General features: G+C 70.8%; 60 protein-coding genes (1 of these 60 cut by a window edge). 38 read left to right on the top strand and 22 right to left on the bottom strand.

The features are described 5' to 3' along the window. Nucleotides 1-445, bottom strand: partial view of a SigE family RNA polymerase sigma factor gene (locus ABZ865_RS40860; RefSeq protein WP_361242256.1) — the 5' portion only. Its footprint begins 77 nt before the window's first position; the window shows 445 of its 522 coding nt (coding positions 1-445); the start codon lies at nucleotides 443-445; the stop codon falls past the left edge of the window. Between the two features lie 370 nt (nucleotides 446-815). Between ABZ865_RS40860 and ABZ865_RS40855 the strand changes: the two genes are divergently transcribed. The 3 genes from ABZ865_RS40855 to ABZ865_RS40845 all read left to right on the top strand — a co-directional run bounded on the left by ABZ865_RS40855 (nucleotide 816) and on the right by ABZ865_RS40845 (nucleotide 3,615). Beyond that, nucleotides 816-1,586 carry a trypsin-like peptidase domain-containing protein gene (locus ABZ865_RS40855; RefSeq protein ID WP_361242253.1) on the top strand — a complete coding sequence of 257 codons (771 nt, stop codon included), beginning with the start codon at nucleotides 816-818 and terminating at the stop codon, nucleotides 1,584-1,586. 137 nt (nucleotides 1,587-1,723) lie between these two features. Then, a complete protein-coding gene (locus ABZ865_RS40850) occupies nucleotides 1,724-2,680 on the top strand; it encodes a bifunctional lytic transglycosylase/C40 family peptidase (protein ID WP_361242303.1) in 957 nt (318 codons plus the stop codon). Nucleotides 2,681-2,910: 230 nt separating this feature from the next. After that, a complete protein-coding gene (locus tag ABZ865_RS40845; RefSeq protein ID WP_361242250.1) occupies nucleotides 2,911-3,615 on the top strand; it encodes a phosphatase PAP2 family protein in 705 nt (234 codons plus the stop codon). A 38-nt stretch (nucleotides 3,616-3,653) separates the two neighbouring features. On the opposite strand, the gene ABZ865_RS40840 is transcribed toward ABZ865_RS40845, so the two are convergent. Beyond that, nucleotides 3,654-5,213 (bottom strand): FAD-binding oxidoreductase, encoded by a 1,560-nt coding sequence (locus ABZ865_RS40840; RefSeq protein ID WP_361242247.1) that lies wholly within the window; start codon nucleotides 5,211-5,213, stop codon nucleotides 3,654-3,656. 343 nt (nucleotides 5,214-5,556) lie between these two features. Here ABZ865_RS40840 and pstS point away from each other — a divergent pair, with 343 nt between their 5' ends. The 4 genes from pstS (at nucleotide 5,557) to pstB (ending at nucleotide 9,703) form a co-directional block, all read left to right on the top strand. Next, nucleotides 5,557-6,690 carry a phosphate ABC transporter substrate-binding protein PstS gene (gene pstS / locus ABZ865_RS40835; protein ID WP_361242244.1) on the top strand — a complete coding sequence of 378 codons (1,134 nt, stop codon included), beginning with the start codon at nucleotides 5,557-5,559 and terminating at the stop codon, nucleotides 6,688-6,690. Between the two features lie 125 nt (nucleotides 6,691-6,815). Further along, on the top strand, nucleotides 6,816-7,823 hold the full coding sequence (pstC, locus tag ABZ865_RS40830) for a phosphate ABC transporter permease subunit PstC (RefSeq protein ID WP_361242241.1): 1,008 nt from the start codon (nucleotides 6,816-6,818) through the stop codon (nucleotides 7,821-7,823). Next, complete coding sequence (gene pstA, locus ABZ865_RS40825) at nucleotides 7,820-8,881, top strand: phosphate ABC transporter permease PstA (protein ID WP_361242238.1); 1,062 nt, start codon at nucleotides 7,820-7,822, stop codon at nucleotides 8,879-8,881. The genes pstC and pstA overlap by 4 nt, the downstream gene beginning before the upstream one ends. 45 nt (nucleotides 8,882-8,926) lie before the next feature. After that, nucleotides 8,927-9,703 (top strand): phosphate ABC transporter ATP-binding protein PstB, encoded by a 777-nt coding sequence (pstB, locus tag ABZ865_RS40820; RefSeq protein WP_100826981.1) that lies wholly within the window; start codon nucleotides 8,927-8,929, stop codon nucleotides 9,701-9,703. A 477-nt stretch (nucleotides 9,704-10,180) separates the two neighbouring features. Here pstB and ABZ865_RS40815 read toward each other — a convergent pair whose 3' ends face one another. Both ABZ865_RS40815 and ABZ865_RS40810 read right to left on the bottom strand, forming a co-directional pair. Next, nucleotides 10,181-11,179, bottom strand: a complete 999-nt coding sequence (locus ABZ865_RS40815; protein WP_361242235.1) for an inorganic phosphate transporter — start codon at nucleotides 11,177-11,179, stop codon at nucleotides 10,181-10,183. 7 nt (nucleotides 11,180-11,186) lie between these two features. Continuing rightward, the gene (locus ABZ865_RS40810; protein ID WP_356861269.1) at nucleotides 11,187-11,807 is read right to left on the bottom strand and encodes a DUF47 family protein; all 621 of its coding nucleotides are present in this window, start codon (nucleotides 11,805-11,807) and stop codon (nucleotides 11,187-11,189) included. Between the two features lie 205 nt (nucleotides 11,808-12,012). On the opposite strand from ABZ865_RS40810, the gene ABZ865_RS40805 reads away from it, so the two are divergent. Beyond that, nucleotides 12,013-12,318: a metal-sensitive transcriptional regulator gene (locus ABZ865_RS40805; protein WP_055708076.1), complete on the top strand. Its 306-nt coding sequence runs from the start codon at nucleotides 12,013-12,015 to the stop codon at nucleotides 12,316-12,318. A gap of 31 nt (nucleotides 12,319-12,349) precedes the next feature. Here the strand turns inward: ABZ865_RS40805 and ABZ865_RS40800 are convergent, their stop codons facing one another. Both ABZ865_RS40800 and ABZ865_RS40795 read right to left on the bottom strand, forming a co-directional pair. Beyond that, a complete protein-coding gene (locus tag ABZ865_RS40800) occupies nucleotides 12,350-12,517 on the bottom strand; it encodes a hypothetical protein (protein ID WP_167747945.1) in 168 nt (55 codons plus the stop codon). Nucleotides 12,518-12,630: 113 nt separating this feature from the next. Continuing rightward, nucleotides 12,631-13,491, bottom strand: a complete 861-nt coding sequence (locus ABZ865_RS40795) for a hypothetical protein (RefSeq protein WP_361242231.1) — start codon at nucleotides 13,489-13,491, stop codon at nucleotides 12,631-12,633. Between the two features lie 169 nt (nucleotides 13,492-13,660). On the opposite strand from ABZ865_RS40795, the gene ABZ865_RS40790 reads away from it, so the two are divergent. Then, the gene (locus ABZ865_RS40790; protein WP_361242228.1) at nucleotides 13,661-13,834 is read left to right on the top strand and encodes a hypothetical protein; all 174 of its coding nucleotides are present in this window, start codon (nucleotides 13,661-13,663) and stop codon (nucleotides 13,832-13,834) included. An 18-nt stretch (nucleotides 13,835-13,852) separates the two neighbouring features. Here the strand turns inward: ABZ865_RS40790 and ABZ865_RS40785 are convergent, their stop codons facing one another. The 4 genes from ABZ865_RS40785 to mshD form a co-directional block, all read right to left on the bottom strand. Beyond that, complete coding sequence (locus tag ABZ865_RS40785) at nucleotides 13,853-14,266, bottom strand: NUDIX hydrolase (RefSeq protein WP_361242225.1); 414 nt, start codon at nucleotides 14,264-14,266, stop codon at nucleotides 13,853-13,855. A gap of 19 nt (nucleotides 14,267-14,285) precedes the next feature. After that, a complete protein-coding gene (locus tag ABZ865_RS40780; protein ID WP_361242222.1) occupies nucleotides 14,286-15,410 on the bottom strand; it encodes a CHAD domain-containing protein in 1,125 nt (374 codons plus the stop codon). Beyond that, entirely contained in the window at nucleotides 15,391-17,625 is a 2,235-nt protein-coding gene (locus ABZ865_RS40775; protein WP_361242219.1) for an RNA degradosome polyphosphate kinase, read from the bottom strand. Before ABZ865_RS40775 ends, ABZ865_RS40780 begins: the two co-directional genes overlap by 20 nt. 335 nt (nucleotides 17,626-17,960) lie before the next feature. Beyond that, the gene (gene mshD / locus ABZ865_RS40770) at nucleotides 17,961-18,890 is read right to left on the bottom strand and encodes a mycothiol synthase (protein ID WP_361242216.1); all 930 of its coding nucleotides are present in this window, start codon (nucleotides 18,888-18,890) and stop codon (nucleotides 17,961-17,963) included. A gap of 169 nt (nucleotides 18,891-19,059) precedes the next feature. On the opposite strand from mshD, the gene ABZ865_RS40765 reads away from it, so the two are divergent. After that, nucleotides 19,060-20,856 carry a bifunctional metallophosphatase/5'-nucleotidase gene (locus tag ABZ865_RS40765; protein ID WP_361242213.1) on the top strand — a complete coding sequence of 599 codons (1,797 nt, stop codon included), beginning with the start codon at nucleotides 19,060-19,062 and terminating at the stop codon, nucleotides 20,854-20,856. 76 nt (nucleotides 20,857-20,932) lie between these two features. On the opposite strand, the gene ABZ865_RS40760 is transcribed toward ABZ865_RS40765, so the two are convergent. From ABZ865_RS40760 to ABZ865_RS40735, 6 genes are all read right to left on the bottom strand, one after another. Further along, complete coding sequence (locus ABZ865_RS40760; protein ID WP_361242210.1) at nucleotides 20,933-22,399, bottom strand: HAMP domain-containing sensor histidine kinase; 1,467 nt, start codon at nucleotides 22,397-22,399, stop codon at nucleotides 20,933-20,935. Next, nucleotides 22,396-23,130: a response regulator transcription factor gene (locus tag ABZ865_RS40755; protein WP_361242207.1), complete on the bottom strand. Its 735-nt coding sequence runs from the start codon at nucleotides 23,128-23,130 to the stop codon at nucleotides 22,396-22,398. The genes ABZ865_RS40760 and ABZ865_RS40755 overlap by 4 nt, the downstream gene beginning before the upstream one ends. 88 nt (nucleotides 23,131-23,218) lie before the next feature. After that, on the bottom strand, nucleotides 23,219-23,452 hold the full coding sequence (locus ABZ865_RS40750) for a hypothetical protein (RefSeq protein ID WP_361242204.1): 234 nt from the start codon (nucleotides 23,450-23,452) through the stop codon (nucleotides 23,219-23,221). Nucleotides 23,453-23,511: 59 nt separating this feature from the next. After that, nucleotides 23,512-24,549 carry a trypsin-like peptidase domain-containing protein gene (locus ABZ865_RS40745; RefSeq protein ID WP_361242201.1) on the bottom strand — a complete coding sequence of 346 codons (1,038 nt, stop codon included), beginning with the start codon at nucleotides 24,547-24,549 and terminating at the stop codon, nucleotides 23,512-23,514. 127 nt (nucleotides 24,550-24,676) lie between these two features. Next, a complete protein-coding gene (locus tag ABZ865_RS40740; protein WP_361242198.1) occupies nucleotides 24,677-25,702 on the bottom strand; it encodes a LacI family DNA-binding transcriptional regulator in 1,026 nt (341 codons plus the stop codon). 97 nt (nucleotides 25,703-25,799) lie between these two features. Continuing rightward, nucleotides 25,800-26,579 (bottom strand): response regulator transcription factor, encoded by a 780-nt coding sequence (locus tag ABZ865_RS40735; RefSeq protein WP_361242196.1) that lies wholly within the window; start codon nucleotides 26,577-26,579, stop codon nucleotides 25,800-25,802. Nucleotides 26,580-26,750: 171 nt separating this feature from the next. Between ABZ865_RS40735 and ABZ865_RS40730 the strand changes: the two genes are divergently transcribed. The 8 genes from ABZ865_RS40730 to ABZ865_RS40695 all read left to right on the top strand — a co-directional run bounded on the left by ABZ865_RS40730 (nucleotide 26,751) and on the right by ABZ865_RS40695 (nucleotide 31,980). Further along, nucleotides 26,751-27,614 (top strand): alpha/beta fold hydrolase, encoded by an 864-nt coding sequence (locus tag ABZ865_RS40730; protein WP_361242193.1) that lies wholly within the window; start codon nucleotides 26,751-26,753, stop codon nucleotides 27,612-27,614. 77 nt (nucleotides 27,615-27,691) lie between these two features. After that, entirely contained in the window at nucleotides 27,692-27,946 is a 255-nt protein-coding gene (locus ABZ865_RS40725) for a MoaD/ThiS family protein (protein WP_361242190.1), read from the top strand. A 4-nt stretch (nucleotides 27,947-27,950) separates the two neighbouring features. After that, nucleotides 27,951-29,228, top strand: coding sequence for a hypothetical protein (locus tag ABZ865_RS40720; protein WP_361242188.1), 1,278 nt, complete (start codon nucleotides 27,951-27,953; stop codon nucleotides 29,226-29,228). Between the two features lie 98 nt (nucleotides 29,229-29,326). Then, on the top strand, nucleotides 29,327-30,022 hold the full coding sequence (locus ABZ865_RS40715; RefSeq protein ID WP_361242185.1) for a DUF2993 domain-containing protein: 696 nt from the start codon (nucleotides 29,327-29,329) through the stop codon (nucleotides 30,020-30,022). 212 nt (nucleotides 30,023-30,234) lie between these two features. Next, complete coding sequence (locus ABZ865_RS40710; RefSeq protein WP_350751515.1) at nucleotides 30,235-30,315, top strand: Ms5788A family Cys-rich leader peptide; 81 nt, start codon at nucleotides 30,235-30,237, stop codon at nucleotides 30,313-30,315. Nucleotides 30,316-30,445: 130 nt separating this feature from the next. Beyond that, nucleotides 30,446-31,291 carry a sulfurtransferase gene (locus ABZ865_RS40705; protein WP_361242182.1) on the top strand — a complete coding sequence of 282 codons (846 nt, stop codon included), beginning with the start codon at nucleotides 30,446-30,448 and terminating at the stop codon, nucleotides 31,289-31,291. Between the two features lie 44 nt (nucleotides 31,292-31,335). Then, entirely contained in the window at nucleotides 31,336-31,623 is a 288-nt protein-coding gene (locus ABZ865_RS40700; protein WP_010351646.1) for a DUF1416 domain-containing protein, read from the top strand. Between the two features lie 90 nt (nucleotides 31,624-31,713). Next, on the top strand, nucleotides 31,714-31,980 hold the full coding sequence (locus tag ABZ865_RS40695; protein ID WP_361242180.1) for a DUF3099 domain-containing protein: 267 nt from the start codon (nucleotides 31,714-31,716) through the stop codon (nucleotides 31,978-31,980). Between the two features lie 40 nt (nucleotides 31,981-32,020). Here ABZ865_RS40695 and ABZ865_RS40690 read toward each other — a convergent pair whose 3' ends face one another. Next, entirely contained in the window at nucleotides 32,021-32,383 is a 363-nt protein-coding gene (locus ABZ865_RS40690) for a DsrE family protein (protein ID WP_361242178.1), read from the bottom strand. A gap of 175 nt (nucleotides 32,384-32,558) precedes the next feature. On the opposite strand from ABZ865_RS40690, the gene ABZ865_RS40685 reads away from it, so the two are divergent. The 6 genes from ABZ865_RS40685 (at nucleotide 32,559) to ABZ865_RS40660 (ending at nucleotide 37,438) form a co-directional block, all read left to right on the top strand. Next, complete coding sequence (locus ABZ865_RS40685) at nucleotides 32,559-33,392, top strand: hypothetical protein (RefSeq protein WP_361242176.1); 834 nt, start codon at nucleotides 32,559-32,561, stop codon at nucleotides 33,390-33,392. Further along, nucleotides 33,389-34,261: a hypothetical protein gene (locus ABZ865_RS40680; protein WP_361242173.1), complete on the top strand. Its 873-nt coding sequence runs from the start codon at nucleotides 33,389-33,391 to the stop codon at nucleotides 34,259-34,261. The genes ABZ865_RS40685 and ABZ865_RS40680 overlap by 4 nt, the downstream gene beginning before the upstream one ends. Next, the gene (locus ABZ865_RS40675; protein ID WP_361242170.1) at nucleotides 34,258-35,172 is read left to right on the top strand and encodes a hypothetical protein; all 915 of its coding nucleotides are present in this window, start codon (nucleotides 34,258-34,260) and stop codon (nucleotides 35,170-35,172) included. The genes ABZ865_RS40680 and ABZ865_RS40675 overlap by 4 nt, the downstream gene beginning before the upstream one ends. 232 nt (nucleotides 35,173-35,404) lie before the next feature. Next, nucleotides 35,405-35,980 carry an FABP family protein gene (locus tag ABZ865_RS40670; protein WP_361242167.1) on the top strand — a complete coding sequence of 192 codons (576 nt, stop codon included), beginning with the start codon at nucleotides 35,405-35,407 and terminating at the stop codon, nucleotides 35,978-35,980. A 44-nt stretch (nucleotides 35,981-36,024) separates the two neighbouring features. Further along, the gene (locus ABZ865_RS40665; protein ID WP_361242165.1) at nucleotides 36,025-36,462 is read left to right on the top strand and encodes a transcriptional repressor; all 438 of its coding nucleotides are present in this window, start codon (nucleotides 36,025-36,027) and stop codon (nucleotides 36,460-36,462) included. 10 nt (nucleotides 36,463-36,472) lie between these two features. Further along, nucleotides 36,473-37,438: a folate-binding protein gene (locus ABZ865_RS40660; RefSeq protein ID WP_361242162.1), complete on the top strand. Its 966-nt coding sequence runs from the start codon at nucleotides 36,473-36,475 to the stop codon at nucleotides 37,436-37,438. Between the two features lie 24 nt (nucleotides 37,439-37,462). On the opposite strand, the gene dtd is transcribed toward ABZ865_RS40660, so the two are convergent. Next, on the bottom strand, nucleotides 37,463-37,888 hold the full coding sequence (gene dtd / locus ABZ865_RS40655; RefSeq protein ID WP_361242159.1) for a D-aminoacyl-tRNA deacylase: 426 nt from the start codon (nucleotides 37,886-37,888) through the stop codon (nucleotides 37,463-37,465). 184 nt (nucleotides 37,889-38,072) lie between these two features. On the opposite strand from dtd, the gene ABZ865_RS40650 reads away from it, so the two are divergent. The 3 genes from ABZ865_RS40650 to ABZ865_RS40640 all read left to right on the top strand — a co-directional run bounded on the left by ABZ865_RS40650 (nucleotide 38,073) and on the right by ABZ865_RS40640 (nucleotide 41,273). Further along, nucleotides 38,073-38,696 (top strand): aerial mycelium formation protein, encoded by a 624-nt coding sequence (locus ABZ865_RS40650; RefSeq protein ID WP_361242156.1) that lies wholly within the window; start codon nucleotides 38,073-38,075, stop codon nucleotides 38,694-38,696. A 95-nt stretch (nucleotides 38,697-38,791) separates the two neighbouring features. Further along, complete coding sequence (locus ABZ865_RS40645; protein ID WP_361242153.1) at nucleotides 38,792-40,030, top strand: GNAT family N-acetyltransferase; 1,239 nt, start codon at nucleotides 38,792-38,794, stop codon at nucleotides 40,028-40,030. A 334-nt stretch (nucleotides 40,031-40,364) separates the two neighbouring features. Beyond that, nucleotides 40,365-41,273: a GntR family transcriptional regulator gene (locus ABZ865_RS40640; protein ID WP_361242150.1), complete on the top strand. Its 909-nt coding sequence runs from the start codon at nucleotides 40,365-40,367 to the stop codon at nucleotides 41,271-41,273. Nucleotides 41,274-41,294: 21 nt separating this feature from the next. On the opposite strand, the gene ABZ865_RS40635 is transcribed toward ABZ865_RS40640, so the two are convergent. Then, entirely contained in the window at nucleotides 41,295-41,483 is a 189-nt protein-coding gene (locus ABZ865_RS40635; protein ID WP_361242148.1) for a hypothetical protein, read from the bottom strand. Between the two features lie 130 nt (nucleotides 41,484-41,613). Between ABZ865_RS40635 and ABZ865_RS40630 the strand changes: the two genes are divergently transcribed. Continuing rightward, a complete protein-coding gene (locus ABZ865_RS40630) occupies nucleotides 41,614-42,492 on the top strand; it encodes a GntR family transcriptional regulator (protein WP_361242144.1) in 879 nt (292 codons plus the stop codon). Nucleotides 42,493-42,563: 71 nt separating this feature from the next. Then, entirely contained in the window at nucleotides 42,564-43,235 is a 672-nt protein-coding gene (locus tag ABZ865_RS40625) for an HAD family hydrolase (protein ID WP_361242140.1), read from the top strand. 142 nt (nucleotides 43,236-43,377) lie between these two features. Here ABZ865_RS40625 and ABZ865_RS40620 read toward each other — a convergent pair whose 3' ends face one another. Beyond that, nucleotides 43,378-43,560, bottom strand: coding sequence for a hypothetical protein (locus ABZ865_RS40620; RefSeq protein ID WP_361242137.1), 183 nt, complete (start codon nucleotides 43,558-43,560; stop codon nucleotides 43,378-43,380). Between the two features lie 310 nt (nucleotides 43,561-43,870). Here ABZ865_RS40620 and ABZ865_RS40615 point away from each other — a divergent pair, with 310 nt between their 5' ends. From ABZ865_RS40615 to ABZ865_RS40590, 6 genes are all read left to right on the top strand, one after another. After that, entirely contained in the window at nucleotides 43,871-44,749 is an 879-nt protein-coding gene (locus ABZ865_RS40615) for a GntR family transcriptional regulator (RefSeq protein ID WP_361242134.1), read from the top strand. A 215-nt stretch (nucleotides 44,750-44,964) separates the two neighbouring features. Further along, entirely contained in the window at nucleotides 44,965-45,795 is an 831-nt protein-coding gene (locus ABZ865_RS40610) for a GntR family transcriptional regulator (protein WP_361242131.1), read from the top strand. A 97-nt stretch (nucleotides 45,796-45,892) separates the two neighbouring features. Further along, nucleotides 45,893-47,110 carry a phosphotransferase gene (locus tag ABZ865_RS40605; protein ID WP_361242128.1) on the top strand — a complete coding sequence of 406 codons (1,218 nt, stop codon included), beginning with the start codon at nucleotides 45,893-45,895 and terminating at the stop codon, nucleotides 47,108-47,110. After that, the gene (locus tag ABZ865_RS40600) at nucleotides 47,068-47,775 is read left to right on the top strand and encodes an HAD family hydrolase (RefSeq protein ID WP_361242125.1); all 708 of its coding nucleotides are present in this window, start codon (nucleotides 47,068-47,070) and stop codon (nucleotides 47,773-47,775) included. Before ABZ865_RS40605 ends, ABZ865_RS40600 begins: the two co-directional genes overlap by 43 nt. A 175-nt stretch (nucleotides 47,776-47,950) precedes the next feature. After that, entirely contained in the window at nucleotides 47,951-48,583 is a 633-nt protein-coding gene (locus tag ABZ865_RS40595) for a TetR family transcriptional regulator (protein ID WP_361242122.1), read from the top strand. 39 nt (nucleotides 48,584-48,622) lie between these two features. Next, nucleotides 48,623-50,662: an AAA family ATPase gene (locus ABZ865_RS40590; RefSeq protein WP_361242120.1), complete on the top strand. Its 2,040-nt coding sequence runs from the start codon at nucleotides 48,623-48,625 to the stop codon at nucleotides 50,660-50,662. Nucleotides 50,663-50,709: 47 nt separating this feature from the next. Here the strand turns inward: ABZ865_RS40590 and ABZ865_RS40585 are convergent, their stop codons facing one another. After that, complete coding sequence (locus ABZ865_RS40585) at nucleotides 50,710-51,552, bottom strand: nitroreductase/quinone reductase family protein (protein ID WP_361242117.1); 843 nt, start codon at nucleotides 51,550-51,552, stop codon at nucleotides 50,710-50,712. A 287-nt stretch (nucleotides 51,553-51,839) separates the two neighbouring features. On the opposite strand from ABZ865_RS40585, the gene ABZ865_RS40580 reads away from it, so the two are divergent. The 3 genes from ABZ865_RS40580 (at nucleotide 51,840) to ABZ865_RS40570 (ending at nucleotide 53,550) form a co-directional block, all read left to right on the top strand. Further along, a complete protein-coding gene (locus ABZ865_RS40580; RefSeq protein WP_361242114.1) occupies nucleotides 51,840-52,418 on the top strand; it encodes a carboxymuconolactone decarboxylase family protein in 579 nt (192 codons plus the stop codon). Next, nucleotides 52,415-53,281, top strand: a complete 867-nt coding sequence (locus ABZ865_RS40575; RefSeq protein ID WP_361242111.1) for an RNA polymerase sigma-70 factor — start codon at nucleotides 52,415-52,417, stop codon at nucleotides 53,279-53,281. Before ABZ865_RS40580 ends, ABZ865_RS40575 begins: the two co-directional genes overlap by 4 nt. Before the next feature lie 80 nt (nucleotides 53,282-53,361). After that, on the top strand, nucleotides 53,362-53,550 hold the full coding sequence (locus ABZ865_RS40570) for a TetR/AcrR family transcriptional regulator C-terminal domain-containing protein (RefSeq protein WP_361242108.1): 189 nt from the start codon (nucleotides 53,362-53,364) through the stop codon (nucleotides 53,548-53,550). 10 nt (nucleotides 53,551-53,560) lie between these two features. On the opposite strand, the gene ABZ865_RS40565 is transcribed toward ABZ865_RS40570, so the two are convergent. Then, nucleotides 53,561-54,295, bottom strand: a complete 735-nt coding sequence (locus ABZ865_RS40565; RefSeq protein WP_361242105.1) for a helix-turn-helix domain-containing protein — start codon at nucleotides 54,293-54,295, stop codon at nucleotides 53,561-53,563. Nucleotides 54,296-54,580: the final 285 nt, after the last annotated feature.

The following is a 54,580-nucleotide window of genomic DNA, read 5'->3' as shown; positions in this document are numbered from 1 at the left end:
TCAGATGACGCTTGACCGTGCCTTCACCGCAGCCGAGCCGCGCCGCGATGTCCGCGGTGGACATGTCCTCGTAGTAACGGAGCACCACGCACGCCCGCTGCCTCGGCGACAGTCCCCGCATGGCGTCCATGAGGTCGATCCGGTGCATGACGTCCGTGCTGGGGTCGGCGACCGACGCCGACGGCACGAGCCGTGGCAGCGCGCGGATCCAGCGGGCGCGGCGCCGGTGCAGGTCCAGGTAGCGGTTGAGCATCGTGCGGCGTACGTATGCCTCCGCCTCCCCCAGTTCCCACGCACGGCGGGGCCGGGAGAAGACCCGTACCAGTGCCTCCTGAACCAGGTCGGCGGCCTCCGCGCGATCACCGCACAGCAGGAATCCGTACCGGTTCAGCTCCGCGCCGCGCTCCTGCGCGAGCTCGGACAGCAGCCTCGACCATTCGGCCACATCCCCTCCGATCTCCTTCACCCGGTATCACGAACAACTCGCCCGTCCGGTTGGGGCCCTATGCGCTGCATCTGCTCGGCAGGGAGTCGGGTCGGCTGAGGTGCTGCGGGAGCTGGGCGCGTCGCGGGGCGGAAAGCTGCTGTGGGTGGACTGTCAGAGGGATGCCCCGCCGTGATGTCTGTCGGTGGACGTGGTGACCGGCGGGAACGCGCGGACGGCCCACACAGGGAGGCGGCGCGGCGGGACGCGCAGTACGGTGAACCCGCCCTCGGCCGTACGGGCGGATGGCTGGGGCGAGGGAGCGGTTCACAGGAAAATCTCGGTGAAGTCGGAGCGGGTTTCTCACCTACGTGGGACAGAGTGAGGGCTGATGAAGCGCATGTCACGCACCTCGGTCACCTCGCGTCCCGCGCTGCTCAGCGCTGTGGTGATGCTTGCCCTGACCTCGGCGTCCGTCGCCTCCGCCGATGACGGGCCCGGGCCCCTCGGGGTCACCGCCCTGGCCGCCACGACCGCGCACAGCGTGCGGGTGGGCGCGCTGTTCGGCGCGGACCGGGCCGGCCGCCTGGCCGGCGGACACTTCTGCACCGCCTCGGTCGTGCACAGTCCGGGCCGCGACCTGATCGTCACCGCCGCGCACTGCGTGGACGGCGTCGACGGCGACCTGGTGTTCGTACCGGGCTACCGGAACGGCGAGGCGCCGTACGGGGTGTGGACGGTCGGGCAGCGGTTCCTGCCCGACGGCTGGGCCCGGGACCAGGACGAGGACAGCGACATCGCCTTCGCCGTCGTCGGGGAACGGGACGGCAGGCGGATCGAGGACGTCGTCGGAGCCCACCGCTTCGCCACCGGCATGGCCACCGGCGCCACCGCCGTCACCGTCCTCGGCTACCCCGACGTCCGCGAGACCCCCATCAGCTGCACCAACAAGCCGACCCCGCACAGCAGCACCCAGCAGCGCATCGACTGCCCCGAGTTCACCTCGGGCACCAGCGGCAGCCCCTGGATCAACGGCGACAACCAGATCGTCGGCGTCCTCGGCGGCCACGAACAGGGCGGCTCGACCGACGACGTGTCGTACAGCGTCGTACTGGGGCGCGAGGCGGCGGAGCTGTACCGGGACGCGACGAGCGCGCACTGACACGGCATCACCCGCGCCCGCCCACCCGTGAAATGGCGCCACTCTCCGTCCAAATGGACTTGAACGACGTCCGCATGGGGGAAAGTTGAACCGTGCGGAAGGTATGGGTGGTCGGTGGGGCGGCGGTCGGGCTCGGCATGGGGTTCGTCATGCTGCTCGTCGTCGGCGTGTACGTCGTCGCCGGGAACCTCGTCAACGGGGTCACCTCGGGCAGTCGCGGCCTCGCCAAGGGAGCCGTGCCGGCGGCCTACAAGTCGCTCGTGCAGGAGTGGGGAAACCTGTGCCCGGCCCTCACCCCGGCGCTGCTCGCGGCGCAGCTGTACCAGGAGAGTGGCTGGAATCCGACCGTCGTCAGCCCGGCCGACGCGCGCGGGATCGCGCAGTTCATCCCGGGCACCTGGGCCACGCACGGCATCGACGGCAACGGCGACGGCAAGCGCGACATCTGGGATCCGCAGGACGCGATCCCGTCGGCGGCGTCGTACGACTGCGAGTTGGCGAAGTACGTCAAGGACGTGCCCGGGAACACGAGCGACAACATGCTCGCCGCCTACAACGCGGGCGCCTACCGGGTCATCAGGGCCGGCGGGGTCCCGGCCATCAGCGAGACGCGGAACTACGTCCAGCGGATCCGCAGCCTGGAGAAGAGCTTCGCCGCCCCGGTCAGCCGGCTCGACCCCACCCGGCAGGCGGCGGGTGCCATCGGCTTCGCCCAGAAGAAGCTCGGCACGCCCTACCTGTGGGGCGGCAACGGCACGGCCGACCAGGGCGGCCGGTTCGACTGCTCGGGCCTGACGAAGGCCGCGTACGAGAGCGTGGGCATCTCCCTGCCCCGGGTGGCCAACGATCAGTACAACGCCGGTCCGCACCCCTCGCGGGACCAACTGCTCCCCGGTGACCTGGTGTTCTTCTCCCACGATCCGACCGACTCCCGGGCCATCCACCACGTGGGGATCTACGTGGGCGGCGGCTACATGATCGACGCGCCGCGCACGGGCGCGGTGATCCGGTTCGACCCCGTCGACACCTCCGAGTACTTCGGCGCGACCCGGGTCACCGAGGATGGCGCAAAAGCGCTGCCCACGAAGGTGTGAACTGAGCGTGAACCCACCCCCTGAGCTGGGGCGATGAGTCTCTCTTCGATAACGTCTGCGTGATCATTCAGTGGAGTGTGGAACGTACGAGTGGGGGGTGTGCGTTCCTGTTCACGTAGCCGAGCGGACGTCAGTGCGGCAGTGCAGCGGAAGCGGATCTACGAACCACGGGGGGCTGGAGCGGCGCACACGAGGTGCGTCCGGGAAGACGACGAAGGGGCCGCAGCACGATGGCTGTACTCGCCGAGTCCGGATCGAACCCCGACGTCGACCTGCTGTACGACATCAATGGCCTGGCCAAGGACGCGCCGCACTGGTTCGACCGGATCATGGAGTTCGTCGGTGAGTACGGGCTGCTGCTCGCCATGGTGCTGCTCGTGCTGTGGTGCTGGTGGACCGTGCGGCAGCGGGGTGGTCAGGATGCCGCGTCGTCCGTGGCCGCGCTGGTGTGGGCGCCGCTCGCGGCCGGGATCGCGGTGCTGGTGAACGTGCCGATCCGCGGCTTCGTGGAACGCCCCCGGCCGTTCGTCGATCACCAGGGGCTGGACGTCCTCGTCTCCGGCAAGAACGACTTCTCCTTCGTCAGCGACCACGCGACGATCACCATGGCGGTGGGGGTCGGTCTCTTCATCGCCAACCGCCGCGTCGGCCTGGCCGGCATCGGGCTGGCGTTGCTGGAGGGGTTCTGCCGCGTGTACATGGGCGTGCATTACCCGACGGACGTCGTCGGTGGCTTCGCACTGGGTACGGCGGTCGCCCTCCTCCTGTCCCCCCTCGCGATGGCCCTGCTCACTCCGCTGATGAAGGCGGTGGAACGGTCGCCGCGAGCCGGCCGGCTCGTGACCGCCCAGCCGCCCGCAGGCGAGCAGCCGGGCTCCTTGCTCCCCGGCACCCGCAAGCCGGTGAAGTCCGAAGAGAAAGACCTCGCCGCGTAGCCTGCGCGCGTCACAGCGGACGGCACTGCGGCTCGCCGCTACAGACCCTGGCCGTAGGAGAAGAAGCGCTGTGGGTCGTACTGCTTCTTCACCTTGGTCAGGCGGTCCGCCGCGTCCCCGTAGTACGCCTTGCGCCAGTCCTTCAGTGTGGGGTCCGTGTAGTTCTGGTACGCCGCGCCGGAGGCGTACGGCTTCATCGCGTCGTGCGCCGACGTCAGCCACGACTGCGCCGAACCGCCGGAGGCCCCCGCGCCCCAGGACGCGATGTACTGCGCCAGCATCCGCGAGCGGCGGTGGACGAAGGCCGTGGCCGTAGGGGAGACGCGGTTGACCGCGCCGCCCAGCGCGGTGAGCGCGATGCTGCCCGAGCCGCCGCGGACCGAGCCGATCTGCCGCAGCAGGGTCTGGATGCCCGCCGCGGACAGGGAGCGGTCGAAGAAGTCGGAGCGGGCCGCGTAGGTCTCCCGGCCCAGGCGGCCCTGGGGGGAGCGGCCCGGGGTGGAGCCGGGCAGGTGGCACTGGGCGTCGGTGGAGAAGGAGGAGCAGCCGGCGTAGATCTCCATCGCCTCCTCGTAGCCCCGGCGGCGCAGGGACACGGACCGCGCGTCGGCCCCGGCCTTGTGCGCCAGCTGGTCCACCGCGTTCTGCAGCTCGCCGTACGTGCCGAGGGAGAAGCAGGCCACGGAGATCGCCGGGGTGCCGCCCGGGGTGTTCGACAGGTGGAGGGAGGACCAGATCTCGTCCGGCTGGGAGGGCCCCCACTCCTGCCAGGCCTTGATCACCGCCGCCGCCTTGGACCAGGACCACGTCAGGTACGCGGTCACCGCCTGCGGTGCCGGGTGGGTCTTGAACTGCAGCTCGGTGACGACGCCGAAGTTGCCGTTGCCCGCGCCGCGCAGTGCCCAGAAGAGGTCGGGGTGGTGCTGCGCGTCGGCGGTGACCTGCGTGCCCTCGGCGGTGATGACCGTCGCCCGGGTGAGGCTGTCGCAGGTCAGGCCGTAGGCGCGGGAGGCGACGCCGTGGCCGCCGCCGAGGACGAGGCCGGAGACGCCGACGGTGGGGCAGGAGCCGGCGGGTATGGTCACGCCCTTCGCGGCCAGCGCCCGGTAGACGTCGATCAGCTTGGAGCCGGCGCCGACCACCGCCTGCCCGCCGCTGACCCGGATCCGGTTCAGCCTGGACACGTCCAGGATGAGCCGGCCGTCGCCGGAGGAGTAGCCCGCGTAGGAGTGGCCGCCGTTGCGTATCGCGACCTTCACGTGGTGGGCGTGGGCGTACGCCAGGGTCGTACGGATGTCGTCCGCGTGGGCGACGTAGGCGACCGCGGCGGGCTTCAGGCCGTCGAAGCGGGTGTTGTACAGCTGGTGCGCCGTCTTCCAGGCCGCTTCCCCGGGGCGCACCAGCGTGCCGTCCAGGTCGCGGGCGAGGGCCGCCCAGTCCGCGGCGGCGGCCTGACTGGTGGTCTTCAGCGGCGTACCGGAGGATGAGAATGTCGTCGCCGACGACCCGGCGGACGTTCCCGACCCCGAGCTGCACGCGGTCAACGCCGTCGCCGCCAGCGCCGCCGCGCCGCCCGCCATGAACGTACGCCGTTCCATATCCGTCGCCTTTCCTCGGCTCTCGTGGAACGAGACGACGCCGTGCGTACAGGAGTTCCATCGACAGGAGAACGAACGTAGGAGACAGGCGAGCGAACGTCGAATACGTGTCCGCGTAACCCGGCGGTCGGGATCTGGGCGTGCCCTCCCCGTGAGCATTCCGTGACCTCACCGGGCCGATGGCAGGGGTTCACTTCCCGTTCACTTACGGCCATCGGCCGCTTCACCTGTTCTGCCTAATTTCGGCCGTACCGGTGCTGAGTGCGGCCCTGAATGCGCTCGGTGCCCAGAGACGACCTCGCACGCCGCCGACAGCGGCGGCTCCTGGAAGGAACTCCTGAAAGTGATGCTTCAGCGCAAGAACCGGCTGCGCGCCCTCTCTCTCGGTGCTGTCGCCGTCACCGGCGCCCTTGCCCTGACGGCGTGCGGCTCCGACGACAACGGTGGTGGAAGCAAGGCGTCGGGCAACCCCTCGACCTCCACCCAGGCCAGCTCCATCAAGTGCGACGACGCCAAGGGCCAGCTGCTCGCTGACGGCTCCTCCGCGCAGAAGAACGCCATCGACGCCTGGGTCAAGCAGTTCTCGCAGGCCTGCGGCGTGCAGATCAACTACAAGGGCGGCGGCTCCGGCGCCGGTGTGACCGCGTTCACCCAGGGCCAGGTCGCCTTCGCCGGTTCCGACTCCGCGCTGAAGCCCGAAGAGGTCGCGGCCTCCAAGAAGGTCTGCTCCGGCGGCCAGGGCATCGACCTCCCGATGGTCGGCGGCCCGATCGCGCTCGGCTACAACGTCCCGGGTGTCGACAGCCTGGTCCTGGACGCCCCGACCATCGCCAAGATCTTCGACAGCAAGATCACCAAGTGGAACGACCCGGCGATCGCCAAGCTGAACAAGGGCGTCAAGCTGCCTGACCTCAAGATCCAGGCGTTCCACCGCTCGGACGAGTCCGGCACCACGGACAACTTCACCAAGTACCTGATCGCCACCACCCCGGCCAACTGGAAGTACTCCGGCGGCAAGGCCTGGCAGGCCAAGGGCGGCCAGTCCGCTCCGCAGTCCGCGGGTGTGGCCCAGCAGGTCAAGCAGACCTCCGGCGCCATCGGCTACTTCGAGCTGTCCTACGTCAAGGACGGCATGAAGGCCGTCTCCATCGACACCGGTGCCAGCAAGCCGGTCGCGCCCAGCTCCGAGTCCGCCACCGCCGACATCGCGGCCGCCAAGGTCGTCGGCACCGGCAAGGACCTCTCGCTCAAGCTGGACTACAACACCAAGGCCGAGGGTGCCTACCCGATGACCCTGGTCACCTACGAGATCGTCTGCGACAAGGGCACCAAGGCGGACACCCTGCCCGCCACGAAGGCCTTCCTGCGCTACATCGCCAGCGAGGACGGTCAGAAGGTGCTCTCCGGCATCGACTACGCCCCCGTCCCCGCCGAGATCATCGCCAAGGTCCGCACCACCATCGAGGGCCTGAGCTGACCTGATCCGAGAAGTGCGGCTCGGTCCAGGGGCTTCCCCGAGGACCGGGCCGCACCGTCCGGTGCACCGCCGCCACGAATCGCCGCCCCTCGCGGGGCGCGCGGTTCAGCAGACCGGAGAACCCGATGGACATATCGACGCAGACAACTGACACACCACCCCCAAGCCCCCAGCCTTCCGTGGCCGAGCAGAAGCGCGCGGCCCGCGGTGCCACCCGACCCGGTGACCGGATCTTCCTCGGTCTCTCCCGCGGCTCGGGCATTCTGCTGCTGGTGATCATGGCCGCGATCGCGGTCTTCCTCACCTACCGTGCGACCCTCGCCATCAGCAAGGACCACGGGAACTTCCTGACCACCTTCGAGTGGAACACCAACCTGCTCCCGCCGACCTTCGGCATCGCGGTGCTGGCCTTCGGCACGATCGTCTCCTCGGTCATCGCCATGGTGCTCGCGGTCCCGGTCGCGGTCGCCATCGCGCTGTTCATCACGCACTACGCGCCGCGCCGGCTCGCCGGTCCCGTCGCGTACGTGATCGACCTGCTCGCCGCCGTGCCGTCCATCGTGTACGGCCTGTGGGGCGCACTCGTGCTCGTGCCGCACATGAACGGCCTCTACGGCTGGCTCAACGACTTCTTCGGCTGGACCGGCGTGTTCTCCTGGGACGAGGGCGCCCCGCGCTCGATGCTCACCGTCGGCATCCTGCTCGCGATCATGATCCTGCCGATCATCACCAACGTGAGCCGCGAGGTCTTCCGCCAGGTCCCGCAGATGCAGGAGGAGGCGGCCCTGGCTCTCGGCGCCACGCGCTGGGAGGTCATCCGCATGTCCGTGCTGCCCTTCGGCCGCTCCGGCGTGATCTCCGCGTCGATGCTGGGCCTCGGCCGCGCGCTCGGCGAGACGATGGCCGTGGCCACCGTGCTCTCCCCGTCCTTCGACATCCAGGCCAGCCTGCTCAACCCGGGCGGCGGCACCTTCGCCCAGAACATCGCCAGCAAGTTCAGTGAGGCGACGGAGTTCGGCCGGGACGCGCTCATCGCGTCCGGTCTCGTCCTGTTCGTCATCACCCTGCTGGTCAACGGTGCGGCCCGGCTGATCATCGCCCGCCGCGCGGAGTACTCGGGGGCCAACGCATGAGCCACGCAGCCGTCACCGCCAAGCGCCCCAGCACCCTGCGAGGCGCCAGCCTGCCCAAGTGGTCGCCCTGGGCGATCGCCGCGGGCTCCCTCGTCCTGGGCGTCGGCATCTCGCTGGCCGCCGGCCTGGACAGCAAGATCCAGTGGGGTCTGATCGCCGCGGTCCTGTTCGTCCTCGGTACGTACGTGATCGCCGCGCGCGTCGAGGGCCGCCGCCAGGCCAAGGACCGCATCGCGACCAGCCTCGTCTGGGTCGCCTTCCTGATCGCCGTGGTGCCGCTGGTCTCCCTGATCTGGGTGACCGTCGCGCGTGGCGTGAAGGTCCTGGACGTCTACTTCCTGACCCACTCGATGGGCGTCGTCGCCGACACCGAGCCCGGCGGTGGCATCTACCACGCCATCATCGGCAGCCTGGAGCAGGTCGGCCTCGCCACCGTGATCGGCGCCCCGATCGGCGTGATGACCGCGATCTACCTCGTGGAGTACGGGCGGGGCAAGCTCGCCAAGGCGGTCACCTTCTTCGTCGACGTCATGACGGGCATCCCGTCGATCGTCGCGGGTCTGTTCATCCTCAGCCTGATGCTCATCTTCAAGATGCAGCCGTTCGGCTTCGCCGGTTCGCTGGCCCTGGCCATCCTGATGATGCCGGTCGTCGTCCGCTCCACCGAGGAGATGCTCAAGCTCGTCCCGAACGAGCTGCGCGAGGCGTCCCTGGCGCTCGGCGTGCCGAAGTGGCGGACCATCCTGAAGGTGGTCCTGCCGACCTCGATCGGCGGCATCACCACCGGCATCATGCTGGCGGTCGCCCGTATCGCCGGTGAGACCGCGCCCGTGCTGCTGCTGGTCTTCGGCAACCCGTTCATCAACAACAACCCCTTCGAGGGCGCGCAGGCGTCGCTGCCGCTGTACATCTATCAGCAGTTCGCGAACAGCGCGGGTTCCGGAGCGGCGTACGACCGGGCCTGGGCGGCCTCGCTCACGCTGATCGCCTTCGTGATGATCCTCAACCTGGTGGCCCGCGGCATCGCCCGCTGGAAGGCCCCGAAGACCGGTCGCTGACGCGGCCATAAGCGACCGAGCTTGATTTCTGGAAGTGAAGTAGACATGGCCAAGCGAATCGACGTAAGCGGACTCACCGCCTACTACGGCTCCCACAAGGCGATCGAGGACATCTCGATGTCCGTCGAGCCCCGTTCGGTGACGGCGTTCATCGGCCCCTCCGGCTGCGGCAAGTCGACGTTCCTGCGCACGCTGAACCGTATGCACGAGGTCACCCCCGGTGGCCGGGTCGAGGGCAAGGTGCTGCTCGACGACGAGGACCTGTACGGCGCCGGTGTCGACCCGGTGACGGTGCGGCGCGAGGTGGGCATGGTCTTCCAGCGCCCGAACCCGTTCCCGACGATGTCGATCTTCGACAACGTGGCGGCGGGACTGCGCCTGAACGGCAACTACAAGAAGAGCGAGCTGAACGACATCGTCGAGCGGTCGCTCAAGGGCGCGAACCTCTGGAACGAGGTCAAGGACCGCCTGAACAAGCCCGGCTCCGGCCTCTCCGGCGGCCAGCAGCAGCGTCTGTGCATCGCCCGTGCGATCGCGGTCGAGCCGAAGGTGCTGCTCATGGACGAGCCGTGCTCCGCGCTGGACCCGATCTCGACGCTCGCCATCGAGGACCTGATCGGCGAGCTGAAGGAGCGCTTCACGATCGTCATCGTGACGCACAACATGCAGCAGGCGGCACGTGTGTCCGACCGTACGGCGTTCTTCAACCTGGCCGCGGTCGGTCAGCCGGGCCGGCTGATCGAGATCGACGACACCGAGCGGATCTTCTCGAACCCCTCGGTCCAGGCCACGGAGGACTACATCTCCGGCCGCTTCGGCTGACGGACGCTGCCGCCGCTTCGGCTTTGCCGGGGTGGTTGCCACAGAACGCCTCGCGGTGCTGCATGGCGGTGCCACCGCGGGGACACAGAAGGGCCCGCCCCTGGCTCCCGGGGGCGGGCCCCCTGTCTTCCCCGGCGTCCGCCGTGACCGTGCCCACGCCCAGTCCAGGCCCCTGGGGCTCCGCCCCAGACCCCGTGTTCGCCCACCCACCCATCCGACTCGGTGGGCTGAGAGGTGGGCCAGGGGGGTTCGTGTTGGCGGGGAGGGTGGGGTGGGGGCGGGCCGGCGTTGGCCGGGGGCGGGTTCACGTGGGGTCCGGGTTCCTGGGGGTTCGCCCGAGACCCCGTGTTCGCCCACTCAGCCGGCGTTGCCGGGCTGTGCCCGTCGCTGGTGGGCGGAAAAGCGAATGCCCACCTCCTCGCCCGGTCGTCCAGTGGGGCGAGTCGGGTGGGTGGTGGGCAGGCCGCCGCCTGGGGGTCAGAGGATCGTCAGCTTCAGGAGGCCGAAGGCGAGAGCGGCTACCAGGGCGGCTGCCGGCATGGTGATGAACCAGCCGAGGACGATGTTCTTGGCCACGCCCCAGCGGACGGCGTTGACGCGCTTGGTGGCGCCGACGCCCATGATGGCCGAGGTGATGACGTGGGTCGTGGAGATCGGCGCCTTGAAGAGGAAGGCCGTGGTGAACATGATCGACGCGCCGGTGGTCTCGGCCGCGAAGCCCTGCGGGGGGTCCAGTTCGATGATCTTGCGGCCCAGCGTGCGCATGATCCGCCAGCCACCCGCGTAGGTGCCGAGGGACAGCATCACCGCACAGACGATCTTGACCCAGACCGGGATCGGGTCGCCGTACGTCTCGTGGCCGGAAATCACCAGTGCCATCACCACGACACCCATGGTCTTCTGGGCGTCCTGGAGACCGTGCCCGAGCGCCATGCCGGCCGCCGAGACGGTCTGCGCTATGCGGAAGCCGCGCTTGGCCTTGTGCGGGTTGGACTTCCGGAAGATCCACATGATCGCCGTCATGACCAGGTAGCCGACGATCAGACCCACGACCGGCGACAGGAACATCGGGATGATGATCTTGTCGATGACGCCGTGCCACAGCACCGTCGTGCCGCCCGCGAGGGCCGCTCCGACCAGGCCGCCGAACAGCGCGTGGGAGGACGAGGAGGGGAGGCCGAAGTACCAGGTGACGAGGTTCCAGACGATCGCGCCGAGGAGGGCCGCGAAGAGGATGCCCATGCCCGTCGAGCCCGTGGGTGTCTCGATCAGGCCCTCGCTGACGGTCTTGGCGACCCCGGTGCCGAAGAAGGCACCGGCCATGTTCATGACCGCAGCCATGGCGAGCGCCGCCCGCGGGGTCAGTGCCCGCGTCGACACCGACGTCGCGATCGCGTTAGCGGAGTCGTGGAAGCCGTTCGTATACGTGAAGAAGAGCGCGACCGCGATGGTCACGACCAGGGCGAAGGTGTCCATCGACGCCTCAGGACTCCTTGACGGCGATGGTCTCCACCGTGTTCGCCACGTGCTCGAACGCGTCCGCCGCCTCTTCCAGGACGTCCACGATCTGCTTGAGCTTGAGCACCTCGATCGCGTCGTACTTGCCGTTGAAGAGGTGGGCCAGCAGCTTGCGGTGGATCTGGTCCGCCTGGTTCTCCAGCCGGTTGACCTCGATCCAGTACTCGGTGAGGTTGTCCATGGTGCGGAGGTTCGGCATCGCCTCCGCCGTCAGCTCGGCCGCCCGGGCCAGCACCTCGATCTGCTGCTCGACGCCCTTGGGCAGTTCCTCGATGTTGTAGAGGACGACGAGGTCGACGGCCTCCTCCATGAAGTCCATGATGTCGTCCAGGGAACCGGCGAGGGAGTAGATGTCCTCGCGGTCGAACGGCGTGATGAACGAGGAGTTCAGCTGGTGGAAGATCGCGTGCGTGGCGTCGTCACCCGCGTGTTCGGCTGCCCGCATACGCTCCGCGATCTCGGCTCGGGCGGAGGAGTCCGCCCCGAGCAGTTCCATCAGGAGTTTCGAGCCCGTGACGATGTTGTCCGCGGATGCGGCGAACATGTCGTAGAAGCTCGTCTCCCTGGGGGTCAGACGAAAGCGCACGTGGGGTCCTCGGGGTGCTTCGGTTTCGGTCAGGCTGATGCTAGGCGCAACATCCGGCCACGGCTATCGGCCGTCATCCAGTGTCGCCCATGAGGCACAGTGATCAGCACGGGGTCGGGCCAAGGGCCCCATACCCAGCAAAATTCGGTACCATATACCCACCAGGGGTATATATCCCAAGCTTGTCCCACGATGGAGGCCAGCGATGACGACGACAGAGGCCGGCGCCACCCACGGCTACCACAAGCAGAAGGACGAGCACCTCAAGCGGCTGCGCCGGATCGAGGGGCAGATCCGCGGTCTGCAGCGGATGGTCGACGAGGACACGTACTGCATCGACATACTCACCCAGGTCTCGGCCTCCACCAAGGCCCTGCAGTCCTTCGCCCTGCAGCTGCTGGAGGAGCACCTGCGGCACTGCGTGGCGGACGCGGCCCTCAAGGGCGGCGACGAGATCGACGCGAAGGTGGACGAGGCGACGAAGGCGATCGGCCGGCTGCTGCGCAGCTGAGCCCCGCGCACCGGAGTACGCACCCGGCGGCTCAGACCTCGGCGGACTCCCGCTCCTCGGCGACCCGCAGCACCTCGTCGATGCTCTCCAGGCTGAGCCGCTCCTCGGCGGCCGAGGCGGCGATGATCAGCTCTCCGCACAGCTCGATCTCGGCGAGGGCCACGTGGTCCTGTACCGCGGTACCGCCGACCGGAGCCACGCCCGTCACCTCGTCTCTGCCGTCACCTCTGCCGCCACCGGCTTCCTAGAGTAGGCAGCGCTCTACACACTGCGCATGGCACGGACGGGCTAGTTCGGGGGTGGCGTCCCGGACTAGTCGGCATCCTCGGCGATCCGGCCCGCGTAGATGTCCTTCGGGCTCGGCAGCCGTACGTCGACGGGGGCGCCGAAGTCGTACAGCAGCGTGGTCGAGGCGACTGCCACGGCGGTGGACCGGCGGCCGTTGACGAAGCTGAAGTGCTGCCTGAGCTTGCGGATCCGGCCCTGGTCGTCCAGGTAGGCGTCGAACGGCACCTCGGCCGAGGCGAACCCTTTCGCCGCCGCCGCCAGGGGCGCCCGGTTGTCCGCCGAGGCGCTGCGCGCTGCCCGGGACAGGTCGGCCGTCCCCCGGTAGTGCCGCACCGCGGTCCCGCCGACCTCCGTGCGGCCCACGTACGTCGCCTCGCGCGTCCCGCGCAGCACCTCGGCGGCGGCGTACGGGTCCGTCGCGCCGCCGGTGACGAGGTTGCCGTCGGTCACGCTCGCGGTCTCCACCCGCACCCACTTGTCGGCGGGCACCCCGGCGCCCCGGTTCTTCATGAACAGGGCGCCGGGGGCGAGGAGCTCGGTGATGGGCCGGTGCTCGGAGGCGCCCGCCGGGTCCTCCGGGAGCATGACGGTCAGCCGGCCGAGCCGGTGCCGGTAGTCGTAGACGCCCCTGCCGCGGATGGTGACCCGGGTGCCGCCGGTGGCCATCTCCATCGACGTGGTGGCCTTGGAGCTGCCCGCGCCGCGCAGGGTGTCGGCGGCCCCTCGCAGTGCGGCCACCGGGTCGGCGCCCGCGCCGTTCACGCCCTCCGCGGCGGCTCCGCTGCCGGTACACCCCGTGGTGCCCACCCCGAGCCCGACCGTGAGCCCCATGATCCCCACCGCGACGACCGTCCTGCCCGCGCGCGTGTGCTGCCGCCGATCCATGGCCTGCCTTACCCCCAGCCGGTCCGTCCGTCGGGCCCCCGTCGTTCCGCTTAACGACGGGTAGGGAGTGCCGTCACGCGTTGCCGTCACGCGTCGCCGGGGGGTGGCCGGGCGGGCGGGGAAAGGCCATACAAGCGCTTTAACAGAGGGCTCGGCTAACGTTGTCGGTGTGGCGCAGCAGGACGGGCCGGAGCGGGTCCGGCAGACAGCGGAGCACCTCACGTCGACGACCGATCAGGGACGCTTCTGCGTCGCCTGGTGCAGCTGCGGCTGGCGCGGTCCGGCCCGCCGGGCCCGCAGCCAGGCCAGAGCGGACGCGGCCGGGCACGCGGCGGCCCTGTGACGGCCCCTGGAGGCCTTCTCAGCGGTGCTCGAAGCTCCGGGTGAGCGCGTCCACCAGGTTCCGGTCCCGGGGCTGGGTGAGGCGGCTGCGGGCCGCGGTGAGGGGGAGCCACAGGATGCGGTCCACCTCAGTGTTCGGGGTGAAGTGGCCGGACAGGGCCTCGGCCGCCCAGTAACGCACCTGCTTGGGACGGCCGTTGGCCAGGTACCGCAGGGTCGGCAGCACGGCGCCCGGCTCCGCCGCGTACCCGGTCTCCTCCGCGACCTCGCGCAGGGCACCGGCGAGCGGGTCCTCGCCCCGCTTGAGCTTGCCCTTGGGGTGGGACCAGTCGTCGTACTTCGGCCGGTGGACGAGGCAGACCTCCAGGCCGCCGTCCACCGGCGAGCGGCGCCACAGGACGCAGCCCGCCGCCTGGACCGTGCTGTCGTTCACACCGCCTCCTCGCGAGGGTTCAGGGTGCGCTGACCGTCCGCATCTGCCATGCCTGCTGGAAGGCGAACCGGGCCGCCTCCACCTCGTGCCGCTGGTCGGCGTGGAGCACGCCGAGGGCGTACGCCGTCGCGGGCGCGATGCGGGGTGTGCGGGCCGCCTGGGCCGCCGCGGCCGCCGCCTCCGAGGCGTCCCGGTGCCGGTTCAGGGCCTGGCCGGCGGTCAGCAGGCGCATGTCGACGGGCAGGTCGCCCTCGTGCAGCACCTCCTGGGCGTACCGGTGCAGGCGCAGCAGCAGCCGGACCTGGTGCCAGGGGCCGTCCTGAGGGTGCGGGGACGGGTCCGGGGACAGGCCGTGGACCAGGGCCTCCGCGTTGTAGGGGTGGCCCGCGGTGACCAGGGGGAGCGCGGCGACGGCGTCGGTGAGGCGCTCCTCGGCCGCGGCCGCCAGGGGGCGCAGGCCGGTGGTGGTGGCGGCGGGGGTGAGCGGAACCTCGCTGGCGAGCACGGCGACCTTGTCGGCGACCGCGTGGAAGCGGGAGGAGCCGAGCGCCTGGAGGGCCGTGGAGTGGGCCCGCGTCCGGGCGAGGGTGAGCTGACGCTCCAGCAGCGCGCCCGCCTTCGCCGCGCCGACGGTCAGGTTGCCGCGCTCCACGGTGGGCGTCGGACCGCCCGGGCCACCGGAGTTCGGGGCGCCCGCCGCCACCTTCGCCGCGCCGGCGGCCACCGGCTGCGCGGGCAGGGCCGTCGTGGAGCCCGACAGCCGGTGCAGCGCCAGCAACAGCCGCTCCAGGCGGGCCTCGTAGGCGTGCTCGAGGCCCAACGTGCCCGACACCCAGGCCAGTTCGGGGCGCATCTCGTCGGACCAGTCGGGGTCCAGCAGGGCCCGGAACGTGTGCAGGCTGGCACTGATCCGGCGGGCCGAGCGGCGCAGGGCGCGGGCCGCGTCGACGGACTCCTCCGCGCCGCTCTCCCCCGCGCTCGCATAGGCCCGCGCGGGGGCACCCCCACCCGCGTTCCCGTTCTCCCGGTGCAGGCGCAGGGCGCGGAGGAACTCCGTGGCCTGGGCGCGCAGGTACACCGCCAGGGCGTCCCCGGTCACGGCTCCGGCCGTGGGGTCCGTCGGTTCAAGGTGTTGCTGTGCCACGCCGGCGCCTCCGGGCGTCTATGAGCATCTCCTGGACGTTGCGCAGGGGTTGTCCGTCCCCGTCGGTCGCGTGTCGCGTCCATTCGCCGTCGGGACCGAGGTGCCAGGAGGCGGTGGTGTCGGACATTCCGGTGTCGAGCAGCCGGTTCAGGGCCGCCCGGTGGCCGGGGTCGGTGACCCGGACCAGGGCCTCTATCCGGCGGTCGAGGTTGCGGTGCATCATGTCGGCGCTGCCGATCCACACCTCGGGCTCGCCGCCGTTGCCGAAGGCGAACACGCGGGAGTGTTCGAGGAAGCGGCCGAGGATCGAGCGGACCCGGATGTTCTCGGACAGGCCCGCGACGCCCGGCCGGATGGCGCAGATGCCGCGCACCCAGATGTCGACGGGCACGCCCGCCTGGGAGGCCCGGTAGAGGGCGTCGACGACCGCCTCGTCGACCATCGAGTTGACCTTGATGCGGACGAACGCCGGACGGCCCGCGCGGTGGTGCTGGACCTCCTTGTCGATCCGCGAGACCAGGCCGTCGCGAAGGGACTTGGGGGCCACCAGCAGCCGGCGGTAGGTCTCGCGGCGGGAGTAGCCGGAGAGCCTGTTGAACAGGTCGGACAGGTCCGCGCCGACCTGCGGGTCGGCCGTCAGCAGGCCGAGGTCCTCGTACAGGCGGGCCGTCTTCGGGTGGTAGTTGCCCGTGCCGACGTGGCTGTAGCGGCGCAGGGTGTCGCCCTCCTGGCGGACCACCAGGGACAGCTTGCAGTGGGTCTTCAGGCCGACCAGGCCGTACACGACGTGACAGCCGGCCTCCTCCAGCTTGCGCGCCCACTTGATGTTGGCGTGCTCGTCGAAGCGGGCCTTGATCTCGACCAGGACGAGGACCTGCTTGCCGGACTCGGCGGCGTCGATGAGCGCGTCGACTATCGGCGAGGTCTCCGAGGTCCGGTACAGGGTCTGCTTGATCGCGAGGACGTCCGGGTCGGCCGCCGCCTGCTCCAGGAAGGCCTGCACGGAGGTGGAGAAGCTGTCGTAGGGGTGGTGCAGCAGGACGTCCCGGGCGCGCAGGGCCGCGAAGATGTCCGGCGCCGAGGCGGACTCGACCTCGGCGAGGTCGCGGTTGGTGCCGGCGACGAACTTGGGGTACTTCAGCTCGGGACGGTCGAGGCTGTGGATGCGGAAGAGACCGGTGAGGTCCAGGGGGCCCGGCAGCGGGTAGACCTCGGCCTCGGAGATCTTCAGTTCGCGCACGAGCAGGTCCAGCACCTCGCGGTCGATGGACTCCTCGACCTCCAGGCGCACCGGCGGGCCGAAGCGGCGCCGCATGAGTTCCTTCTCCAGGGCCTGGAGGAGGTTCTCGGCGTCGTCCTCCTCGACCTCCAGGTCCTCGTTGCGGGTGAGCCGGAAGGCGTGGTGCTCCAGCACCTCCATGCCCGGGAACAGCTCCTCCAGGTGCGCGGCGATGACGTCCTCCAGCGGGACGTACCGGCCGGGCGCGGCCTCCAGGAAGCGGGACAGCAGCGGGGGCACCTTCACCCGGGCGAAGTGCTTGTGGCCGCTGACCGGGTTGCGTACGACGACGGCCAGGTTCAGGGACAGGCCGGAGATGTACGGGAACGGGTGCGCGGGGTCCACGGCCAGCGGGGTGAGGACCGGGAAGATCTGGTGCCGGAAGAGCGTGAAGAGGCGCGCCTGCTCCTTCTCGGTCAGCTCGCTCCAGCGGACCATGTGGATGCCCTCGTCCGCGAGGGCGGGGGCGACGTCCTCGTGGAAGCAGGCGGCGTGCCGGGCCATGAGCTCGCGGGAGCGGGCCCAGATCATCTCCAGCACCTCGCGGGGCTGGAGGCCGGAGGCCGAACGGGTTGCGACGCCCGTCGCGATACGTCGCTTCAGACCGGCCACCCGGACCATGAAGAACTCGTCCAGGTTGCTGGCGAAGATCGCCAGGAAGTTCGCGCGCTCCAGCAGGGGCGTGTTCGGGTCCTCGGCCAGCTCCAGGACGCGCTCGTTGAACGCGAGCCAGCTGCGCTCCCGGTCGAGGAAGCGTCCCTGCGGCAGCGCGGCGCCCTCGACCTGCGACTCCTCGTACTCGTCGAGGTCCGCGTCGATGTCGGGCGCCAGGTCGGAAGCCGCGCCCGTGGGCACCGTGCGCGGGCGGTGGGCGGCTATGGAGCCCACGGGGGGCTGGACGTGCTGGACCGGTGCCTGGGCTTCTTGCTGACTCATGAACCCATTCTTCCGCGCCGAGGGCGTGACGGGCGCGTCGGAACGTGCGGGCGGGAGCGTCAGGGCCCCGTTCCCCGCGGGCCCCTCGGGGGGCGGTGAAGGCTCTGGCACGGCGGGCTTCATTGGCCGAGCGTCGCAAGCCTGGCTGAATCGATGGTTACGGAGACATGACGTGCGGGATAGCGCAGGGAGGCTCCCGGGGGTCTTTCGCCGAAGAATTTCCTCCCCGGAGGCGCCGGAACGCACAAAAGAAGCCGTTCACGTGCCGTCCGGCGGCGTAAGGGGCGGTATACGCAGAGTGCGCCGCCCATTACGCGAAAATGTGCGGGTATGCGTCAGGTCTCGGTGCGGTACATGAGGTCCGTCTCGTGGACGGTGAATCCGAGCCGCTCGTACACCGACACCGCCGCCTTGTTGTCCGCGTCGACGTAGAGCATCGCCGTCGGCAGGGCCTGGGCGGCCAGGTGGCGCAGGCCGATCGTGGTCAGGGCCTTGCCGAGGCCGCCGCCCTGCTCGCCGGGCCGGATCCCGAGCACGTACACCTCGCCGAGCCCCTCCTCGGCGTGCACCTTGGTCCAGTGGAAGCCGGCCAGCTCGCCGCCGCGCTCGGCGAGGAAGAACCCGGCCGGGTCGAACCACGGCTCGGCCTTGCGGTCGTCCAGGTCGCGCTGGGTCAGCGTGCCCTGTTCGGGATGGTGGGCGAAGGCGGCCGCGTTGACGGCGAGCCAGGCCGCGTCGTCCTTGCCGGGCACGAAGGTACGCACCGTCACGCCCTCCGGCAGCACCGGCTCGGGCAGCTCCAGGTCGGTCAACGATCGCCGCATCTGCCGCAGTTCGCGGAACAGGGTCAGCCCCAGCACCTGGGCGAGATGGCGGGCCGCGGGGTGTCCGCCGTGCGCCCACACCCGCAGCCGCTTGCCCGAGGCGGCGAGCAGCGCCGAGCCCAGCGCCCGCCCGTGCCCGTGCCCGCGGTGCGAGGGGTGGACGACCAGTTCGGCGGCCGGCGCCTCCACCGGATCGGTGTCCTCCAGCTGGGCATAGCCGACGAGTTCGTCCCCGACGCGCAGCAGCAGATGGGAGACGCCGGCGCGGGCTCCCCCGCGCAGCTGCAGCCGTCCCTGTTCGGACACCGGCTGCTGTCCGTCGACCCGGGCCGCCTCGGCGAGCAGCTCGAGCACGGCCTCGGCGCGGTCCGGGGCGAGTTCGGCGTAGGTCTCGATGGAGCGGGAGGGGAACGGCCGCAGGGTGTCGTCGTCGCTGCTCATGCGTACGAGGGTACGGGGCGGCCCGGGCGAAGTGCGGACATCCCAGCGGGTCAAGACATGGGCAAAGGGAAACCAGGATGTAACCATGAACCTCCTGTCGCGCTACGCGCGTTGACTCTAGGCTGCGGCGGAACGGTCACTCGTCACCCTTGACCCAGTGGGGGGTTCCATGCCAGCCGCGCCCCGGCGCACCAGACGTCGTACCCATGCCATCCTCGGGGCGACCGCCGCGCTCGCCACCGCCGCCGCCCTGGCCGCCGCGCTGCCCGCGCAGGCCCACGCCGGCCAGGACGCGCACCGGCCGCCGAGCCGCTACCAGGACGTCCAGCTGCTGTCCTTCAACGACCTGCACGGCAACCTCGAACCGCCGTCCGGCTCCTCCGGCCGGGTCACCGAACTGCAGCCGGACGGCACCACGAAGACGATCGACGGCGTGGGCGGCGTCGAATACCTCGCCACCCATCTGCGCAAGGCCCGCGAGGGCCACCCGTACTCCATCACCGCGGCCGGCGGCGACATGGTCGGCGCCTCCCCGCTGCTGTCCGGGCTCTTCCACGACGAGCCCACCATCGAGGCGCTCAACAACCTGAAGCTGGACGTCACCTCGGTCGGCAACCACGAGTTCGACGAGGGCGCCCGGGAACTGGCCCGCCTGCAGAACGGCGGCTGCCACCCCACCGCCGGCTGCTACGGCGACGAGGAGTTCCAGGGCGCGAACTTCCCGTACCTGGCGGCGAACGTCCTGGACGAGAAGACCGGCAGGCCGATCCTCAAGCCGTACTGGGTCTGGAAGAAGAAGGACGTCAAGATCGGCTTCATCGGCGTCACCCTGGAGGGCACGCCGAACATCGTCTCCGCCGACGGCGTCAAGGGCCTCACCTTCAAGGACGAGGTCGAGACGATCAACAAGTACGCCAAGGTGCTCCAGCACCAGGGCGTCCAGTCGATCGTGGCGCTCATCCACGAGGGCGGCTTCCCGGCCTCCGGCGCCTACAACTACAACTGCGACGCCGCGGGCGCGGGCAGCGGCATCTCCGGCCCGATCGTCGACATCGCGAAGAACGTCACGCCGGCCGTGGACGCCCTGGTCACCGGGCACACCCACACCGCGTACGTCTGCGACATCCCGGACCCGTCCGGCCGGCCCCGCATGGTCACCTCGGCGGCCTCCTTCGGCCGCCTGTACACGGACACCACGCTGACCTACGACCGCTACACCGGCGACATCGCCCGTACGGCCGTGAAGTCCGCGAACCACGTGGTCACCCGGGACGTGCCCAAGGCCGCTGACATGACCGAGCTGATCTCCCGCTGGAACACCCTGGCGGCCCCGATCGGCAACCGCGCCATCGGCTACATCTCCGCCGACATCGACAACACCGGCACCGAGTCCCCGATGGGCGACCTGATCGCCGACGCGCAGCTCGCCCACGGCCGTGAGCTGGACCCGAAGACCAGCCTCGCGCTGATGAACCCGGGCGGTGTGCGGTCCGGTCTGACGTACGCGGCCAAGGGCGCGGAGGGCGACGGGGTCGTCACCTACGCCGAGGGCTTCACGGTCCAGCCCTTCGCCAACACCGTGAACCTCCAGGACTTCACGGGCGCCCAGCTGATCCAGGTGCTCAAGGAGCAGGTGAGCGGGGCCAACGCGGCGGCCCCGAAGATCCTCCAGCCCTCGGCGGGCCTCACCTACACCCTGGACATGACGAAGTCCGGCGCTGACCGTGTCGTCACCGACTCCATCCGTCTGGGCGGGGCCCCGATCGACCCCGCCGCCACCTACCGTGTCGCCACCAACAGCTTCCTGGCGGGCGGCGGCGACGGCTTCCCGACCCTCGCGCAGGGCACGAACGACCTGGTGGGCTCCGACGACCTGGCCGCGCTGGAGAAGTACCTGACGGCGAACTCGTCTCCGACCGCGCCGATCGCGCCTCCGGCGGCGAACCGGATCACGATCGTGAAGTAAGGACCCCGGCTCCAAGTCCTTCGAGGAGCGCACAGCAGCTCCGGAACGCCCCTGAGTACGCTCAGGGGCGTTTCGCCTATCCAGCGATCCCGTATCCCGATCCCATGTCCGGCGGCGGAGTGGGCGCGCCCGGCAGCCGGACCGTCGCCACCGTGCCGCCGCCCTCCGCGGGGGCCAGGGCCACCTCGCCGCCCGCCTGCTGGACCGTACGGGCCACGATGGACAGGCCGAGGCCCGAGCCGGGCAGGGCGCGGGCGCTGGGGGAGCGCCAGAAGCGGTCGAAGACGTGCGGGAGTTCCTCGGCGGGGATGCCGGGACCGTGGTCGCGCACGGTCAGCACGCCGTCGGCGAGGCGCACGTCGATCGTGCCGCCCTCGGGGCTGAACTTCACCGCGTTGTCCAAGACGTTGACGAGGGCCCGCTCCAGGGCGGACGGCTCCGCCCGGACGTACCAGGGCTTCAGGTCCGCCGTGATCGTCAGCTCCGGGCCGCGCAGCCGGACGCGGCGCAGGGCGTCCTCCACGGTGTCCTGGAAAGGCACGACCTGGACCCGTTCCCCGCGCTGCCCCTCCGAACGGGACAGCTCCTGAAGGTCGCCGATGAGCGCCGCCAGCTCCGTCATCTGCGCCTTCACCGAGGCGAGCAGCGCCCTGCGGTCCTCCGGCGGCAGCGGGCGCCCGGTGTCCTCGCTGCGGGTGAGGAGCTCGATGTTGGTGCGCAGGGAGGTGAGCGGGGTGCGCAGCTCGTGGCCGGCGTCCGCGATCAGCTGCTGCTGGAGATCGCGGGAGCTGGCCAGGGCGGTGGTCATGGAGTTGAAGGAGCGGGAGAGCCGGGCCACCTCGTCCTCGCTGTCGTCCTCCACGGGGATGCGGACGGTCAGATCCTCGGTGCGGGCGACGTGCTCCACCGCCTCGGTGAGCTTGTCCACGGGGCGCAGCCCCGCACGGGCCACGGCGAGACCGGCGGCGCCCGCTCCCACGACCCCGATGCCGGAGACGAGGAGGAGGACGAGGGCCAGGTCGTTCAGGGTCCGCTCGGTGTCCTCCAGGGACAGGGACACCATGATGGCGACCTCGGGATAGGGCTCGACCGTGAGTCCCCCGCCCACCGGGACCGACATGGTCGCCACCCGGACGTCATGGCCCTGGGTGTCGGTGCCGTTGCGGAAGGTGCGGGTGCGCAGCGTGGGGTTCTGCGCCCGCGCCCGGTCCGACTGCGTCACCTTGACGACGCCCTGGGACCAGGGCGCCACACACGTCTTGCCGCCGACCGTGACGACCTGGACGTACAGGAACGCGGGGCGGTCGGGCTGCGGGCTCGGGGCCCGCGGGCAGGCGACCAGCAGCGTGGTGACCTCGTCGCTGTCCAGCTGCCGGCCCATGCCCGCCAGCCGGTCGTCGACCTCGTCGTACAGCTTGCCCTGCACGATGAACCAGCAGATGACCGAGACGGCGGCCACGCCGAACGCCACCGCCGCCGCGACCAGCATCGCGAGCCGCGCCCGGATCGGCAGGGCCCGGACCCGGCGTGTCAGTTGGTTCACTCCGCGCCACCTTGTCGCAGCACGTACCCCACGCCGCGGACCGTGTGCACGAGGCGGGGCTCGCCGCCGGCCTCGGTCTTGCGGCGCAGGTACATGACGTAGACGTCGAGCGAGTTGGACGACGGCTCGAAGTCGAAGCCCCACACGGCCTTGAGGATCTGCTCGCGGGTGAGGACCTGGCGGGGGTGGGCCATGAACATCTCCAGGAGCGTGAACTCCGTGCGGGTCAGTTCCACCGGCCGGCCGCCCCGGGTGACCTCGCGGGTGGCGAGGTCCATGCGCAGGTCGCCGAAGGTCAGCGCCTCGTCCTCCTGGGCCTCGGCCGACACGGCGGCCGCGTACGAGCTGCGGCGCAGCAGCGCCCGGATGCGGGCGAACAGCTCGTCCAGCTCGAACGGCTTGACCAGGTAGTCGTCAGCGCCGGCGTCCAGCCCCGTCACCCGGTCGCCGACCGTGTCGCGGGCCGTCAGCATCAGGATCGGCGTGGTGTCGCCCGCGCCGCGGATGCGGCGGGCCGCCGTCAGGCCGTCCATGCGGGGCATCTGGATGTCCAGGACGACCAGGTCGGGCCGGTAGTCCGCGGCCTTGTCCAGGGCGTCCGCGCCGTCGACCGCGACCTGCGTGTCGTATCCCTCGAAGGCGAGGCTGCGCTGGAGCGCCTCGCGGACGGCCGGCTCGTCGTCGACGATCAGGATGCGCAGCGGGTCACGGTCGACCTCGGCGGGGCTCATGGCTCGCGGTTCCTCGGGGTGGGATGGGGCGTGGTCGGCTGACTCTCAGCGTCGCATGTTTCGGGGCCGCCGGGCGCGAACGCCGGGGTCAGACCCCGAGCGCGGTCAGCCGGGTCAGCGTGGTCAGACGGGTCAGCGGCACCTTGCGGCGGTGCGGCCGGGCGTCGTAGCGGCGCAGGCCCATCAGCTGGGGAGCGGGGGAGGCCGGCTCGGGGGCGCGGCGGTACGCCTTGGGCGCGGGCAGTTCGTACGCCACGTCCAGGGCCAGGGTGATGCCGGTCGGACGGAGGGTGGAGTCCTGGTGCACAACCTTCTCGATCATGGGGTTCTCCCTGTGGGTCGCTGTGGGTCGGTGGTCCCCCCTGGCCGGCGGGTTCTCCGCTAGCTCGTGGAGCCCGCTCGCAGCTTGGCGAGGTCGGACTTGACGGTGTTGACCGGGATCGCGAAGCCGAGTCCGACGCTGCCCGCGTCCGAGGACGAGGACCCGCCCGAACCCGACGAGTACATCGCGGAGTTGATGCCGATCACCCGGCCGCTCGCGTCGATCAGCGCGCCCCCGGAGTTGCCGGGGTTGAGCGAGGCGTCGGTCTGGATGGCCTTGTACGTCGTCGTGGACGAGCCCGTGTCGCCGTTGAACTCACGGCCGCCGAACTGGAACGGCCACTGTCCGTCGCCGCCCTGGCCCTGCTGCTGGTCCTCGTCCGTGGAGACGGTCACGTCGCGGCCCAGCGCCGAGACGATGCCGCTGGTGACGGTGCCGGTCAGGCCCTCGGGGGAGCCGATCGCGACGACCGAGTCGCCGACCTGGACCCCGGAGGAGTTGCCGAGCGAGGCGGCCTTCAGGCCCGAGGCGCCCCGCAGCTTGATCAGTGCGAGGTCCTTGGAGCTGTCGGTGCCGACGACCTCGGCGCGGTAGCTCGTGCCGTCGCTGGTGCGCACCCTCACGGAGGTGGCGCCGGAGACGACGTGGTTGTTGGTGACGATCTCGCCGTCACTCGTGATGATCACGCCGGAGCCGGTGGAGGAGCCGTTGCCGAGGGTCGCGTTGACCTCGACCACGCTCGGGCTCACCGCGGCGGCGATCGCGGCCACGTCGCCCTTCTTGCCGGCCGGCACCACGGGGGTGGCGCCGGTGCCGGCGGAGGCGACCGTGCTCTTGCCGGTCAGCTCCTCGAAGGCGAAGGCGGTGCCGCCACCGATCGCCGCCGCGACGATCGCGACCGCGGCGAGCAGTGTGATCGGACCCCGGGTGCGCCGCTGCTTCGGCGCGGGTTCCGGGGCCGTCACCGGCTGGTACGACGGCGGGGGCGGCCACTCGGGGTGCATGCTCGCGGGAGCGAAGTGGCCGGCCTGCTGAGCGTAGGGACCCTCGGGGTTCGCGTGCTCGTAGTCGCCGTCGCGGCGGATGCTCTCGGTCATGACTGGAGCCTCCCCCGCCACCATGAGAGCTTCCTGAGTGCTGCCTGAGAAGCCCGGCAGAACCTTGTTTGCCCGATATAAAGGCGCCGAGGGGCCCCTGCACAGAGCCGCCGAGCGGCTCGGCGGCTCAGCTCTCGCAGCCGCAGCTCGTGCGGACCACCAGCCGGGACGGGAACGTCTTCAGGCGCTCGCGCCGCGAGCCCACCACCCGCAGCCCGTCGTCCAGGACCAGGTCGACCGCCGCTCGGGCCATCGCCGAGCGGTCCGAGGCGACCGTGGTCAGCGGCGGGTCGGCGAGCGCCGCCTCCTTGATGTCGTCGAACCCGGCCACCGCCAGCTCGCCCGGCACGTCGATGCGCAGCTCCCGGGCCGCCCGCAGCAGGCCGATCGCCTGGTCGTCGGTGGAGCAGAAGACCGCCGGCGGCCGGTTCGGGCCGGACAGCACGTCCAGGGCGACCCGGTAGGCGTCGTAGCGGTTGTACGGCGCCTCGAACAGGCGGCCCTCGGTGGACAGGCCCGCCTCGGCCATGGCCCGCTTCCAGCCCTCGACGTGGTCGGAGACCGGGTCGCCGACGGCCGGCGTCTGTGCCGTACCGCCCATACAGGCCACGTACTCGTACCCGTGCTCCAGCAGGTGGCGTACGGCGAGCTGGGCGCCGCCGAGGTCGTCCGTGACGACGGCGACGTCGTCGATGGCCTCCGGGCGCTCGTGCAGCAGCACCACCCGGGCGTCCCAGGCCTCGATCTCGGCGGCGGCGAGGTCGTTCAGCGCGTGTGAGACGAGGATGAGACCGGAGACCCGCATGCCGAGGAACGCGCGCAGATAGTGGACCTCGCGTTCGCCGATGTAATCGGTGTTGCCGACGAGGACCATTTTCCCGCGCTCGGAGGCGGCCTGTTCGACCGCGTGCGCCATCTCCCCGAAGAAGGGCTGGCGGGCGTCCGGGATGATCAGGCCTATGAGGTCGGTGCGGCGCGAGGCCATCGCCTGGGCGACCCGGTCGGGCCGGTACCCCAGTTCCTTGATCGCCGCGAGGACACGCTCGCGCGTGGCCGGGGCGACCGGCCGGGGTCCGTTGTTGATGACATAACTGACGACGGCGGTGGAGGTCCCAGCCAGCCGTGCCACGTCATCCCGAGTCACCTTGGCCACGCGCGGAGTCTACGCGGATGGACCGGCTGTGGGCAGGGCGTATCAAGGCGTGGATGTGCGGAAGCAATGCTTCGGCGGGCCGGCGGGCCCGCCTCCGCTACGCGTCCGCGCGGATCTCGGCGGCGTCCAGGACGGCGGATGTGCCCGCATCCTCCGCCTTTGCCCGGTCCGCCTTGGCCCTCGCCTCGTCCCCGGACCGGTCGCCCTTCTCGGGCGTAACGAATCGATAACCGACGTTGCGGACGGTGCCGATCAGCGACTCGTGCTCCGGGCCGAGCTTGGCGCGCAGCCGTCGTACGTGCACGTCCACCGTCCGGGTGCCGCCGAAGTAGTCGTAGCCCCACACCTCCTGCAGCAGCTGGGCGCGGGTGAAGACCCGGCCGGGGTGCTGGGCGAGGTACTTGAGCAGCTCGAACTCCTTGAAGGTCAGGTCCAGGACCCGGCCCTTGAGCTTGGCGGAGTAGGTGGCCTCGTCCACGGAGAGGTCGCCGTTGCGGATCTCCATGGGGGAGTCGTCGTTGACGATCTGCTGGCGTCCCATGGCGAGCCGGAGCCGGGCCTCGACCTCCGCCGGGCCGGCCGTGTCGAGCAGGACGTCGTCGATGCCCCAGTCGGCGGTGACGGCGGCCAGACCGCCCTCGGTGACGACGAGCACGAGGGGACAGCCCGGACCGGTGGAGCGCAGCAGCTGGCACAGGCTGCGCACCTGCGGCAGGTCACGGCGGCCGTCGACGAGGATGACGTCGGCGCCCGGGGTGTCGACGAGCGCGGGCCCCTCGGCCGGGGCCACCCGCACGTTGTGCAGCAGAAGACCGAGAGCGGGGAGCACCTCCGCCGACGGCTGGAGGGCATTGGTCAGGAGCAGCAGAGAACTCATATGTCTGGTTCCTCCTCGGTCCCTGCGAGCACATGGGCGGTGCGGAACTGCTCTGCGTTTCCGGGGACCTCGTACACCTGCGGTTCCCCGCCTTGTATACGACGCTCCCGAAAGCACAAAAGGACCCGGGGGCTGCGTTGCCCGAGTCCTCTGCCCAGCAGAATAGCCCACATGAGCAACCGTCCGGCAGGTCAAGCGGCACGTTCCACCGTTCGTCCGAATCGCGAGACGGGCGGACGGGCTCCTATCAGGACGTTTCTGTACACGGCCGACGGAATTCCGGTCGATTCCGTATACAACCCGGATGCCGTCGTATACGAAACGCCGCCCGACACCCCTGCGGACACCCTGTCTCCACCCTCCCGCGACCTGGTGTTCGTGATCGCCCACGGCTTCACCGGGGACGTGGACCGGCCACATGTTCGAAGGGTGTCGGGCGCGCTGGCCCGTTACGGTGCGGTCATCACCTTCTCCTTCCGCGGGCACGGTGCCTCCGGCGGGCGCTCGACGGTCGGCGACAAGGAGGTCCTGGACCTCGCGGCCGCGGTGGACTGGGCGCGCCGCCTCGGGCACGCGCGCGTGGTGACCGTCGGCTTCTCCATGGGCGGCTCGGTCGTGCTGCGGCATGCGGCCCTGCACCCCGGCACGGCCGACGCCGTCGTCTCGGTCAGCGCCCCCGCCCGCTGGTACTACCGGGGCACCGCCCCCATGCGCCGCCTGCACTGGCTGGTCACCCGCCCCGAGGGCCGCCTGGTCGGCCGCTACGGCTTCCGCACCCGGATCCACCACCGCGAGTGGAACCCGGTCCCGCTCTCCCCGGTCGAGGCCGTCCCGCGCATCGCGCCGACCCCCCTCCTCGTCGTCCACGGCGACAGCGACGCCTACTTCCCCCTCGACCACCCCCGGATGCTCGCCGACGCGGCCGGCGAGCACGGCGAACTCTGGCTGGAGCCCGGCATGGGCCACGCCGAGCACGCGGCGGACGAGGCCCTGCTGGACCGCATCGGGACCTGGGCGGTCACGCAGGCGGGCTAGCCTGGCACCATCCGGCTTTGCCGTTCTCTTGTCCCGCTCTTGTCCCGTCCTTCTCCCGCCGTCGATTGAGGAACCAGATGCCCAAGGTCACGGTCCGCTACTGGGCCGCTGCCAAGGCCGCGGCCGGCGTCGCCGAGGAGCCGTACGACGCGGCCACGCTCGCCGACGCGCTCGCCGCCGTGCGCGACCGACACCCCGGTGAGCTGACGCGCGTACTGCAGCGATGCTCGTTCCTCATCGACGGTGACCCCGTCGGAACCCGCGCGCATGAGACGGTACGGCTGGCCGAGGGCGGCACGGTCGAGGTGCTCCCGCCGTTCGCAGGAGGATGAGGCGATGAGCGACCAGCCGTATCAGGGCGGCCCGTACGAGGGCGGCTCCTACGAGGGCCCCGACCCGTACCAGCAGCAGGCCCCCCAGGCACCCGAAGCGTGGCCCGGCCGGCCGCAGCACCAGGGGTACGAGGGGTACGACCAGCAGCACACCCAGCAGTGGCAGGGCCAGACCTGGGAGACGCAGACGCACGCGTCGGTGCAGGCGCCCGCGGACCCGGCGTACATGCCGCCGCAGGAGGCGTACCAGCAGCAGCCGGCCGCGGAGTACGGCGGGCAGGCGCAGCAGGCGCAGTACGGACAGCAGGCGCAGCACGCGCAGCACGCGTACGGGGCGCCGACGCACGAGCAGCAGATGCCGCAGCCGCAGCCGCAGCAGATGCCGCAGCCGCAGTCACAGCCGCTGCCCCAGGCGCAACCGCACCCGGAGCCGACGCCGGCGTCTTCGACCGCGCCGGAATCCGCGTCCGGCGGCGACGAGGGGCCTGCCTACGGTCCCGCCACCGTCGCCGGCAACGCCCGGATCACCGACGCCCAGCGGGCGCGGCTGGAGGGGCGGTCGCCGATCATCGAGCCCGGCATGCAGCCGGCGCTGCTCACCGCGCTGCTCGGTCTGCTGCTCGCGGGCACGGCACAGATCGCCTCGTACGCGCTGGTGGTGGTGCCGCTGGTGCTGCTGCAGGCCGTGACGGCGGCGGGCTGGTTCCGGCTGAACGGCATGTGGCCCGCCCGGCAGGGCATCGCGCTGGCCTTCGCGGGCGGCCTCACCGCGGACGTGGCGGTGCTGGTCGCGGGCCGCGAGCACGCGCCCGCCGCGATCCTCGGCCCGCTCGGCATCTGGGTCCTGCTGGCCCTGGTGCTCCAGCTGCGCTCGCACGCCTCGCCGGACGAGCGGATGTACGGCCTGATGGCGACGGTCGCCTCCTCGGCGCTCGCGGTCGTGGCGACGGGATACCTGGGCGCCGACCCGGACGCGGTCTCGGTGGGGGCTGCTGCGGTCGCGGTGGCCGTCCTGGCGCGCGCGCTTCCGCTGCCGACCCCGGCCTCCGTCGTGGTCTCCCTGCTCGCCGCGGCGGGCGCGGGCATCGCGGTGGGCGGCATGACGGGTCTCGGCGCGGGCGGCTCCGCCCTGGGCGCGGCGGCCGGCGTCTGCGCGCTCATCGGACACCGGGTCGCGAGCTACGACTACCCCTCGAAGTTCGTCCACTTCACGGCCGGCGTGGCCCTTCCCCTGTCGGCGGCGGCGCCGGTGGTGTGGGTGCTCGGACGCGCCCTGGGCTAGGGCCTGTCACAGCTGATCCACAATTCCCCCTCGCCCAAGGGCCGCAGGGTTACCGTGGCGAGACTGACCGACATCGTCGACCCGGGGGAAGACACCACATGCGCGCCCTGCGAATAATCCTGATCCTCGTCGTGATCCTGGGCGGGCTCTTCGTGATCGCCGACCGGGTCGCCGTGTACTTCGCCGAGGGCGAGGCCGCCGACAAGCTCAAGGCGACGGAGAACCTCGCCTCGACGCCCGACGTGAACATCAAGGGCTTCCCCTTCCTCACCCAGATCGCCGGCGGCTCCCTGGACGACGTGGAGGTCGGCATCAAGAACTACGAGGCCGCCACCGGCACCGGGGGCAGGACGATCCGCATCGACGACCTCAAGGCCGACATGAAGGGCGTGGACTTCTCCGGCGACTACAGCTCCGCCACCGCCGACTCCGCAACCGGCACGGCGACGATCGCCTACGACCAGCTGCTGAACGCGGTCAAGAACGAGCCGGTCGTACTGCCCCTCGGCGCCACCGGCAAGGTGACCGGCCTCTCCTACGGTGGCAACGGCAAGGTCAGGGCCACGGTCGTGGTCGCTGGTGTGCCGCTCCCGGTGCTCGGCTCGGTCACGGCTCAGGGCGACACGGTGAAGGTGCATGCCGATGGGCTGCCGAGGTTCGGCAACCAGGCGATGGACGTGTCCCAGGTGAAGATCGACGAACTGCCCGGCGGTATCAAGCTCGACAAGGTGCAGGCCGCCCCGGACGGTGTGGAGATCAGCGTGAAGGGTTCGGACGTCAAGCTGGCCGGGTAGGTCTGGCCGGGTAGGAATGAGCGGGACGAGACGGCCGCCGTCCAAGGAGCGAGACGCCCTCGTCCGCACCGCAGATGCCAGGACCGCCTGAGCGCCCGGAGGCCCCGGAACCCGGCCCCGGGCGCTTTTTCTATCCCGCCATACGGACGATCGTGTCTCAGAATCCGACACGCCGGTGACACGCCCGCCCGGACGTCCCTACGATCGACCGCATGAAGCGACAGGCGGATCTCACGAAGCGGCGGGCAGTCGACCTGTGCCGCGTTGCCGCCATGCTCTGTCGCCCCTTCTGAGCGAAAGTCCCCGACTTCCGCATCTCACCCCCGCCCTGCTGGAAGGGCACCCGTGCGCCTCCGGACGAACCGGAGCCGTACCCGTACGCACTTTCACGCCCCGCCGCAACTGCCCCGGAGGAAGAAGAGCATGAGCCGCAGCGACGTCCTCGTAGACGCCGACTGGGTCGAGGCCCACCTGGACGACCCGAACATCGCGATCGTCGAGGTGGACGAGGACACGTCCGCCTACGAGAAGAACCACATCAAGAACGCGATCCGCATCGACTGGACCAAGGACCTGCAGGACCCGGTCCGCCGTGACTTCGTCGACCAGGACGGCTTCGAGAAGCTGCTGTCGAAGAAGGGCATCGCCAACGACACGCTGGTGATCCTCTACGGCGGCAACAACAACTGGTTCGCCTCCTACGCCTACTGGTACTTCAAGCTGTACGGCCACGAGAACGTCAAGCTCCTCGACGGCGGCCGCAAGAAGTGGGAGCTGGACGCCCGCGAGCTGGTCGACGGCTCCGACGTGCCCGAGCGCGCCGCGACCGACTACAAGGCCAAGCCGCAGGACACCTCCATCCGCGCCTTCCGCGACGAGGTCGTCGCCGCGATCGGCACGCAGAACCTGGTCGACGTCCGCTCGCCCGACGAGTTCTCCGGCAAGCTGCTCGCCCCGGCCCACCTCCCGCAGGAGCAGTCGCAGCGCCCCGGCCACGTCCCGAGCGCCCGCAACATCCCGTGGTCCAAGAACGCCAACGACGACGGCACCTTCAAGTCGGACGAGGAGCTGACGGCCCTCTACGCCGACGAGCAGGTGGACCTCGCCAAGGACACGATCGCCTACTGCCGCATCGGTGAGCGCTCGGCCCTGACCTGGTTCGTCCTGCACGAGCTGCTGGGCGTGGAGAACGTCAAGAACTACGACGGCTCCTGGACCGAGTACGGCTCCCTCGTCGGCGTGCCGATCGAGCTCGGCGCCAACAAGTAATCCCACCCGACCGACCTTCTGGTCAGACCCCTCTGGAGAAAGACATGTGTGGAGCGAAGGCCGGCGGCCCCGACGCCTCGACGATCAAGCCCGGTGAGACCACGATCCAGGGTCAGGTGACCCGGGACGGCGAGCCGGTGACCGGCTACGTCCGTCTGCTGGACTCGACCGGCGAGTTCACCGCGGAGGTCCCCACCTCCGCCACGGGACAGTTCCGCTTCTACGCGGCCGAGGGCACGTGGACCGTCCGCGCCCTCGTCCCCGGAGCCACCGCCGACCGCACGGTCGTCGCCCAGCAGGGCGGCCTCGCGGAGGTCGCGATCGCGGTCTGAGCAAGCTCAGCACCGTCGGAAGGGCCGCACCCCCCGGGTTGGACACCTGGGGTGCGGCCCTTCGGCCTTGCCCGGAACTACCCTGGACTCATGTACGCACGGCGGCGTCACATCTACTTCGCCATGATGGGGACCTGCCTCTTCCTCTTCGTCCTGGCCTGGGCCGTCGTGCGCATCTGGTCGATCCCGGCGGCGGTCGCGATGTGCGTGGTGGCCATGGTCATCCCGCCCGTGGCCGCGATGGTCGCCAACCGGCGGGGCCCCGAGGACCGCTGGTGGGACGACCCCTCCGGCGACCCGCAGTCCGACGAGTGGTGGGACGAACTGGACGGCAAGAAGAAGCCCCCGACCAGATAGGCCGGGCAGGGGGCGATCTTCTCGGTGAGGGGCGATCTCCTCAGTAGACGAGCGCCTGGGTGTCGTCCGCCAGGGCCTCCTGGACGAAGACCTGGGCGCCGGCGATCCGTACGCCGTCGAGGACGTCCTTCTCGGTGATCTCGCGGCGGGCCGCGCACTGCGTGCACAGGGTGATGCGGCCGGCCGCGAGGACCGAGTCGAGCAGGTCGGGCAGCGGGGCCGCGTGCGGCAGCTCGAACTCGGCGGCCCGGCCCGGCAGCGCGAACCAGGACGACTCACCGGTCAGCCACAGGGACACCTCGACCCCACTGGCCACGGCCACCGCCGCCACCGTGAACGCCTGCGAGCAGCGCTCGGGAGCATCCGCCCCAGCCGTCACCTTGATCACGAGCTTCTTCGCCATGCCGGAAGACTAATGCGCGTGCGGGTCACGTGCGGTGCCGGTCGGCGTTCGTCGGTGCGGTCGAGGGGGCGACATCAAGTCGTGACCGAACTCCCGTACAACCACGGGTGTTACCCGGGAGTCTTCGTGAAGCGCGCACACGGAATGCGCGCTTCACGCTTTGTGGGGGGACGTCTTGGAAGTACCCGAAAGGGCGGAAGAAGCGGAAGAGGAAGTCGGCGCGGTAGGGGCGATCGGCCCGGTCGAGGCGGCGGGAACGACCGCCGAGCCGGCGGAGACGGCCGAGTCGCCGAAGGACTCGGCGTCGCGTCCCCGGCGGCGGGGCCGCACGACGCTGATGATCGCCACGGCCGCCTTGCTCGGCGTCGTCGCGGGCGCCTGCACCGGCTACCTGATCCAGGCCGGGCGCGAGCCCACCAAGCTGCCCCCGCTCTCGCAGCCCGTCGTCGAACGGGCCAAGGGCGAGGTCGAGCCGCTGTCGGCCGCGCGGGACCGCCGGGTCAAGACCGACGGCGACCTGCGCAAGCTGCTCCTTCCGCGGCCCAAGGGAGCCCGCGACACGGAGTACGTGGTCGCCGACGGCTGGATGGACCTCGCCGCGTACGCGGACCGTTACGAGAACCCGGGCAACGCGTTCGACAACCTCGTCGACGACGAGTTCCGCCGCGCGGCCGCCACCTCGTGGCGGGTGGGCGACGCGAACGTCGAGATCTACCTCGTGCAGTTCCGGCAGGAGAGCAAGCCGGCGGCGTCGGAGTGGGCCGAGAGCGGCACCTACTGGGCCGAGCACGAGGGCGACTCCCGCAGCTGGCCCATCCCCGGCACCGGGGACGGGACGGCGTTCGTGCACGACAAACCCGAGCGGAAGGCGGGCTACCTCCCGCTGTACACGGCCGAGGCGTATGCCTGGCGCGGCGATGTCTGCATGGAGATCGTGATCTACGACAGCAAGCCGATACCCAAGGCGAAGATCATGGACCTGGCCGAGCGGCAGGTGGGACGGCTGTGAGCGAGACCCCTGCGACCCCCGAGACCCCCGCGACCCCCGAGACCCCCGAGATCATCGAGGGCGTCGTGGCCGAGCCTGTGGCCGAGTCCGGCGTCGGGAAGCGCGTCCGCGCGGCCCGTGCCGGTCGTATCGCCGCCGTGGCCGGCCCTCTGCTGCTCGCCGGTGCGCTGCTGGTCGGCGGCGTCGGCTACACCGTCCTGACCGTCCAGGACGCGGACCGCGACCCCGGCAGGCCCACGTGGAAGCTTCCGGCGGCCGCCGAGGACGACGAGAAGTCCGCGAAGGACGACGCGAAGTCCGGGCCGGGGCTGAGCGGTCTGCTCCTGCCGTTCGGAACCGACGACTCGCAGCGTGGGCCCGACGTCGCCGGCTTCGGCGCGGACGCCGAGCTCAGCGGGGCGCAGGCCACCGCCCTGCGCAAGGAGTCGCTCAAGAACCTGCACGGTCCCACACGCCGGGAGCTGGAGAAGCTGATCGACAAGCAGCGCATCCGGGGCATCGCGATGCGGAGCTATGTCTTCGGCCGGACCGACTACAACAACAGGGACATGATCACGATCGGCGTCACGTTGGAGCGCCTGGAGAACCGCACCGCCGTGCGCCGGATGGCGACCTCCTTCAACTCGTTCCTCGCCGGCACGGACGTCTTCCGCAAGGGCCCGGAGATCAAGGGCCACAAGGACGCGCGGTGCTTTCTGACGCCCAAGGGCGACGACGGCGACCTGGGCGGCGCGTTCTGCACCGCCTACGTCGGAGACGTGCTGGTCAGCGCCACGGCGGACGCACCGGACCCGATCGACGGGGCATACGTCACCAAGTTCTTCGCCGCACAACTCGACCGCATCGACGACCCGGGACAGGCCGTATGACCGACGAACCGCAGACGGCGACGGACACCTCCCAGCCTTCCGCCGAGGCGCCTGTCCCCCAGCCTTCCGCCGAGCCGCCGGTCCCCCAGCCTCCCGCCGAGCCGCCGGTCCCCCAGCCCTTCGCCGAGCAGCCCCCCGGCGCTCCCGCGAAAGACCGCCGGGTCCTTCGCGCCGTCCTCCGGTGGACCGCTGTCGTCACGGCGTTCGCCGCGCTCGGGGCGGGCACGGCGTACGGGATCGCGCGCATGGAGCGCACCGACGTGCCCGGTCTCGCCACCGAGTCGGACGGGCGCTGGGCGTACCCGGAGATCACCAGGCCGCCGCTGCCGTCCGGCAGCCCGGGCCCGTTCGACAAGGCGAACTGGGCCGAGTCCCACTCCGCGGACCTGCGCGCGCTGCTGCTGCCCGCGCCCGAGGGGGCGACGGACGACAAGCGACTGCGGGGCACGGACGGCTGGCTGGCCACGAAGGACTTTCTGGCGGTGTTCCAGGAGCGGAGCGACCGGGACGACGCGGGCCAGCTGCTCGTCGACTACGGGCTGCGGCACGTGGCGGCCCGCGGCTGGACCACCGAGGACGGCACCCACACCGGCATCTACCTGCTGCAGTTCGACACGGGAGCGGTGGCCGACACCGTCTACGGGAAGTTCACCGGGTACGACTCACCCGTGTTCGCCGCGCGCGGCGCCGCCGAGACCGAGTTCGACGACGCGTACCCGACCGCCGCCGACATCGAGGACGTCCAGCGCCAGGCCTACGACGAGGTGAAGCCGTACGGCGCCGAGCACGTCCGGCAGGCCTACGTCCGGGCCGGGGACGTCATCGCCGTGGTCGTCCAGTCCCGCAAGGGCACCACCGCGGCCGTCCCGTTCCAGCAGACCGTGGTCCTGCAGAGCGAGCTGCTCGGCTGACCTCGCCGCAAGGGCCCACCTCGCAGGGAGGGCCGGGCCCCGGCCGCGTAAGCTGGGGCCCGGCTCTGTCGTATGCCCACCCTCGCTCAAGGAGCACCCGTGGAGATCTTCTTCGAAACCCTGCTGGTCCTGGTCTGCGTCGGCGTCCTCGCCTTCGCCGGACTGGCCGTGAAGAAGCTGTACCAGGGCCAGCGCTGACCCCATTCAAGGAACACACCAGGAACGGCCGCTCATGATCGAGATCCCGTCAGACCTGCACAAGGACCTCGTCCCCCTCGCCTTTCTGCTGGGCAACTGGGTCGGCGCGGGTGTCCACGACTTCCCGGGCTCGGAGAAGTGCAACTTCGGGCAGGAGGTCTCCTTCACCCACGACGGCCGGGACTTCCTGGCGTACCACTCCCGCACCTGGGTGCTGGACAAGGACGGCAACCAGGTGCGCCCGCTCGAGTCGGAGTCGGGCTACTGGCGGATCGGCGCCGACCGCAAGCTCGAGGTCACGATGACCCGTGACGACGGCACGGTGGAGATCTGGTACGGCGAGATGGCCGACCAGAAGCCGCAGATCGACCTGGTCACGGACACGGTGGCGCGCATCGCCGCCTCCGGCCCCTACAGCGGCGGCAAGCGCCTGTACGGCTACGTCAAGGGCGACCTGATGTGGGTCGGCGAGAAGCAGACCCCCGACGTCGAGCTGCGCCCCTACATGTCGGCCCAGCTGAAGAAGGCCGTCACCCCGGAGGAGGTCGAGCGCTGGGCCAAGGCCCTCCCGGACGACCTGCCGGACGACGGGATCGCCTTCTTCAAGTAGGCCGGTCCAGGAGGCGTTCAAGCCGGGGGCTCTAGACTTTCAGTGTGGTGAGCACCGACTGGAAGAGCGACCTCAGGCAGCGCGGCTACCGGCTGACGCCGCAGCGCCAACTCGTGCTCGAAGCCGTGGACACCCTGGAGCACGCGACCCCCGACGCCATCCTCGGCGAAGTGCGGAAGACGGCGTCGGGGGTCAACATCTCCACCGTCTACCGGACGCTGGAGCTGCTGGAGGAACTGGGCCTGGTCAGCCACGCCCATCTCGGGCACGGTGCGCCGACCTACCACCTCGCCGACCGCCACCATCATCTGCACCTGGTGTGCCGCGACTGCGAGAACGTCATCGAGGCGGACGTCGACGTGGCCGCGGACTTCACGGCCAAGCTGCGGCAGCAGTTCGGTTTCGACACCGACATGAAGCACTTCGCGATCTTCGGTCGCTGCAAGGACTGTTCTCTGAAGAGTTCAACTACCACGTCGTAGGCTTACCGGTATGAAGAGCCCTCTGCTGTCCCTGCCCGGCGCCGTTCCCGCCGAGGGCGTGGACGAAGGCGTCGCCGCCCACTACGGCGATCTGTTCCGCGAGCAGCGCGCCCTCGCCGACGGCACCGGTTTCGTCGACCTCTCGCACCGCGGGGTCATCACCGTCTCCGGCGAGGACCGGCTGAGCTGGCTGCACCTGCTGCTCACCCAGCACGTCAGCGACCTGCCCCCGGGCGAGGCGACCGAGGCGCTGATCCTCTCCGCGCACGGGCACATCGAGCACGCCCTGTATCTGGTCGACGACGGTACGACCGTCTGGGCCCATGTGGAACCGGGCACCCAGGACGCGCTGGTCGCGTACCTGGAGTCGATGAAGTTCTTCTACCGTGTCGAGGTCGCCGACCGCACGGCCGACTTCGCGGTGGTCAGCCTGCCGGCCGGCTCGATCGCCGAGGTGCCGGAGGGCGTCGTCGTACGCGAGACGGCGTACGGCCGTGATCTCTTCCTGCCGCGCGCGGACCTGGAGTCCTTCGCCGCCGCGCACGGCCCTGCGGCCGGTCTGCTGGCCCACGAGGCGCTCCGTGTCGAGCACCACCGGCCCCGGCTCGGCTTCGAGACCGACCACCGCACCATCCCGCACGAGCTGGGCTGGATCGGCACGGCCGTCCATCTGCAGAAGGGCTGCTACCGCGGGCAGGAGACGGTCGCCCGCGTGCAGAACCTGGGCAAGCCGCCGCGCCGGCTGGTGTTCCTGCACCTGGACGGCAGCGACGTCCACCTGCCGGTGCACGGCACCGAGATCCGGGTCGCGGACGAGGGTCCCGACGGCCGCAAGATCGGCTTCGTGACGACGTCCGTGCGCCACCACGAGCTGGGCCCGATCGCCCTCGCCCTGGTCAAGCGGAACATCCCCCTCGACGCGCGGCTCCTGGCCGGAGAGACGGCGGCCGCGCAGGAGGTCGTGGTCCAGCCGTAGCTCTGCGAGGCCGCCGGCGGTCGCCTACATCTCCAGCAGGACCGTGAACGGGCCGTCGTTCGTGAAGGACACCCGCATCCGGGCGCCGAAGCGGCCCGTCGCCACGGTCGCGCCCAGGGCGCGGAGCTGGGCGACGACCTCGTCGACCAGGGGTTCGGCGACGTCGCCGGGGGCGGCCGCGTTCCAGGTGGGGCGGCGGCCCTTGCGGGCGTCGCCGTAGAGGGTGAACTGGCTGATGACGAGCAGCGGGGCGTCGATGTCGCTGCACGACTTCTCGTCGTGCAGCATCCGGATGGACCAGAGCTTGCGGGCCAGCTGGGCCGCCTTCTCCTTGGTGTCGTCGTGGGTCACCCCGACCAGGACGCACAGGCCCTCGCCCTCGATCGCCCCCACGGTCTCGCCATCCACGACCACACTGGCCCCGTCGACCCTCTGCACCACCGCACGCATGCGACCCATCATGCCGGTAGCCCGACGGGCGTCTCATGCCGGTGGCCCGAAGGGTGTTCACAGGGGGCTCTTTTTTGCTCCTTAACCGTCCATCTGGGGCCGTTCGGGGGCACTCGGTCACATAGCGGCCACTTGGGGTGGCACGATGCTGTCACACGCCGGTCGAGGGGACGGTCAGGAGCACATGAGCACACCGAGTACCAGCGGGCGGCCGGTCACGCACGGGCCGGTCACGCACGGGCCGGTCGCGTACCGGCCGCCCGCGCAGCGCGGCGACGGCGCGTCGGGCCCGACGCTGCCCGCCGAGCCGCCGGAGCACGACCTGACCCGGCTGAGCCTGCCCGAGCTGCGCGCCCTGCGCCGCGACGCCCAGCGCGACGAGGCGGACCTCAGCTATGTGCGGCGGCTGCTGCAGGGCCGGATCGACATCCTGCGCGCGGAGCTGGCCCGGCGCGGCCGGGCGGCCGTGCCGGCCCCGGCGGACGCCTCCGTCGTGGAGCGGCTCCCGGAGATCCTCACCGACGCCCCGGCCCGGCACCGCTCCTCGGCCCGCCATGTCACGCTCGGCACCCCGCACAACGAGGAGTACGGGCGGCTGGCCGCGGAGATGCTCGCCGAGGTCGAGCTGTCGGACCTGGAGGCGCGCACCGACCTGGAACTGAGCACCGCCATGGGCCGGCTGGTCCGCTACGAGCAGGAGATCTCCCGGCGCCGCCAGCGCCTGCAGCACACCGCCGACGACTGCAGCGGGGAGATCGCCCGCCGTTACCGGGTGGGCGAGGCACAGGTGGACGACCTGCTGAGCTGACGACGCCCCCCTGGCGTGAGGCCGGCGTGAGGCCGTCCCCGGGCCCGGGAAAAATGCGCGCGACACGGTGCGCGGTGCCCGCCTACCGTGGCCCCATGACCGACGTACGCACCGTGGCCGAGGCCGACTTCGAGGACTGGCAGCGGGCGCTGCGCACCGGGTTCCTGCATGAGCCGGTGGTGGCGCCCGAGTATCTGGAGGCCCGTCGTCGGCAGTTCGTGCCGGGCCGGCTGCTCGGTGCCTTCGACGGCGGCCGCTGCGTGGCCACCTTTCGTTCCTTCGCCCAGGAGATCACCGCGGTGGGCGGCGCGCCGGTGGCCGCCGACGCCATCTCCAACGTCACCGTCAGCCCCACCCACCGCCGCCGCGGTCTGCTCACCGACATGATGGGCCGGGACCTGGCGGCGGCGAAGGAGCGCGGTGACGTCGTCGCCACCCTGATCGCCGCCGAGTACCCGATCTACGGCCGCTACGGCTTCGGCCCGGCGACCTGGACGACCGAGTGGACCGTCGAGGTGCCCCGGGCCGGCCTCGACCCGCGCTGGTCCGGCCCCGAGGACGGCGGCCGGATCGATCTCGTGGACGCCGCGGACGTCCGCAAGCTCGGCCCCGAGCTGTACGAGCGGGTCCGCCGCGTCACGCCCGGTGCCGTCGACCGGGACGAGCTGTGGTGGCAGCTGAACACCGGTGCCGTCCGCTTCGGCCCGAACTGGACCGAGCCGTTCTACGCCGTCTACCGCAACGCCTCCGGCGAGGTCGAGGGCCTGGTGTCGTACAAGTCCGACGACACCTGGCACGGCAAGCAGCCGCACAACACCGCCGACGTCAACGGGCTGATCGCCGCGACCACGGCTGCCGAGCGCGCGCTGTGGCGCTATCTGTGCTCGATCGACTGGATCACCAAGGTCAAGAGCGGCTGGCGCGGTCCGGACGACCTGCTGCCGTTCTACCTTCCGGACCCGCGCGCCGCCCGGATCACCACGCACGCGGACTGGCTGTGGGTGCGGATCCTGGACGTCGTACGGGCCCTGGAGGCGCGGACGTACGAGGGGGCGGGCGCGCTGGTGCTGGAGGTCGTGGACCGGGCGGGACTGGCCGGGGGCCGGTTCCGGCTGGAGGCCTCGCCGGAGGGGGCGTCCTGCACGCCCGCAGCCGGTGCCGGTGCCGATCTCACGCTGCCGGTGGACGAGTTGGCCACGGTCTGGCTCGGGGACGGGTCCCTGGCGCGGCTCGCGGCGCTCGGGCGGGTCGAGGAAGCACGAGAGGGCGCCGCCCGGAAGGCCGACGCCCTGTTCCGTACCTCCGGGCGACCGTGGTGCCCGGACGTCTTCTGACCGCTTCCTGCGTCCTGCTCCCTGCTCCCTTCTCCCGGTGACCAGGCCGGCTGTTCATCTGTGCATCCGTAGCGAGCTGTTCAGTTGTCCCCGTCTTCAGTTGTGGCTGTGCTTCAACCGTCTTCAGTTGTGGCTGTGCGCTTCGGTGGCCGTCCCCTGTCCGGGCTCCCGGCTCCCCTCCGGAAGGGAGCCCGGTCGGCCAACCACTGGGAAGCTCGACCATGTTGCTGCAAGTTGGCTACCAACTTCACTGTACTTATCTCCGCTTGGAAGCGACTCATAACCACCTTCCCCGTAACTGCCGGAAGATGGCGGGAAGTTGTAGTGTTTTCGTGTGGACCCGGAACACGCCCCCGTCAATGGGCAGGAGAGGTCACAGCGGTCACGCGCGTCACACCTTGAGGTGGCCGACGCCCTGCGCACCCGGATCACGTCCGGTGCGCTGCGGCCGGGCCAGCGCCTGCCGACCCAGGCCAGGCTGGCCGACGAGTTCGGTGTGGAGCGCGGGGCCGTACGGGAGGCGCTGCGCATCCTGCAGTCGGAGCGTCTGCTCGCCAACGTGTCCAAGGGCAGCCCTGCCACCGTGGCCGTGCAACCGGGCCTGGTCCGTCCGCCGGCCGGCCCCGCCGCGGTCCCGCAGCCCACGATGGTGGGCCTCGGGCCGCGCATCGCCGCGGCCTTCGCCGCTCCGCACGTCGAGATAGACGCCCTGTGCCTCACCTCGGTCTCGCTCACCCTGGCGATCGGTGAGCCGCTGCGGCAGATCCACGCGGGGCAGCTGAAACCGGCCAAGATCGACGTGCGGCTGCTGCTGCCGAGCCGGGACATCGACCTCGCCTTCCCGGCCCCGGTGGACGCGGCCGACGGCGGGCTGCTGCACCGGCGCTGGCTGGCCCAGCGCAACGCCCAGGGCCAGGTGCTGCGGCACAACCTGGAGGCGCTGCGCTCCACGCACGGCATCGACGTACGGGTCTCCTTCCGGGCGCTGCCGTTCACCCCGCCGGTCAAGCTGTACCTGCTCAACGGCGTGGAAGCGCTGTTCGCGTACTACACGCTCACCCGTCGCGAGCGGGAGATCGACCACGAGCACCTGCAGCTGTACGACGCCGAGGGCACCCGGTCGATGCTGTTCCCCTTCGAACAGGGCGCGGGGCTGCGCGACACCACCTTCGTCGAGCAGTCCCACCTGTGGTTCAACGCGCTGTGGGAGACGATCAGTTCGGAGCTGCTGCTCACGCCGTAGCGGCGAGGTCCCCGCGGCCGGTCACAGGACCGGGCCCGCGAGGAGCACCGCGAGCAGGACGGCGCCGGCGGAGCTGACCGCCGGGCTCTTGGCCTTGACGCCCACGGAGAGCAGGAGCAGGCCGACGATGCCGACGACGCCGAACCGGGACTGGACGAGCTGCTCGAAGCCGACGACGAAGAGTGCGCCCAGGAGTGCGAGGACGGGCATGATGGATCCCCCTTTCGGTCTGCCAACTCGACCAAGTTGGCAGCCAACTCTGATTAAGTTGTCCCCACTTGGACGCAACTCGCAAACAACTTCGGAACAACTCCCCGTAAGTGGGAGAGGGTTGTAGCGTTTGGTCGTGACCCAGGAGATCGTGGCTGTGAACGGCAGAAGGCTCACGCCCCAGGAGATCGCCGACATCCTGCGCGAGCGGATCCGCACCGGCGACCTCAGGGCGGGCGAGCGCCTGCCCACCCAGGCCGAGCTGGCCCAGCAGTTCGGCGTGGAGCGCGGCGCCGTGCGCCAGGCCCTGCGGGCACTCGCGGACGACGGCCTGCTCAGCAACGTCAGCAAGGGCAGCCCGCCGCGCATCGCCGAGCCGGCCCCCGCGCACGACGAGCCCCAGCCGACGATGGTGGCCCTCGGACCCCGGCTGACCCAGGCGTTCTCCGCGCCCCACGTCCGCGTCGACGCCGTGTGCCTGACCGCACAGAGCCTGATCCCCGCGATCGGCGAACCGCTGCGCCTGATCCACCAGGACCGCATCCGCCCCGACCAGATCGACGTCCGCATCCTGCTGCCGTCCCGGGACATCAACCTCGCCTTCCCCGTCTCGGTCGACGCACGCCGCGAGGACGACGACCCCGTCCACCAGCGCTGGCTGGCGATGCGCAACGCCCAGGGCCAGGTCCTGCAGTACAACCTCCAGGCGCTGCGCTCCACCCACGACATCGACGTGCACGTCTCTTTCCGGGCGCTGCCGTTCACGCCGCCGGTCAAGCTGTACCTGCTCAACGGGTCCGAGGCGCTGTACGCGTACTACATGATCAGCCGCCGCGAGGAGCCGACGGACAGCGGAACGCTGGAGATGTACGGCACCCTCGGCTCCGAATCCCTCCTGTTCTCCTTCGAGACGCGGGCCGGGCGACGGGACGCGGCGTTCGTGGAGCAGTCCCAGAAGTGGTTCGACGCCCTCTGGGAAACCATCACCACGGACATGACACTCTCCTAGTGACTTCAGAGACGACGAAGAGGGGACCGGCGGGGGCCGAGAGCGCCAACGCGAGCGAGAGTCTCCCGGAAGTGATCAGGCACGCCCGCGTGGTCCTCTGGGACTTCGACGGGCCGATCTGCCGGCTGTTCGCCCGGCACTCGGCGGAACGGGTGGCCGGCGAGCTGGTGGACTGGCTGGAGGGGCGGGGGCTGCACGGGCTGCTCAGTGCGGCGGAGCGGGAGTCCCTCGACCCCCATGTCGTCCTGCGCGCCGTCGACCGCCGCCACCCCGACAGCGACCTCGTGGCGGAGCTGGAGGAGCGGCTAACCCAGGAGGAGCTGCGGGCCGCGGGTTCCGCGATGCCCACCGCCTGGGCCGACCCTCTGATCCGCACCTGGACGGCGGTCGGCTCCCGGCTCGCCATCGCGACGAACAACTCGCCCCGCGTGGTCCGCGCCTATCTGGACGGCCGGGGCCTGACCGGCTGCTTCGCCCCGCACATCTACGGCCGCACCCAGGACCTGCGTCGCCTCAAGCCGGACCCGCACTGCCTCAACCGCGCCCTCAGCGCGATGGGCGCCGCCCCCACGGACGCCCTGATGATCGGCGACAATCCCTCGGACCACGCGGCCGCTGTCCGTGCCGGCGTCCCCTTCCTCGGGTACGCGCGCAACGAACGGATGGCAAAACGTTTACTCGAGGCCGGAGCCGGACAGGTCGTGTCCTCGCTGGAACCGCTCCTGCGGTCGCTCCGCGGCTAGGACCGGCCGATCCTCGCCTGTGTCAGTGGCCTGACGGACCAGGCAAATCCGCTTCTTCTCCGGTGATTGGACTGCCTGCCACACGCATCCCGTGTGGCAGGCGGTCCTGCACTGCGGGATCCGTGTGGCAGGTGATCCAACCTCACGCCTGGATCACCAACAGTACGAGGAGGAGGGCTCCGATGGTGGAGCAGGCCGCGTTCTGGGCCTTGATACCGGCTCCGAGAAGAAGAAGAGAGAGCACGCCCACGGCGCCGTAGCGTGCCTGGACCATGTGTTCGAACCCCATGCCGATCGCGGCGGACACCAGCTGATTGACGATCATGTCTCCCCCTGCCGTGGCACGCACCGCCCGAGCGAAGTCGTCCAATTGGACTGACGGTTGCAGTGAATTAGTGCCCTGGGTGTGTGATCGGTTAACCGGTCAGTGGGATGGACTGATGATTTGACTGGAAACTGGCATGCCGACCGGACTGGCGGACCGGTGGACCGGCGGCCGGCGGGGCGGCAGACGTCCCGAACCGCGCCGCTTTCAGGTCAGTTGGAGTCCAACTGTCGCCAAGTTCGATGAGCTTGGTCGACATCTCCGAACAGCAACGGAACAACTCCCGGTACATGGATCCAAGTTGTAGCGTTTGGTCGTGACCAAGGAGCATGTGCCACCGCACCGTGGCGAGCGTCGCTCGTTCCGGGAGATCGCCGAGGTCCTGCGGGAGCGGATCCGCGCCGGTGACCTGAAGGCGGGTGACCGCCTGCCCACGCAGGCCGAGCTCGCCGAGGAGTTCGGTGTGGAGCGGGGCGCGGTACGTCAGGCTCTGCGGTTGCTGCAGGTGGACGGGTTGCTGACCCATGTGACCAAGGGCAGCCCACCCCGCATCGCGGAGCTGTCCGCGCCGCCGGCCGAGCCCCAGCCGACGATGGTCGGGCTGTCGCCCCGGCTCAGGGAAGCGCTCGCGGCACGGCACGTCCGTATCGACGTCGCCTGTCACACGACCGAGACGCTGACGGCCGCTCTCGGTGAACCCCTTCGGCTGATCCACGACGGCCGCATCCGCCCCGACCGGATCGACGTCCGCATCCTGCTGCCGTCCCGGGACATCAACCTCGCCTTCCCGGTGCTCGTGGAGGGACGCAGCGTGGACGACCCGGTCCACCGGCGCTGGCTCGAGATGCGCAACGCCCAGGGGTACGTCATCCGGAACATCCTGCTGGCCCTGCACGCCACGCACGGCATCGACGTGAGCGTCACCTTCCGCGCGCTGCCGTTCACGCCCCCCATCAAGATGTACCTGCTCAACGGCGACGAAGTGCTGATCGGGTACTACATGCTGACCCGCCGGACCGAGACGTGGCACAGCCAGGACCTCGACATGTACGACGCGCTGGGCTCCCGGGCCCTCCTCTTCTCCTTCGAGAGGAGAGCGGGTGAGCGGGACGCCGCGTTCGTGGACCAGTCACAGAAGTGGTTCGACTCCCTCTGGGAGACCATCACCACCGATCTGACACTTTCCTAGACCGTGCCCGCCGGCCGATGACCTGTCTCTGCCTTCCAGCCAATCGGACCGGCGCGGTCGGTTTGGCGGATGCTCGCCGGTCTCCTTCCCTCGCCGACTGGTCCAATTGGCTTGTTTGCGGGGCCGAAAGTAGTGCACTCGTCAGACGCGGGCGCTAGGTTCGGTGTGTGGCTACCTCAGGACATGCGGAAGGCGGAGGACGGGCGTCCACGTTGGTGGAGTCCGTCCTCCGGGAGCAGTTGGCGAACGGGACCTACCGGCCTGGGCAGCTCCTGCCCACGCACCGCCAGCTGAAAGAGGAGTTCGGGGTCAGCCGGGACACGATCCAGCGGGTGCTGCGGAAGCTGTCGGACGAGGGCTGGGTGGAGTCGAGGCAGGGCAGCGGCGTGCGGGTGGTGAAGGTCCCGCCGATGGCGTCGGCCGGTCATCGCCCCAGGCGGCAGGCGACCGCATCGCTCGGTCCGTTGATCCATCACGCTTTCGAGCAGCCGGAAGTCGTCCTCGACACCTTCGCGTTGACGTCCGAGACCCTGTGGAACCATCTGAAGGTCCAGGCCGAGCGGGTGGTCGCCGGGGAGGTCGCACCGGAGCGGGTACGGCTGCGCATGCTGCTGCCCTCGGACCGGATCAGGCTGGCGTACCCCGCGGCCAAGGATCCCGACGACGACCGGGTCTGGCAGCGGTGGCGGGGCATGGCCCGCAGGCACGCCATCGAGATCAAAGGTGTGATGACACAACTGCGGGCCATCGGCGTGGACGCGGACGCGGAGATCCGCCGGGTCCCGATGACCCCCCAGTACAAGCTGTACGTGGTCAACGAAGAGGACCTCCTGTTCGGCCTGTACGAGGTGCTCGAGCGCACGATCATGCTGGAGGACGGATCCGCCCTGCAGGCGCTGGATGTGCTCGGTCTGGGCTCGGTGCTGTCGCACTACCGCCGGGAACCGGACGAGCCCGAGTCGCACGAAGGTCGTATCTTCGCCACCATGCAGGCCAGTTTCGAGTCATATTGGGAACGGCTGAGCGAGGACGAGGACGACATCTGACGCGCGCCCGTCGGACCGTCCGGGAGCGCGACACCGGCGGCGTCCACATGGCGACATGGTGTGAGAAACCGAGCTGTGCCCACTATTCTCTGCGCGCATGTCGCACCCTCTGCCCCGCAGAGCGCGCCGGTTTCTCGTGCGTGTCTTCGCGGAGGCGCGGCGCCGCAGCCCTGACGGGGATGTGGTTTCCGGCCACCACAACATCAACCGCATCGCACCCTTGCGGCAACCTCTGGCATTTCTCCTCGGCCAGCGGTCCGGGCGGCTGCTGGCGAAGTTCCGCACGCCCTTTCCCACGGTCGAAGTGGTGCCGCGCATCTGGCCCAGCGAGGCGCGGGTCCTGCGTGCGCTGGAGGGTCGCGTGAGCGGGGTCCCGCACTGCCTGGCCGACTTCGGCAAGTGGTCACTGCACCAGTACATCCACGGACAGGCGCTGGCCGACCTGGTGCCCGACGGCCCGATCGGCGGTGCGAGGCTCCTGGCCCTGGCCGAATTCTTCGCCGGGCTCGCCGACGTGCCGAGGGAGGTACTACCGGACCTTCCGCCCGACTGGCCGGGCCATACCGACAGCCGCGGCTTTCTGGAGTGGATCGCGCGGTTCGCCGCGGAGAAGGTGCACCAGGCCAATCTGCCGCGCTTCGGCCGGCTCTTCGAGGCGGTCGGCATTCCCGCTGATGCCATCGGCCGTTTCATGAGCGGGGTGCCCGACCTCACCCCGCGTCCGTTCGTGCTGCTGCACACGGACGTCCACCGGGCGAATGTGGTGGTGGTGCCGACGCCGCACGGTGAGCGGCTGTCCGTGATCGACTGGGAGCTGTGCCTGTTCGGCGACCCCTTGCACGACCTGGCCACGCATCTGGTGCGGATGAACTACGACAAGACCGAGCAGGAGCTGATGGTCGGCCTGTGGGCGGACGCCATGCGCCGTGCCGGTCGTGCGGATCTGTGCGCGGGCATGGAGACCGACCTGTCCGTCTACCTCGGCTTCGAATACGCCCAGTCGGTGTTTCCCGATGTCATGCGAGCCGCGCTGTTCCTTCCGGACCGGCCGGGCGACGGTGACCTCGCTCATGCGGCCGAGCGGATTCGCCGGGCTCTGCAGCGGGCGCGTGAGCCGCTTCGGCTCGTGGACGAAGGGTGGGACGAGAGGGCGGTCGTCGACGCTCTGCGTGAATGGGACGCGCAGGGGCGCGGCCTTCGGCCCGCACCGGCCGACGACAGGACGACCGGGGAGAAGGACGACCATCGGGCGGGCGAGGGAAGGGGGCCGGCGTGGCTGACGACGAGGGTGACGTTCAGGAGGCGCGGGGGCTGATCGAGGCGGCGCGCTGCGTACTGTTCGACTTCGACGGGCCGATCTGCCGGCTCTTCCCCGAGGGGACGTCCGCGCCCCTGGCGGACGAACTGCGCGTGCTGGCAGCGAAGTTCGGCGTGAGCGACGCACTCGGCCCCGTGGAGCGGGACAGCATCGATCCGCACGTGGTGCTGCGGGCGGTGCACGAGGCGGTGCACGACGGTGACGGGGAAGTGCTGGCGGTGATGGAGGAGCAGCTCACCGCAGGCGAACGAGCCGCCGCGCGGACGGCCTGGCCCACGCCGTACGCCGTGGACCTCGTCCATCGCCTGGCCGGCCTGGGGCACCGGCTGGCGATCGTCACCAACAACTCACCGCATGCCGCGCGCCTCTACTTGTCCCACGCCGGTCTGCTCGGCCACTTCGAGACGATCCAGGGCCGTACGGCCGATCCCGGCCTGATGAAGCCCGACCCAGACGTGGTGTTCCGCGCGCTGCGCACGCTCGCTGCCCCGGCCGGTGACGCGGTGCTGATCGGCGACAGCGGCCCGGACGTGCACGCGGCGCGCGCGGCGGGAACGGCGTTCGTCGGGTACGGACGCAACGAGCGCAAGATACGGGGCCTCCGGCAGGCGGGGGCCGGCGTCGTGATCAGCTCCTACCGCGAGCTGCTCCGAGGCGGCTGAGGGGGGCGGGCACGTGGTCGTCGTGTCGGCATCGACGGCTCGGCTGCGGGCGGTCGAGGTGAGTGGCGACGCGAGTGTCGTCGAGGGACCGCTGTTCGGCTGTCACCACGAGACCTGCGCGTCGCGTCATCACGCCGGGCGATGACGCCGGGGTGCGCTGCGTAGGCTCGGTGGCATGGGTACGGAGATGGGCCTGCGTGAGCGCAAGAAGCGGCGGATGTACCAGGACGTGTCGGACACCGCCGTGCGGCTGTTCCTGGAGAAGGGCTTCGACGCCGTGTCCGTGGCGGAGGTCGCCGCGGCCGCCGGGATCTCCAAGCCGACGCTCTTCCGGTACTTCCCGGCCAAGGAAGACCTGGTCCTGCACCGGATCGCGGACCACGAGACGGAGGCCGCGCGCGTGGTCGCCGGGGCGGCCGAGCCGCTGGAGGCGCTGCGCCGGAACTTCCTCGACGGGCTGGAGCGGTGCGATCCGGTCACCGGGCTGAACGACAATCCGCACGTGCTCGCCTTCCACCGGCTGCTGTACGGGACCCCCGCGCTGGTGGCGCGGGCGTACGCCCATGTGGAGCGGTCGGAGGCGGCGCTCGCCGAGGCCCTCGGCGGCGGTCTGGACGCCCGGCTGGCCGCCGGGCAGATCATCGCCGTCCAGCGGATCCTCGCGCTGGAGAACTGGCGGCGGATCGCGGCGGGGGAGGACGTGGAGGACGTACGGCCGGACGCGGTGGCGGCGGCCGAGCGGGCCTTCGGACGGCTGGCGGCGGGGCTGCCCGGGCTCGCGGGCCATGTGATTGATGAGACTCGGTAAAGAATTTAACTCGGTTACGTTTCTGGGTACGGTGGCGTCATGACGTCACTCCACCCCGCCCCCGAGGACATCCAGGCCACCCTCCACAGCGAACGCACCCATCACGACACCTGCCGCGCCGCACTCGCCGCCATGGTCGAGGGCGCCGCCGAGCAGGTCGTCATCGGCGAGGACGTCTCCGCCTCCGGCGCGGACGCCGAGGTCCTCGGCTACCAGCTGCGCAGCCAGGCCAAGGCACTGCGCGAACTGCCCCAGGGGCCGCTGTTCTTCGGCCGACTGGACTTCGCCGCCGGGGACCCCGAGCACGGCGGGCAGAACTACCACATCGGCCGGCTCCGGATCACCGAGCACCCGGCCGCCCCGCCCCTCGTCGTCGACTGGCGGGCCCCCGTCTCCCGCGCCTTCTACCAGGCGAGCGCGCGCGAACCACAGGGCGTCGAGATCCGCCGCCGCTTCGGCTGGGCGCCGGGCAGCCGGGGCGACTCCGGTGACCTCACCGGGTTCGAGGACGAGCGCCTGGGCCGGGGCGAGACACGGGCCAGCGACATCGTGGCGCGCGAGATCGAGCGGCCCCGCGTCGGACCGATGCGGGACATCGCCGCCACCATCCAGCCCGAGCAGGACGACCTCGTCCGGGCCGGCCTCACCGCCTCCGTCTGCGTCCAGGGCGCCCCCGGCACGGGCAAGACGGCCGTCGGCCTGCACCGCGCCGCCTACCTGCTCTACACCCACCCCAAGCGGATCCAGCGCGCCGGACTGCTGATCCTCGGCCCCAACCGCACCTTCCTCACCTACATCGCCGAGGTGCTGCCCTCCCTCGGCGAGACCGGGGTCCGGCAGGCCACCCTCCAGGACGAGATCGCCCGCCACCCGGCCACCGGCACCGACCCCGCCCCCACGGCCGCCCTCAAGCACGACCCCCGCATGGCCGAGGTGCTGCGCCGGGCGTTGTACGCGCGCGTGTCCGCCGAGGGGGTCACCGACCTCGCCGTACGGGACGGCTCCTACTGGCTGCGGGTCACCGCCGGGCAGCTGGCCGGCATCGTCGACGAGGTGCGCGCGGAGGAACCGCCGTACGCGATCGGGCGGGAACGGGTCCGTGCCCGGGTGGTGCGCCTGCTGCTGGAACAGGTGGAGCGGCGCTCGGGGCCGCCGCCGAACGCCTGGCTGCGCCGGGTCGAGCGGATGCGGCCGCTGACCGCCCGGCTCGACGTGGTGTGGCCGAAGGTCCGGCCCGAGGAGATCCTCGCCGGACTGCTGACCGACGGCGAGGTGCTGGCGCGGGCCGCCGACGGCCTGCTGGACCCCGCCGAGCAGGCGGCGCTGCTCTGGGCGCGCCCGCCGCGTTCGTTCAAGTCCGCCCGCTGGTCCACCGCCGACCTGGTCCTGCTGGACGAGCTGTCCGGGCTGATCGAACACCCCGAGGGGTACGGCCACATCGTCGTGGACGAGGCGCAGGACCTCTCCCCGATGGAGTGCCGGGCCATCGCCCGCCGGGCCGCCTTCGGCTCGCTGACCGTGCTCGGCGACCTCGCCCAGGGCACCACCCCCTGGGCGGCCCGCGACTGGGCCGTCCAGCTGCGTCACCTCGGCAAGCCGGACGCGGCCGTGGTGCCGCTGACCACCGGGTTCCGGGTGCCGGCGGCGGTCGCCGAGCTGGCCAACCGGCTGCTCGGCCGGCTCGACGTCGCCGTGCCCGCCGTCCGGTCCCTGCGGACGGACGGCGAGCTGACCGTACGGCCGACCGACGACGTGCCCGCCACCACCGTGACCGCCGTACGGGAGGCGCTGACCCACGAGGGATCGGTCGGCGTCGTCGCGGCGGACGCCGACACGACCCGCGTCCGCGACGCCCTCGCTCGGGCCGGCATCGCCACGGCCGGACCGGACGACCTGGGCGCCCGGGTGGCCGTGGTGCCCGCGAGCCTGGTCAAGGGCCTGGAGTACGACCATGTCGTCGCCGTCGAACCGGCCGCCGTCCTGGAAGCGGAGGCACGCGGAGCACACCGCCTGTACGTGGTGCTCACCCGCGCGGTCTCCCGCCTGGACGTCGTCCACACCAGGCCCCTGCCCTTCTGACCCGGCCGAGGACCCAGCCGAGACCCTCCAGCCCGCGTCAGCCTGCGTCAGCCCGCGTCGAGCACGGGCACCAACTGCTGTTCCTCGTACGTCAGATGGGCCTCCAGCTCGGTGGTCAGGCGGTCCACCTCGGTGCGGGCGGCGGCCGGGTCGGGATGCTCGCCCGAGACCGCCCGGCGCAGCTCCTCCACCAAGGCCGCGACGCGTCCGTGTTCCTCGCGCAGCCGCTCCAGAGTGGGCGCGAGGCGCGGATGGCGGGCGGCGAGGAAGGGGAAGAGGGCGGTGTCCTCGCCGGTGTGGTGGTTGTGGAGCCCCTGGCACAGGGTGAGGCAGTTGACGCGGAGCTGGGCGCCGAGGGTGGAGCTGTTGCCGGCCGCCATCTCCTTCCGGATCAGGGCGAGTTCCCGTCGGAAGACGTCATGGACCAGGCGGATCGCCTCGCCGGGGGAGTCGGCGGCGATGTGCGGCGGGCCGCCCTGGGCGATCTGGTGCAGGGCGACCACGGGAATCACCCGGCCCGCCCTGTCCTGGTACGCCTGCCAGCCCGGGTCGCTCTCCACCGCCCGCGCGAACGCCCGGTCCCGTTCCGCGCCGGTCAGCACCTCCGCGCGGGCGCGGTAAGTGAACACCCCGCTCTCCACGGTCACTTCGGGGTGGGCGAGGAGATTGCGGTACCAGTCGGGGTGGCGGGGCGAGCCCCCGGCCGAGGCGATCACGAGGACCCGGTCGCCGCCGTCGGGGAGGTAGCCGACGGGGGTGGTGTGCGGGGTGCCGGTGCGGGCGCCGGTGGTGGTGAGCAGGAGCAGGCGCGCGCCTTCGAACATGCCGCTCAGGCGGCCGTGCTGGGCGCGGAACTCGTCGATGATCTTCTGGTTGAAGTCGTTGGGCACTCTGTCTTCTCTCTCTGCGGCTGGTCGTTGCTGCTGTCTGCACGCAGAGAAAGCGGCGGGCTCCTCGCCCGCGCGAACCTCATTCAGAGACCGGGCACCCAACTCGCTCACGGCCCAAGGCCGACCCGGCAGTCATGCCGGCAACGCTAGCGACCTCTCCCGGTCGGCGCACCGCCTTTTCGTTCCGGCCGGGATGTCACAGGCGCGAGTCCGGCGGTGTCTTCATGGCGAACACGCGGTCGTGAGCAGTCGTAAGCGGCCGTACGAAGTCGTATGAGGAGGACATCATGGCGCTACGCATTCCGAAGGCCGAGCTTCCCGCCGAGCTGAAGGAGAGCCTGGTCAAGCAGATCGGTGCCGTGCCCGAGCCGGACGAGGTGCTGTGGCACAACCCCAAGGTCGCCGAGGCCAACCGGGAGTACGCGGGCAAGGTCGGTACGTGGGACGCGGCCGACGCGAGTCTGAAGACGTTCGCGCACATGGCCGTCGCGGCGCGGATCGGGTGCAGTTGGTGCCTCGACATCAACTACTTCCTGGCCCAGAACCAGAACCTGGACCTGGCCAAGGCGAGCCAGGTGCCGCGCTGGCGTGAGTCGGACGTGTTCACGCCGCTGGAGCGGGACGTCCTCGAGTACGCCGAGGCCATGACGCACACGCCGCCGACCGTCACCGACGAGCTGTACGGGGGTCTGCTCGACCGGCTCGGCCCGGCGGCGATGGTCGAGCTCACCGTGTTCATCGGCTTCGCCAACTTCGCGTCCCGGTGCAACGTCGCGCAGGGAATCACGTCACAGGGCTTCTCCGACGCCTGCGAGATCCCGCTGGCGGGGCGTCCCGAGACCCCCGGCGCGGCGCCGACGGCATGACCGAGGACCCCTTCGTCACCCACCGCAGCCTGCTCTTCACCGTCTCCTACGAGATGCTCGGCTCGGCGGCCGACGCGGAGGACGTGCTGCAGGAGTCCTGGCTGCGCTGGGCCGGCGTCGACCACGCGCGGGTCCGGGACCCGCGGGCGTACCTCGTCCGGCTGGTCACCCGCCAGTCGCTCAACCGGCTGCGCACGCTGTCGCGCAGCCGCGAGCAGTACGTGGGCGAGTGGCTTCCGGAACCCCTGCTGACCAGCCCTGATGTCGCCGAGGACGTCGAACTCGCGGAGAGCGTCTCGATGGCGATGCTGACGGTGCTGGAGACGCTCGGCCCGACGGAGCGTGCGGTGTTCGTGCTCCGCGAGGTCTTCGAGCTGCCGTACGGCGAGATCGCCGAGGCCGTCGGCAAGTCCGCGGCCGCGGTACGGCAGATCGCGCGGCGGGCACGCGAGCACGTGGCGGCCCGGCGGCCCCGGGTACGGGTGAGCCGGTCGGAGCAGCAGGCCGTGGTGGAACGGTTCCTGTCCGCCCTGCGCACGGGGCGGTTGGGGGAGCTGATGGAGATCATGGCCCCGGACGTGGTCATGATCGCGGACGGTGGCGGGCTCGTGGCCGCCGCGCTGACTCCGGTCCGCGGGGCCGACCTGGTGGCGCCCCTGCTCGCCCGCGCGAACCGCGTGGTGGACGCGTTCGAGACCACGGCCGTCTGGCTCAACGGCGCGCCCGCGGGCCGGCTCGACTTCGACGGCGAGCCCTCCGCGGTGAGCCTCGTGGTGGAGAACGGCCGGATCACCCGGATCTACGTCGTGCGCAACCCGAGGAAACTGACCCGCCTGGACGAACCCGCCGAACTGGCGAGGTGAACCCGCTGCGGGGCCGGTAGGGGAGAGCCCGTACCGGCCCCGGAGACGTCGCGCTACTGCCCGGCGCCCTCGGCCAGGGTGTGTGCCACGAGGGCGTTGGTACTGGCGAGGAACTGGACGGTACAGGGGCCGCCAACCACTTCGCCGGCCTGCTGCTGTGGATCCCGGTGAACAGGGCGATGTTCACCGGCTCGCCCCAGCACACCGAGGCCGACCTCGACCACTACGCCGCGGCCGGTGTCGGCGCCTTCCTCGCCGCCTACCGCTGACCGGTGCGGCTCAGGCGGTGCTGTCCGAGGTCGTCTCGGGTTTCGCGTAGAGGACGTCGCGGGCCTGCTCCGCGGCGCGGGCGATGCTCTCGCCGACGAAGTCGACGAAGCGGGCGATGTTCTCGAGGCGGACGGCGGCCGGGGTGCCGGAGCCGAGGACGCCCACGCCCTGCCGTGCGACCTCGGCGAGCTGGGCGTTGGACCGGGCGCTGCGGATCATCGACTGGTACCAGAGCTCGTTGTCGACGACGTAGCGCTCGCGGCGGCGTTCGTCGCGTTCCCGGCGGACGAGTTCCAGGCCCTCCAGGAACGCGATCGCCTTGGAGACGGACGCCGGGCTGACCTGGAGGCGCTGGGCGAGTTCGGACGCGGTGAGGCTGCCCGCGTCGGTGGTGTAGAGGCAGGCCAGCACCCGGGCCATCATCTTGGGCAGGCCCGACTGCATGAGGAGGGTCGTGAACGTCTCCTCGTACTCGCGCACCGCCTCGGGGTCGCGTCCGTGGGGCTGCGGGAGCGCCTCCGGCCCCCGGGGCGCCGCCTGCTTGCGCCGGTGGGCGCGGCGTTCGGTGGCGCGGTGGGCCAGGTCGGCGCGGTAGGCGGTGGGGCCACCGTTGCGCATGACCTCGCGCGTGATCGTCGAGGTGGGGCGGTCGAGACGCCGGGCGATCTCCGCGTAGGCGAGGCCGTCGGCCAGCCCCAGCGCGATCTGCTGGCGTTCCTGCTGGGTGAGTCTGCCTCCCGGCATCGCGGTCTCCTTGGTGGTCCTTCGCGGCCCTTCATGGCGCTCCTGGTGTCTCCAGCATAGCGTTCACGCTCAATTCATTGCAACGATCTAGGGGAGGTTGTTGCATTAGCCTGCAAGGGCATTGCAACGATTTCTCGGCATCTGCCTGCAGTGATAGGAGTAACGCGCAACGAATCCGTTGCCGGAACTATGAATGCAACGTAGCGTTTCCGTCATCAGAAACAACGGATCGAAGGAGCGCACGATGCAGAAGTTCGACACCCCCGCCCCCGTCACCGCCGTCCT

The organism is Streptomyces sp. NPDC047085 (assembly GCF_040643735.1).
In the GTDB taxonomy this organism is placed as follows: Bacteria; Actinomycetota; Actinomycetes; order Streptomycetales; family Streptomycetaceae; genus Streptomyces.
The sequence above is the reverse complement of the archived record's forward strand: the minus strand, read 5'-3'. Positions and strand labels throughout refer to the sequence as shown.

Bases quoted from the DNA above. Each gene is read 5' to 3' on its own strand.
- ABZ865_RS40745 (WP_361242201.1), bottom strand. From the start codon at position 24,549: ATGACCGAGAGCATCCGCCGCGACGGCGACTACGAGCACGCGAACCCC.
- ABZ865_RS40720 (WP_361242188.1), top strand. From the start codon at position 27,951: ATGAGCGACCAGCCGTATCAGGGCGGCCCGTACGAGGGCGGCTCCTAC.
- ABZ865_RS40635 (WP_361242148.1), bottom strand. From the start codon at position 41,483: ATGCCCGTCCTCGCACTCCTGGGCGCACTCTTCGTCGTCGGCTTCGAG.
- ABZ865_RS40670 (WP_361242167.1), top strand. From the start codon at position 35,405: ATGATCGAGATCCCGTCAGACCTGCACAAGGACCTCGTCCCCCTCGCC.
- mshD (WP_361242216.1), bottom strand. From the start codon at position 18,890: ATGAGCAGCGACGACGACACCCTGCGGCCGTTCCCCTCCCGCTCCATC.
- ABZ865_RS40855 (WP_361242253.1), top strand. From the start codon at position 816: ATGAAGCGCATGTCACGCACCTCGGTCACCTCGCGTCCCGCGCTGCTC.
- pstB (WP_100826981.1), top strand. From the start codon at position 8,927: ATGGCCAAGCGAATCGACGTAAGCGGACTCACCGCCTACTACGGCTCC.
- ABZ865_RS40730 (WP_361242193.1), top strand. From the start codon at position 26,751: ATGAGCAACCGTCCGGCAGGTCAAGCGGCACGTTCCACCGTTCGTCCG.
- ABZ865_RS40645 (WP_361242153.1), top strand. From the start codon at position 38,792: ATGACCGACGTACGCACCGTGGCCGAGGCCGACTTCGAGGACTGGCAG.
- ABZ865_RS40840 (WP_361242247.1), bottom strand. From the start codon at position 5,213: ATGGAACGGCGTACGTTCATGGCGGGCGGCGCGGCGGCGCTGGCGGCG.
- pstC (WP_361242241.1), top strand. From the start codon at position 6,816: ATGGACATATCGACGCAGACAACTGACACACCACCCCCAAGCCCCCAG.
- ABZ865_RS40650 (WP_361242156.1), top strand. From the start codon at position 38,073: ATGAGCACACCGAGTACCAGCGGGCGGCCGGTCACGCACGGGCCGGTC.
- ABZ865_RS40700 (WP_010351646.1), top strand. From the start codon at position 31,336: ATGTGTGGAGCGAAGGCCGGCGGCCCCGACGCCTCGACGATCAAGCCC.
- ABZ865_RS40755 (WP_361242207.1), bottom strand. From the start codon at position 23,130: ATGAGCCCCGCCGAGGTCGACCGTGACCCGCTGCGCATCCTGATCGTC.
- pstA (WP_361242238.1), top strand. From the start codon at position 7,820: ATGAGCCACGCAGCCGTCACCGCCAAGCGCCCCAGCACCCTGCGAGGC.
- ABZ865_RS40775 (WP_361242219.1), bottom strand. From the start codon at position 17,625: ATGAGTCAGCAAGAAGCCCAGGCACCGGTCCAGCACGTCCAGCCCCCC.
- ABZ865_RS40815 (WP_361242235.1), bottom strand. From the start codon at position 11,179: ATGGACACCTTCGCCCTGGTCGTGACCATCGCGGTCGCGCTCTTCTTC.
- ABZ865_RS40850 (WP_361242303.1), top strand. From the start codon at position 1,724: ATGGGGTTCGTCATGCTGCTCGTCGTCGGCGTGTACGTCGTCGCCGGG.
- ABZ865_RS40710 (WP_350751515.1), top strand. From the start codon at position 30,235: ATGAAGCGACAGGCGGATCTCACGAAGCGGCGGGCAGTCGACCTGTGC.
- ABZ865_RS40590 (WP_361242120.1), top strand. From the start codon at position 48,623: ATGACGTCACTCCACCCCGCCCCCGAGGACATCCAGGCCACCCTCCAC.
- ABZ865_RS40580 (WP_361242114.1), top strand. From the start codon at position 51,840: ATGGCGCTACGCATTCCGAAGGCCGAGCTTCCCGCCGAGCTGAAGGAG.
- ABZ865_RS40690 (WP_361242178.1), bottom strand. From the start codon at position 32,383: ATGGCGAAGAAGCTCGTGATCAAGGTGACGGCTGGGGCGGATGCTCCC.
- dtd (WP_361242159.1), bottom strand. From the start codon at position 37,888: ATGCGTGCGGTGGTGCAGAGGGTCGACGGGGCCAGTGTGGTCGTGGAT.
- ABZ865_RS40795 (WP_361242231.1), bottom strand. From the start codon at position 13,491: ATGGATCGGCGGCAGCACACGCGCGCGGGCAGGACGGTCGTCGCGGTG.
- ABZ865_RS40715 (WP_361242185.1), top strand. From the start codon at position 29,327: ATGCGCGCCCTGCGAATAATCCTGATCCTCGTCGTGATCCTGGGCGGG.
- ABZ865_RS40735 (WP_361242196.1), bottom strand. From the start codon at position 26,579: ATGAGTTCTCTGCTGCTCCTGACCAATGCCCTCCAGCCGTCGGCGGAG.
- ABZ865_RS40805 (WP_055708076.1), top strand. From the start codon at position 12,013: ATGACGACGACAGAGGCCGGCGCCACCCACGGCTACCACAAGCAGAAG.
- ABZ865_RS40765 (WP_361242213.1), top strand. From the start codon at position 19,060: ATGCCAGCCGCGCCCCGGCGCACCAGACGTCGTACCCATGCCATCCTC.
- ABZ865_RS40660 (WP_361242162.1), top strand. From the start codon at position 36,473: ATGAAGAGCCCTCTGCTGTCCCTGCCCGGCGCCGTTCCCGCCGAGGGC.
- ABZ865_RS40705 (WP_361242182.1), top strand. From the start codon at position 30,446: ATGAGCCGCAGCGACGTCCTCGTAGACGCCGACTGGGTCGAGGCCCAC.
- ABZ865_RS40595 (WP_361242122.1), top strand. From the start codon at position 47,951: ATGGGTACGGAGATGGGCCTGCGTGAGCGCAAGAAGCGGCGGATGTAC.
- ABZ865_RS40695 (WP_361242180.1), top strand. From the start codon at position 31,714: ATGTACGCACGGCGGCGTCACATCTACTTCGCCATGATGGGGACCTGC.
- ABZ865_RS40605 (WP_361242128.1), top strand. From the start codon at position 45,893: ATGTCGCACCCTCTGCCCCGCAGAGCGCGCCGGTTTCTCGTGCGTGTC.
- ABZ865_RS40725 (WP_361242190.1), top strand. From the start codon at position 27,692: ATGCCCAAGGTCACGGTCCGCTACTGGGCCGCTGCCAAGGCCGCGGCC.
- ABZ865_RS40620 (WP_361242137.1), bottom strand. From the start codon at position 43,560: ATGATCGTCAATCAGCTGGTGTCCGCCGCGATCGGCATGGGGTTCGAA.
- ABZ865_RS40845 (WP_361242250.1), top strand. From the start codon at position 2,911: ATGGCTGTACTCGCCGAGTCCGGATCGAACCCCGACGTCGACCTGCTG.
- ABZ865_RS40675 (WP_361242170.1), top strand. From the start codon at position 34,258: ATGACCGACGAACCGCAGACGGCGACGGACACCTCCCAGCCTTCCGCC.
- ABZ865_RS40575 (WP_361242111.1), top strand. From the start codon at position 52,415: ATGACCGAGGACCCCTTCGTCACCCACCGCAGCCTGCTCTTCACCGTC.
- ABZ865_RS40750 (WP_361242204.1), bottom strand. From the start codon at position 23,452: ATGATCGAGAAGGTTGTGCACCAGGACTCCACCCTCCGTCCGACCGGC.
- ABZ865_RS40565 (WP_361242105.1), bottom strand. From the start codon at position 54,295: ATGCCGGGAGGCAGACTCACCCAGCAGGAACGCCAGCAGATCGCGCTG.